Annotated in this window: 50 protein-coding genes (1 of these 50 running past the window's edge); 24 read left to right on the top strand and 26 right to left on the bottom strand. The window is 54.6% G+C overall.

Annotated elements, in window-relative coordinates; translation table 11 throughout:
- Nucleotides 1–392 precede the first annotated feature (392 nt).
- The 3 genes from ACR0EV_RS18330 (at nucleotide 393) to ACR0EV_RS18320 (ending at nucleotide 3,245) form a co-directional block, all read left to right on the top strand.
- On the top strand, nucleotides 393–1,439 hold the full coding sequence (locus tag ACR0EV_RS18330) for a hypothetical protein (protein ID WP_480801429.1): 1,047 nt from the start codon (nucleotides 393–395) through the stop codon (nucleotides 1,437–1,439).
- Between the two features lie 160 nt (nucleotides 1,440–1,599).
- Nucleotides 1,600–1,908, top strand: a complete 309-nt coding sequence (locus ACR0EV_RS18325) for a hypothetical protein (protein ID WP_480801428.1) — start codon at nucleotides 1,600–1,602, stop codon at nucleotides 1,906–1,908.
- Entirely contained in the window at nucleotides 1,905–3,245 is a 1,341-nt protein-coding gene (locus ACR0EV_RS18320; protein ID WP_480801427.1) for a DUF4942 domain-containing protein, read from the top strand. The genes ACR0EV_RS18325 and ACR0EV_RS18320 overlap by 4 nt, the downstream gene beginning before the upstream one ends.
- 376 nt (nucleotides 3,246–3,621) lie before the next feature.
- Here the strand turns inward: ACR0EV_RS18320 and ACR0EV_RS18315 are convergent, their stop codons facing one another.
- On the bottom strand, nucleotides 3,622–4,128 hold the full coding sequence (locus ACR0EV_RS18315) for a GIY-YIG nuclease family protein (RefSeq protein WP_480801426.1): 507 nt from the start codon (nucleotides 4,126–4,128) through the stop codon (nucleotides 3,622–3,624).
- A 112-nt stretch (nucleotides 4,129–4,240) separates the two neighbouring features.
- Here ACR0EV_RS18315 and ACR0EV_RS18310 point away from each other — a divergent pair, with 112 nt between their 5' ends.
- The gene (locus tag ACR0EV_RS18310) at nucleotides 4,241–4,930 is read left to right on the top strand and encodes an SOS response-associated peptidase (RefSeq protein WP_480801425.1); all 690 of its coding nucleotides are present in this window, start codon (nucleotides 4,241–4,243) and stop codon (nucleotides 4,928–4,930) included.
- A gap of 1 nt (nucleotide 4,931) precedes the next feature.
- On the opposite strand, the gene ACR0EV_RS18305 is transcribed toward ACR0EV_RS18310, so the two are convergent.
- Both ACR0EV_RS18305 and ACR0EV_RS18300 read right to left on the bottom strand, forming a co-directional pair.
- Nucleotides 4,932–5,600 (bottom strand): hypothetical protein, encoded by a 669-nt coding sequence (locus ACR0EV_RS18305; RefSeq protein WP_480801424.1) that lies wholly within the window; start codon nucleotides 5,598–5,600, stop codon nucleotides 4,932–4,934.
- A gap of 180 nt (nucleotides 5,601–5,780) precedes the next feature.
- Entirely contained in the window at nucleotides 5,781–6,194 is a 414-nt protein-coding gene (locus ACR0EV_RS18300; protein WP_480801423.1) for a hypothetical protein, read from the bottom strand.
- A gap of 831 nt (nucleotides 6,195–7,025) precedes the next feature.
- On the opposite strand from ACR0EV_RS18300, the gene ACR0EV_RS18295 reads away from it, so the two are divergent.
- The 19 genes from ACR0EV_RS18295 (at nucleotide 7,026) to ACR0EV_RS18205 (ending at nucleotide 17,271) form a co-directional block, all read left to right on the top strand.
- A complete protein-coding gene (locus ACR0EV_RS18295) occupies nucleotides 7,026–7,364 on the top strand; it encodes a hypothetical protein (RefSeq protein WP_480801422.1) in 339 nt (112 codons plus the stop codon).
- 217 nt (nucleotides 7,365–7,581) lie between these two features.
- Entirely contained in the window at nucleotides 7,582–9,456 is a 1,875-nt protein-coding gene (locus ACR0EV_RS18290; protein ID WP_480801421.1) for a ParB/RepB/Spo0J family partition protein, read from the top strand.
- A gap of 60 nt (nucleotides 9,457–9,516) precedes the next feature.
- The gene (locus ACR0EV_RS18285) at nucleotides 9,517–10,170 is read left to right on the top strand and encodes a hypothetical protein (protein ID WP_480801420.1); all 654 of its coding nucleotides are present in this window, start codon (nucleotides 9,517–9,519) and stop codon (nucleotides 10,168–10,170) included.
- Complete coding sequence (locus tag ACR0EV_RS18280) at nucleotides 10,160–10,498, top strand: hypothetical protein (RefSeq protein ID WP_480801419.1); 339 nt, start codon at nucleotides 10,160–10,162, stop codon at nucleotides 10,496–10,498. The genes ACR0EV_RS18285 and ACR0EV_RS18280 overlap by 11 nt, the downstream gene beginning before the upstream one ends.
- Nucleotides 10,495–10,875, top strand: a complete 381-nt coding sequence (locus ACR0EV_RS18275; RefSeq protein ID WP_480801418.1) for a hypothetical protein — start codon at nucleotides 10,495–10,497, stop codon at nucleotides 10,873–10,875. The genes ACR0EV_RS18280 and ACR0EV_RS18275 overlap by 4 nt, the downstream gene beginning before the upstream one ends.
- A gap of 67 nt (nucleotides 10,876–10,942) precedes the next feature.
- Complete coding sequence (locus tag ACR0EV_RS18270; RefSeq protein ID WP_480801417.1) at nucleotides 10,943–11,188, top strand: type II toxin-antitoxin system VapB family antitoxin; 246 nt, start codon at nucleotides 10,943–10,945, stop codon at nucleotides 11,186–11,188.
- Nucleotides 11,188–11,604: a type II toxin-antitoxin system VapC family toxin gene (locus ACR0EV_RS18265; protein WP_480801416.1), complete on the top strand. Its 417-nt coding sequence runs from the start codon at nucleotides 11,188–11,190 to the stop codon at nucleotides 11,602–11,604. The genes ACR0EV_RS18270 and ACR0EV_RS18265 overlap by 1 nt, the downstream gene beginning before the upstream one ends.
- Nucleotides 11,601–12,137, top strand: a complete 537-nt coding sequence (locus ACR0EV_RS18260; protein ID WP_480801415.1) for a hypothetical protein — start codon at nucleotides 11,601–11,603, stop codon at nucleotides 12,135–12,137. The genes ACR0EV_RS18265 and ACR0EV_RS18260 overlap by 4 nt, the downstream gene beginning before the upstream one ends.
- 18 nt (nucleotides 12,138–12,155) lie before the next feature.
- Nucleotides 12,156–12,434: a hypothetical protein gene (locus ACR0EV_RS18255; protein ID WP_480801414.1), complete on the top strand. Its 279-nt coding sequence runs from the start codon at nucleotides 12,156–12,158 to the stop codon at nucleotides 12,432–12,434.
- Nucleotides 12,435–13,154: 720 nt separating this feature from the next.
- Entirely contained in the window at nucleotides 13,155–13,349 is a 195-nt protein-coding gene (locus ACR0EV_RS18250) for a hypothetical protein (protein WP_480801413.1), read from the top strand.
- Nucleotides 13,350–14,120: 771 nt separating this feature from the next.
- On the top strand, nucleotides 14,121–14,243 hold the full coding sequence (locus tag ACR0EV_RS18245) for a hypothetical protein (RefSeq protein WP_480801412.1): 123 nt from the start codon (nucleotides 14,121–14,123) through the stop codon (nucleotides 14,241–14,243).
- Between the two features lie 191 nt (nucleotides 14,244–14,434).
- Nucleotides 14,435–14,641 carry a hypothetical protein gene (locus ACR0EV_RS18240; RefSeq protein WP_480801411.1) on the top strand — a complete coding sequence of 69 codons (207 nt, stop codon included), beginning with the start codon at nucleotides 14,435–14,437 and terminating at the stop codon, nucleotides 14,639–14,641.
- Nucleotides 14,642–14,691: 50 nt separating this feature from the next.
- A complete protein-coding gene (locus ACR0EV_RS18235) occupies nucleotides 14,692–14,976 on the top strand; it encodes a hypothetical protein (protein ID WP_480801410.1) in 285 nt (94 codons plus the stop codon).
- The gene (locus ACR0EV_RS18230) at nucleotides 14,976–15,533 is read left to right on the top strand and encodes a hypothetical protein (protein WP_480801409.1); all 558 of its coding nucleotides are present in this window, start codon (nucleotides 14,976–14,978) and stop codon (nucleotides 15,531–15,533) included. The genes ACR0EV_RS18235 and ACR0EV_RS18230 overlap by 1 nt, the downstream gene beginning before the upstream one ends.
- Nucleotides 15,534–15,575: 42 nt before the next feature.
- Nucleotides 15,576–15,953: a hypothetical protein gene (locus tag ACR0EV_RS18225; protein ID WP_480801408.1), complete on the top strand. Its 378-nt coding sequence runs from the start codon at nucleotides 15,576–15,578 to the stop codon at nucleotides 15,951–15,953.
- Nucleotides 15,950–16,498 (top strand): hypothetical protein, encoded by a 549-nt coding sequence (locus ACR0EV_RS18220; protein ID WP_480801407.1) that lies wholly within the window; start codon nucleotides 15,950–15,952, stop codon nucleotides 16,496–16,498. Before ACR0EV_RS18225 ends, ACR0EV_RS18220 begins: the two co-directional genes overlap by 4 nt.
- On the top strand, nucleotides 16,495–16,755 hold the full coding sequence (locus ACR0EV_RS18215) for a hypothetical protein (RefSeq protein ID WP_480801406.1): 261 nt from the start codon (nucleotides 16,495–16,497) through the stop codon (nucleotides 16,753–16,755). The genes ACR0EV_RS18220 and ACR0EV_RS18215 overlap by 4 nt, the downstream gene beginning before the upstream one ends.
- A 12-nt stretch (nucleotides 16,756–16,767) precedes the next feature.
- Nucleotides 16,768–17,055 (top strand): hypothetical protein, encoded by a 288-nt coding sequence (locus ACR0EV_RS18210; protein ID WP_480801405.1) that lies wholly within the window; start codon nucleotides 16,768–16,770, stop codon nucleotides 17,053–17,055.
- A 27-nt stretch (nucleotides 17,056–17,082) separates the two neighbouring features.
- Nucleotides 17,083–17,271, top strand: coding sequence for a hypothetical protein (locus tag ACR0EV_RS18205; protein ID WP_480801404.1), 189 nt, complete (start codon nucleotides 17,083–17,085; stop codon nucleotides 17,269–17,271).
- Between the two features lie 1,098 nt (nucleotides 17,272–18,369).
- Here ACR0EV_RS18205 and ACR0EV_RS18200 read toward each other — a convergent pair.
- The 7 genes from ACR0EV_RS18200 to ACR0EV_RS18170 all read right to left on the bottom strand — a co-directional run bounded on the left by ACR0EV_RS18200 (nucleotide 18,370) and on the right by ACR0EV_RS18170 (nucleotide 29,158).
- A complete protein-coding gene (locus tag ACR0EV_RS18200; protein WP_480801403.1) occupies nucleotides 18,370–19,158 on the bottom strand; it encodes a lysozyme family protein in 789 nt (262 codons plus the stop codon).
- Between the two features lie 386 nt (nucleotides 19,159–19,544).
- Nucleotides 19,545–20,018: a hypothetical protein gene (locus ACR0EV_RS18195; RefSeq protein WP_480801402.1), complete on the bottom strand. Its 474-nt coding sequence runs from the start codon at nucleotides 20,016–20,018 to the stop codon at nucleotides 19,545–19,547.
- A complete protein-coding gene (mobF, locus tag ACR0EV_RS18190; protein WP_480801431.1) occupies nucleotides 20,015–24,784 on the bottom strand; it encodes a MobF family relaxase in 4,770 nt (1,589 codons plus the stop codon). The genes ACR0EV_RS18195 and mobF overlap by 4 nt, the downstream gene beginning before the upstream one ends.
- Nucleotides 24,784–25,260 (bottom strand): HAD domain-containing protein, encoded by a 477-nt coding sequence (locus ACR0EV_RS18185; protein WP_480801401.1) that lies wholly within the window; start codon nucleotides 25,258–25,260, stop codon nucleotides 24,784–24,786. The genes mobF and ACR0EV_RS18185 overlap by 1 nt, the downstream gene beginning before the upstream one ends.
- Nucleotide 25,261: 1 nt before the next feature.
- Nucleotides 25,262–27,574 (bottom strand): type IV secretion system DNA-binding domain-containing protein, encoded by a 2,313-nt coding sequence (locus ACR0EV_RS18180; RefSeq protein WP_480801400.1) that lies wholly within the window; start codon nucleotides 27,572–27,574, stop codon nucleotides 25,262–25,264.
- A gap of 280 nt (nucleotides 27,575–27,854) precedes the next feature.
- On the bottom strand, nucleotides 27,855–28,349 hold the full coding sequence (locus ACR0EV_RS18175; RefSeq protein WP_480801399.1) for a hypothetical protein: 495 nt from the start codon (nucleotides 28,347–28,349) through the stop codon (nucleotides 27,855–27,857).
- Between the two features lie 44 nt (nucleotides 28,350–28,393).
- Nucleotides 28,394–29,158, bottom strand: a complete 765-nt coding sequence (locus ACR0EV_RS18170) for a DsbA family protein (protein WP_480801398.1) — start codon at nucleotides 29,156–29,158, stop codon at nucleotides 28,394–28,396.
- Nucleotides 29,159–29,211: 53 nt separating this feature from the next.
- Between ACR0EV_RS18170 and ACR0EV_RS18165 the strand changes: the two genes are divergently transcribed.
- Entirely contained in the window at nucleotides 29,212–29,481 is a 270-nt protein-coding gene (locus ACR0EV_RS18165; RefSeq protein WP_480801397.1) for a hypothetical protein, read from the top strand.
- Nucleotides 29,482–29,489: 8 nt separating this feature from the next.
- Here the strand turns inward: ACR0EV_RS18165 and ACR0EV_RS18160 are convergent, their stop codons facing one another.
- The 16 genes in view from ACR0EV_RS18160 to ACR0EV_RS18085 are tightly spaced (at most 29 nt apart) and all read right to left on the bottom strand, a layout consistent with a single transcriptional unit that may run on beyond the window.
- Complete coding sequence (locus ACR0EV_RS18160) at nucleotides 29,490–32,696, bottom strand: conjugal transfer protein TraG N-terminal domain-containing protein (RefSeq protein ID WP_480801396.1); 3,207 nt, start codon at nucleotides 32,694–32,696, stop codon at nucleotides 29,490–29,492.
- A complete protein-coding gene (locus ACR0EV_RS18155) occupies nucleotides 32,696–34,081 on the bottom strand; it encodes a conjugal transfer protein TraH (protein WP_480801395.1) in 1,386 nt (461 codons plus the stop codon). The genes ACR0EV_RS18160 and ACR0EV_RS18155 overlap by 1 nt, the downstream gene beginning before the upstream one ends.
- Nucleotides 34,078–34,383: a hypothetical protein gene (locus tag ACR0EV_RS18150; RefSeq protein WP_480801394.1), complete on the bottom strand. Its 306-nt coding sequence runs from the start codon at nucleotides 34,381–34,383 to the stop codon at nucleotides 34,078–34,080. The genes ACR0EV_RS18155 and ACR0EV_RS18150 overlap by 4 nt, the downstream gene beginning before the upstream one ends.
- Complete coding sequence (locus tag ACR0EV_RS18145) at nucleotides 34,373–34,756, bottom strand: TSCPD domain-containing protein (protein ID WP_480801393.1); 384 nt, start codon at nucleotides 34,754–34,756, stop codon at nucleotides 34,373–34,375. Before ACR0EV_RS18145 ends, ACR0EV_RS18150 begins: the two co-directional genes overlap by 11 nt.
- On the bottom strand, nucleotides 34,753–35,961 hold the full coding sequence (locus tag ACR0EV_RS18140) for a DUF1173 family protein (protein WP_480801392.1): 1,209 nt from the start codon (nucleotides 35,959–35,961) through the stop codon (nucleotides 34,753–34,755). Before ACR0EV_RS18140 ends, ACR0EV_RS18145 begins: the two co-directional genes overlap by 4 nt.
- An 11-nt stretch (nucleotides 35,962–35,972) precedes the next feature.
- The gene (locus tag ACR0EV_RS18135) at nucleotides 35,973–36,800 is read right to left on the bottom strand and encodes a conjugal transfer protein TraF (RefSeq protein WP_480801391.1); all 828 of its coding nucleotides are present in this window, start codon (nucleotides 36,798–36,800) and stop codon (nucleotides 35,973–35,975) included.
- Between the two features lies 1 nt (nucleotide 36,801).
- Entirely contained in the window at nucleotides 36,802–37,191 is a 390-nt protein-coding gene (locus ACR0EV_RS18130; protein WP_480801390.1) for a TlpA family protein disulfide reductase, read from the bottom strand.
- Complete coding sequence (traN, locus tag ACR0EV_RS18125; protein WP_480801389.1) at nucleotides 37,188–38,465, bottom strand: conjugal transfer protein TraN; 1,278 nt, start codon at nucleotides 38,463–38,465, stop codon at nucleotides 37,188–37,190. Before traN ends, ACR0EV_RS18130 begins: the two co-directional genes overlap by 4 nt.
- Nucleotides 38,466–38,494: 29 nt before the next feature.
- Nucleotides 38,495–39,847: a hypothetical protein gene (locus tag ACR0EV_RS18120; protein ID WP_480801388.1), complete on the bottom strand. Its 1,353-nt coding sequence runs from the start codon at nucleotides 39,845–39,847 to the stop codon at nucleotides 38,495–38,497.
- A gap of 2 nt (nucleotides 39,848–39,849) precedes the next feature.
- Nucleotides 39,850–40,596: a type-F conjugative transfer system pilin assembly protein TrbC gene (trbC, locus tag ACR0EV_RS18115; protein WP_480801387.1), complete on the bottom strand. Its 747-nt coding sequence runs from the start codon at nucleotides 40,594–40,596 to the stop codon at nucleotides 39,850–39,852.
- Nucleotides 40,584–41,570 carry a conjugal transfer pilus assembly protein TraU gene (traU, locus tag ACR0EV_RS18110; protein ID WP_480801386.1) on the bottom strand — a complete coding sequence of 329 codons (987 nt, stop codon included), beginning with the start codon at nucleotides 41,568–41,570 and terminating at the stop codon, nucleotides 40,584–40,586. The genes trbC and traU overlap by 13 nt, the downstream gene beginning before the upstream one ends.
- A gap of 1 nt (nucleotide 41,571) precedes the next feature.
- The gene (locus ACR0EV_RS18105; protein ID WP_480801385.1) at nucleotides 41,572–42,006 is read right to left on the bottom strand and encodes a thermonuclease family protein; all 435 of its coding nucleotides are present in this window, start codon (nucleotides 42,004–42,006) and stop codon (nucleotides 41,572–41,574) included.
- On the bottom strand, nucleotides 42,003–42,635 hold the full coding sequence (gene traW / locus ACR0EV_RS18100; RefSeq protein ID WP_480801384.1) for a type-F conjugative transfer system protein TraW: 633 nt from the start codon (nucleotides 42,633–42,635) through the stop codon (nucleotides 42,003–42,005). Before traW ends, ACR0EV_RS18105 begins: the two co-directional genes overlap by 4 nt.
- The gene (locus ACR0EV_RS18095) at nucleotides 42,632–43,144 is read right to left on the bottom strand and encodes a S26 family signal peptidase (protein ID WP_480801383.1); all 513 of its coding nucleotides are present in this window, start codon (nucleotides 43,142–43,144) and stop codon (nucleotides 42,632–42,634) included. The genes traW and ACR0EV_RS18095 overlap by 4 nt, the downstream gene beginning before the upstream one ends.
- On the bottom strand, nucleotides 43,131–43,490 hold the full coding sequence (locus ACR0EV_RS18090; RefSeq protein WP_480801382.1) for a hypothetical protein: 360 nt from the start codon (nucleotides 43,488–43,490) through the stop codon (nucleotides 43,131–43,133). Before ACR0EV_RS18090 ends, ACR0EV_RS18095 begins: the two co-directional genes overlap by 14 nt.
- Nucleotides 43,487–43,567: the end of a TraC family protein gene (locus ACR0EV_RS18085; protein WP_480801381.1), read on the bottom strand. 2,406 nt of this gene lie beyond the right edge of the window; the window shows 81 of its 2,487 coding nt (coding positions 2,407–2,487); its start codon lies off the right edge, out of view; its stop codon occupies nucleotides 43,487–43,489. Before ACR0EV_RS18085 ends, ACR0EV_RS18090 begins: the two co-directional genes overlap by 4 nt.

The raw sequence follows: 43,567 nt of genomic DNA, 5'->3' as shown, positions 1-43,567 counted from the left end.
AGCAGACCGCTGAGGCGGTCTGCTGCGCTTGTTTTCCCCGAGCGTCAGGGGGCCGAAAAGCTCTCGTATCTGATCCCGTCGTGCTGGAAGGCGCAAAAAGAGATCCGCGCCAGGTCGCGGATCACATGATTTTTTTGTGCGCCTCAAGCAGAAAAACGGCTTTCACCCGCTGCGCGGGCAAACCTTCCGTTTTTCAGCCTGACCAGCTCGCCCGGATCACATCCGGATCTTTTCCATCGGCCCCCCTCCTTTCCGGGGAAAAACGCGGATGGGTGCATGTGGCTGATGTTGGTCCAGCAGGGCGTTTCCTTGCCCTGCTGTGATCGTAGCGAAGCAAAAGCGGATAGGTCGGGCGCACATCGGCCACCGCATCACCACAAAGAGGAAGTGAGATGCAAAACCCGACGACAGAAAAGAAATTGTTTGTTGGTCAGGCCGTTGTCTTTGGTGACATGGCGAACCCGAGAAAAACCGGCTGGATTGTTGATGTCCAAGAGCAGGAAAACCAGTGTTTTACCATCGGCGCGGAAGGCATGACGCCCGAACACTACCGCGTGTTTGTCGCTTGGGACAACAAAACGACAAGCGAAGTTTCCGAAGGTGTAGCGCGTCCGTGGATCGACCGGGCAGAGGTCTTGGCAATCGGGGCAAAGACAGCCGATGAAGTTAAAACCCTTTGGACAGAAGCGCAAAACGCTGAACAGGAAGCCCGCGACCAGCGCCAACGGGAAGCAAACGAACAGCAGCGGCAGGTAAGCGAATGGCGGGACAGCATCCGCGCTAAAATCCCGGCCGACGCGAAGGCTGTTTTGATCGCTCAGTTGACCGAAGATCAAAGCGACACAATGACCGACTATTTCGGCAGCAGCACCACTAAAACCGTCATTCTCGGATTTTCACGGCACCAGCGCGACTTGTTCCCCGAAATGCGCAAAGCGGCGGCACGGTTTGAAGGGACCGCGCACCTGACCGACGCACCAGGCGACGCCGAACACCGCGAAAAATACAGCATGGGCGGCGGCTACTACCTGAAAAACGGTTCCCGCCATTGCGATGGCTGGAAGGTCAGCAAGCAAACTTTTTACGGTGAGCGCAACGACCGGGCCGAATACCTGCCCTTTGGTGAATGGGCAGTGCCTGACGCGGAGCCTTTTGTAACTGGCAACGCCACGCCGCGCACCGAAGCAGGAAACGCGGCGACAATCTCGGAAACTTGCGGCGCGTTTTCAATCTCGGAGCACACCCACACGAAACGCGGGTTTCAGATGTGGATTGTAAGCCCTGCCGAGCGCGTAGAGCGCGAGACCTACAACGAATGGCTGGCGAAGGCCAAAGAGCTAAAAGGTTGGTATTCGCGGAAATTTGGTCAAACGCCCGCAGGATTTGCGTTCAAGGACCCGGAGATTGCAAAGCAATTTGCCGAGGACCTGGCCGCGTGATCATCGGTCGCAAATGGTGGTGTCATGGCTGCAAAGCCTGGCACCCAATCAGCCGAGACATAGAAGGCGAAACCACCGCAGGCCATTGGTGCGCAGCATCGATCAGAAAAGCCAAGGCGGAACGCCGTAACGATATCCCATACACAGGCGAGAACGATCAATGACACCACATTGGGAAACCCACCTTTACACTTACGCGGTTTGCCTAACGCAAGGCCCCAAAATCAAACCAGAAAACCTTGCAGGCATCCGAGCGAAAGCAATCCTAAGAGGACACACAGAGGGCGAATGCCAGCTGGTCGAAACCGATCCTATAGAATACATGCGTGACGGTTTCAAAAACCTGTCAGTTCTGGGCAAAGCAGTGACGATGCGCCGGATCATGGAAGCGGGCGAGAATCCGAGCAGCGCGCACCGGATTGTTGCAAACGCCGTTCAGCCGATGGATGCGGAAAGGCTGAAACGATGAACATGCACACTCTACCAGCAGAGCAGCGGCGCATTCGCGAGGTTGTCGAAGAATACGAGAAAAAGTCAGCGGCGATCGATCAAGCCATAGAAGATTTTAAGGGCGCAACACGCGCCCTCGAAATGGCCGCAAATATCGGCGGCAGTTTTGGCGGGTCGGTTTGGTCCGGAGGCCACTACGGAAGCGCGCCCACGATTAACGCGAAAACTGTTGAGCATGTGTTGCGCGTCTCAGCGTGGAAAAACATCTATCAGGGTTTGAACATCAAACAGATTGCCAGCGCCAAGGACCGCAAACAGTTTGAAATGGCGTTGGAAAACCCGCCAGAATTCACGCTGGACAATATCTCTGCCACCTTTGGCGATTACGTCATGAATCAGCGCCACCACATTCTGAAGGGGTTGGCAGAGTGCTTTTGTGACCTCGATCCCGCTTACAAAAGCCATTCCAAGGTGAAAATTGGCGTGGAAGGTCTGCCAAAGCGGATCATTGTGCAAAGTGTCGGTTCCTATGGCTCATGGGGCCATGATCGAGTCAAAGACACGTTGAACGCCCTCAACATCTATCGCGGCAAACCTCACATCGATCACAAAGACTATTCAGAGCTTTTGGACGATGCCGAAGAGCATGGCGCCGGATGGTATGATGGCGTCGAAATCAGACGCTTCATGAATGGCAACGCCCATCTCATTTTTGACCCGGAGACACAACGCGACATCAACCTTGCGCTTGCCGAGTTCTATGGCGACACCCTGCCAGACAGCCCGGAAGAGGCGGCAAGGCAGCGCCCAGGCACGGCGGTTTCGAAAGATCTGGCCTATTACCCAACGCCGGCGGCGGTCGTTGCGCGCGTGTTGGCTCAGCTGGACCTCTCAGGGTCGCCCAAGGTGCTTGAGCCGTCCTGTGGGTGTGGGCGTCTGATGGAAGGCGTCAGAGCCAAAAACCCGAATGCGATCATCACGGGTGTTGAGTATGACGCAGGCCGCACGGAGCTGGCCCGGGCAAAAGGGTTTCGGGTGCATCATGGCAATTTTCTGGATACAGCCGCACAGCCGGTTTTTGATTTTTTGATCATGAACCCCCCCTTTAACGGAACTCACTGGCGAAAACACTTGGACCATGCGCGCAAGTTTCTGAAACCACATCCAAACGGCCAACGGTGGGGCGGTGGGTTGCTGGTCTGTATCTTGCCGGCATCAGCGCTCTATGATGGTCACCTGGCTGACCTTGGCGTGACCAGTTCGCGCGATCGTGGTTGGCATGACCTGCCGGTTGCGAGTTTCGCGGAAAGTGGCACGAACATTCCAACCGGGTTTCTCATTCTCGGGCCCGAATGAGTTCGACGGCTTGCCCTTTTGTGAGGGCAAGCCTTTGTGTTCTATTACGATACGGGCGGGCATTGAGTGCAGCTGAAGGAGAAAGGTCGCGAACCGATGAACAAGATCCACCTGCATTTCTATTTGATGGGCTACAGCAAGCGGGAGCTTCCTCGATTTATGCGCAGGGTTTTTGCGCGATCTACTTTGCACCGCGCCTGGCTGTGCGGTTGGAAAGGCTTCTTTTCCGAAAACGGTCAAGACTATGGGCCCGCAAATCCCTATCTCGGCAATCCCTGATCTGGCGGCTTTGGTGTCCCGGCCGAGCGGGGCAGGGTGCCCCGATCGTCCAGGACTGTGCGCGTCCCGCGCGCGGGCGACCGCATAGCGGCCGCGATCACGGCGTTTCTGATGTGTCAGAATTTTGTGCCGGCCGGTTTGGCTCTGGCTTTTTTGAGAACACCTTCGGATTGGAGTACGTGCGGATCTCGAACCCCTTCTTCCACGATAATTTCAATTTCGCTTCCCATTTGGTCAGCTTGGCAATGACATTCATTCGCCACCGCACTAATTTCATGCTTTCCCAGGGCAACAGTCGAAACCATTCCGTCCCCAACTCGGGAACTGTTCCAAAGGCCCTGCCGCGATAGATCCAGTGTAGACGTTGTTCGGTCGTGAACGCCCAGGGTTGCGACACTGTATGCGCGATCGTCAGGCGTTCGCCGGAACTTTGTTCCAGTTCGCGCCTGCGCGTTCGCGTCGTGCGCTCGGTAAACCCGATCTTGAAAAGTCGCGGATTCCGTTCGCTCACGAGAAGATAGACCGTGCCGATTTTCGACCGCTTCGAGAAAAACCGTATCCTTGGCGACCGGCGACGCGTATTGTTCCGGAACAGAGATTTCATGCAATAACCATAGGTTGATAAGGCCATTCCGAAAACGCCTTTGTTGCAACCTGTGCCAGCTGATCAGCCATTCAGATATTTCGGCCGATCCGCTCTATTGGGAGGATCTTCAATGTGTGGCGCTCAAATCATGCCCTATACGTGGCGAGAAATCTGGGAACGGTACAATTTCTACCTTCACGGCATCAAAGATGCGCGTCCGAATGACATCCAGCCTCACTATGCACTGCGACCCAGCATGTCATCTCCGATCGTCAGAATACACGACGGCGAAACTGAAATCTGCAATGCAAGATGGGGGGTAGTGCCGTCCTGGTGGAAAAAAGATAAGCCGCCTGGGAAGACCTTTAACGCCCGGAGAGAGTCGATCGAGGATCAGCTTTCCGGAAAGCGCGGTATGTGGGCGCCACCGATGAAAACCAACCGGTGCCTGGTCGTGACAGGAGGCTATTTTGAGTGGACCGGGCCGAGGGACGATAAACTGCCCTGGTTCATCCATATGCCAGATCGGGAAATGTTCAGTTTCGCCGGCCTCGCTGGATGGAACCCGGACTACGGTGTCTCATATTCAATCATCACCCAGCCGCCATCAGACAACATCGAGGATCTGCACCATCGAATGCCCGTCGTGATCCGGCCCGAGAATTATTCCACCTGGCTTTCGGCTGATACGTCAGCTGAGGATGCTCTTTCGATGCTCGATGACCATGACGATGGAAAGCTTGTGTTCTATCGAGTCTCAAAGGATCTCGTGAACTATCAGAAAAACGTGCCGGAAGCGATCGAGCCCATTGCGGCGTAGTCTATGGGCGCTGACCAAGCAATTTTGTGACTTTCTCAACATTATCCAACCATTGTGCAGTCCCAGGACGTCGCCATTCAACTATCCGCCGTATGTCTTCACGATCCTTTGCAAGATTACGCGCAAAAATGGGTTCGTGATGTGCAATGCGGTTCCGAAACCGGCGAATGCTGTCGATCGTCGCGTGCACCTGGCCCCGCGCTTGAGGAATCGTCAGGGCTTTATCGTATCCTGGAAAAGCTGAAGCAAAGTGCTTCTTCCAAATCCGATTATCCTGACCTTTGACAAACACGTTCTGCCAAAACACAAACTTCAGATCCGCGACCACTTTTCCCGCTGTGGGGTGTTTGTTCGCACAGTTTTTCAGATCTTCCGCTGGCTGATAGTTCCTTTTGCCTTTGTGCTTGGGTAGCGAGTGCCGAAAACCTATGTTCCAGTGCCAGTTCGGTCCAAACTCCGCCTCTATAGCTTCAACCGCGCCGTTGCGGATCGCTAACTCACAATACTGAAGCATGACGTAAAACGCTGACGACACGTCTGTATTCCAGCAATAGAGTTCCATGGCCCTGTGTCGATCGCCGCCAGTTTCGTGCAGATAGGTGCCAAATCTGGGTGGGGAGAGCACCACTTCAAGATCATTGATTTGGGCGGGCGTGAAGGTGTAGGGCATCGGACGTCTTGTTACCATATATTGACACTTATTGGCCTACACTCTATCTATAGACCAAATGGCTTTGAGGTTCGCGGACGTTACAGCGTCTTCCCTCATCGTCGCGAGAAAATGAACCCGTTACCGTCAGGTAGCGGGTTTCCTCTTTTTTGGACCGGGATTCAAGTGAGTAAGCCCAAGTCACGCACTGTCATCACTGATCATTATCACGAATGCTGATATGAGATAGCTCGCCACCCAAGCGGTCATCACCGCTTGGAAGAAGAGAACATTGTAGATACCTCCCCAATTCAGCGTTGATGGGATCATGTATATCCATGCTCCCGTACATCCAAACACCAAAATAGCGGGCGTCAAATGCCGCAACGCCAACGATCGGGATGCAAACTTGATCCCCAGCACGAAAACCCAAAGGCTCGTGAGAAGCACTGCAACAGCAAATGCCTGACGTAGATCGAACGCCGAATGATCAATACTGGACCCTAAATAGGCCCCCAAAGACGCGCCCAATATCAAGTCTATGGGCGTTTCGGTGCTTAGTTCAGCTCGATAGATTCTGGCACGTTCTTCGGCAGTAATCTTGAATCCTGTCATAATTCCTCTTTCATTCTTTTTAGCGCCCCGAAATTGGTGCGCTTGTTGTTGATATAGCTAGAGAAACTTTCGTCAGCTTTAAATCCTGAAGTGTCCGTAGGTGGGTAAGAAGTTTGCGGGTTGGGCAAACCCCGAGCCTTCAGCTCGGGGCCGGGCTCTAGTCTGACGCCGGCGTTGCCGTCGCCAGACCGGATACAGCCAGGCGCATTCTCCCTGCGGCCCGGGTGCGGTGAAATCTGTCTCATCCGAGCCAGCTTTAACCGCGGCCGCAAGTCGCCTGCACCTGTCCATATCCGCCGTAAACGGTAACGATCCCTTTTGCAGTAAGTCAGTGGAGATCCGCGCCAGGGCCCGGCTCGCATTGATCATTTGACAGTGCAGGGCACACGGGCACGCCCGCTTAGCCCTGCCCAGGCACTATTCATATTGGCGATAGCAGACCGCTGAGGCGGTCTGCTGCGCTTGTTTTCCCCGAGCGTCAGGGGGCCGAAAAGCTCTCGTATCTGATCCCGTCGTGCTGGAAGGCGCAAAAAGAGATCCGCGCCAGGTCGCGGATCACATGATTTTTTTTTGTGCGCCTCAAGCAGAAAAACGGCTTTCACCCGCTGCGCGGGCAAACCTTCCGTTTTTCAGCCTGACCAGCCCGCCCGGATCAGCTCCGGATCTTTTCCATCGGCCCCCCTCCTTTCCGGGGAAAAACGCGGATGGGTGCATGTGGCTGATGTTGGTCCATCAGGCCGTTTCCTTGGCCTGATGTGTTCATAGGAAATCACTGGCGGATAGGTCGGGCGCACATCGGCCACCGCATCACCACAAAGAGGAAGTTGGCACATGATCGGAGCCGTTCAGAACCCGAATAGCCCAACCTACTGGCAAGAAATCAAAGACGCGACTGCATTGCGCAACGCGAATGCCCAGTTTCTAACCGAAAGCGCAAAGGTGCGCGTCGGCATGATCTATGAGGCGTATGTCGCTGAACTGGCGGTGTTGGTCAGCACTGTTGCCCGCAAATTCAACCTTTCACAAACATCGGCTGCATTTCAGGAGTTTCGCAACGAATGCGCGCGACTGATGCACCTTCCCGAACTCGCTGAGAGCAAGCCAGCCCAACTGATAGCGGAAGGCGCAGAAGCCACCCGTGAAGCGGCTGAATCTCTCTACAGCGTGTAGCGCAGCCAGCGCGGGAAAGGAGGTGAAACCATGAGTAAGGAAACCTTGCAACAGCGGCGGCGTGAAGCTGCTGAGTTGATCAAGAAGGGAGGACTGTCCGCCAAGATCGGCCTCGCCTTCCTGAAATCACACGTCGCCACCTAAGCGGCCTCGCTCTACCCCCAAGGGGGTAGGGCACCAATAACAAAATCTTCACCACAAAACAAGGATTTGCCAAATGAGCAAGCACGAAACATTCACCGCATCGGAAACCATCGAAACCGTTGCCCTGTCCGATCTGTACCTTTCGGAAATCAACCCGCGTCAAGAGGTTGCCGAGGAAGGTATCGCACTGCTGGCAGACAGCATCGTTACATGCGGTCTGATCCAGAACCTCAATGGGTTGCGAGACGAAAGCGGCAAGGTCGGAATCGTCGCCGGTGGTCGCCGGTTGCGGGCGCTTCAAATTGCAGTCGAAACACGCGCCGATCTGGCTCATGTTCCTGTCAAAATCACTACCGACCCAATCGTGGCCGAAGAATGGGCAAACGCGGAAAACACTGCCCGCGAAGCGTTGGACCCGGTTGACGAAATTCGTGCTTATCGGGCAATGGCAAAAAAAGGCAGCCCCCTTGCCACCATCAGCCGTGCCTTTGGCGTGACGGAACCGCATGTGCGCCGCCGTATGGCACTGGCAAATCTGCCCGACGCGGTTCTGGACGCTCTCAAAGCCCGCGACATTAGCATGGGCATCGCGCAGGCCATGACCGTCAGCGACAATGAGACGAAAATCCTCGAAACTCTGGACCGTGCAAAGAACAGCCATTGGTTCTCTGAACATGACGTCAAAAAGGCGCTCAATCCCGAAGCTATGAATGGCAACGACCGGAAGGCAAAGTTTGTCGGCATCGAAGCCTATGAGGCAGCAGGCGGCACCATCACCGCTGACCTGTTCCAAGAAGAAACACTCTTGAACGATCCGGAAACCATCGAACGCCTGTTTGAGCAAAAGCTGCAAACTCAGGCGGAAACGATCCGGGCCGAGGAAGGCTGGGCATGGGTCACAGTGTCAATGGACAGCAATGTGTTTTGGTACGACCTGCAACGGACAGTGGGCTTTGCCCGCACCTACAAGATCGAAGGTGTTCTGAGCGAAGAACAATCCGAGCGCTATGACGAACTGGCGGAACTGGCAAACGGCGACGTGATTGACGAAGCCGGAGAGGCTGAACTGGAAGCCTTGGAAGCGATCATCGAAGGTGATTACAGCGCGGAGCAAAAGGCTTTGTCCGGTATCATCGTCAATGTCAGCCATCACGGGAAGATCGAAGTTGAACGTGGTTTGGTGAAAGCCGAGGATCAGGCGGCAGCGATCGAACAAGGCGTGATCGAAGCCAGCAAGCACGGCGCATCGGAGACGAAGAAACCCGAAAAGCCTGCATATTCGCAGAAGTTCATCGACGACATGACCGCGATCCGTCTGGCGGCAGTCCAAACGGCGCTATTGGCAAAGCCCGACTACCTGCAAAGCCTGTTTGCATTCGCAATGTCCCCAGCATCGGGCCATTACAGCGCGATCTTTGGCCTTGGCTACAACGCCACCGAGCGGAACTGCCCTGAATTCGATGACCAGTTTGTGCTTGATCCGCGTCTGGGTGGCGAACACGACGACCAGTCGGAAAAAGACTATGAGGCTGTGTCGAAGCTGGCGAAGAAAGGCAAAGTGAATGCGTTTAAAGCCTATCGGGAGTTGGGCAAAAAGGTGCGCAATGGGCAGGTGACAGCGTTTCTCGCCCGTGCCTTCACGATGCAGGACGACAAGTTCATGGCCGACATCGAAGCGGAAATCGGGGCCGACATTCGGTCTGTCTGGACGCCATCGGCAACGAACTGCTTCAAGCGCCTCAAGGGCGACCAGTTGGATGCGATTTTCAAATTCATGCTGGACCTCGGAGACAGCACTGACGCCTATCGTGCCTTCTGCAAATCGAAGAAAGGCGTCAAAGCCGACGATCTGCACAAGCTGTTCAACGACCCGGAGCATCAGAAAGCGTTGAACGTCACCGCCGAACAGAAAGCACGGATCGACGCATGGGTTCCCGAATGCTTCTGAAACCAACAGGGCAGGGCGCGAAAGCGCCCGCCCACGACTCGGTAGGACGAGGATCGAACGATGCGATTTAAGCACTGGCAGCACGACGAATTCACCGACACGCCCCGCAAACGGTCTGCATTGCGTCGGAAACAGCGGTTGGAGCGCGAAGCGCTTCCACTGTTCGCAGAGCAAATTCGGGAAGAACAGCCGAGCGAAGATGAGGTTATGAAGGCGCGAGGGGAAGATTGGGCGGTGCGAGAGGCCAATATGCGGTCCCGCCGAGCGCAAGACTGGCGGAAGGCCCGAGGCAAGTTGGATGCTATGCCGAAGCGAACGCGATCCATCCTTCGCAAAGCATGGAATTGCGCGCCGTATCCAGCCGATCCCGGTTATCTGCTTGGATTTCTGCACAGCTATGAAATCGGTCGGGTCGATATAGACGCTTTGCCTTTTCCGTTATTTCGGACAACGGCGTCAGGGGAGCGGATTGCGTCAATTTTCGATGAGACGCACCCAGAAATCCTGATCAACATCCTAAAGGCCCGCGACATCGCAGGTTCACCCGAGGGATATCGTCTGGCCGAGCGGAAGGCCGCGTATCACCACCTTCAAGCCGCCGCCAAATGCAACAAGGACAAAACCGAGGCCAAACAGGACCGACTTCGCGCCCTGTCTCTTTGGGACAGCTTTGGCGTGCCCAGCCTCATGGAAGGAGAAATCAATGGCCTTTGACAATGACACCAATCACGGGCGGGTCACGAAGATCGTGTACTTGCTCGATCAGATCGAGAAATCGGCAGCGTCGAATACCGCAAACAAAGAGCAGGTTTCCGCAATGCTGAAACCCGCCAACGAAAAGCTGGCAGAAATGTGCGTCGATACCGTCATGGCGGTTCGCGAGATGAAACAGGAGCGAAAGGGCTCATGGGGGGTGACAGCACCACAATGGGCAAGTGTTCGGGACATGGCAGAGAGCGCCAGTCTGGATGACCTTGGGGTTGCCGTGTTCGTTTACATACAGCGCTGCGAAGACGAACGTGCAGATCGGCGGGGCCAATGACCAGGATCAGCTACAGAACACCTGGAACGCGCGTGTGGTGGAGCAGCGTGGAAGAATGGTGCATCGCAGGGATCAAGCTATCTCAGCGCCGCTTGTCCCATAAGCGGAACCGCGATCTAGCGACCCATAGTGGATGTATGCCCCTGACGATGATCTATGCAGAAACAGACCTAAAGTTGATTGAGCGGGCATTGCATCTGTTGAAGTTCGGACCGCCGCCACTGTGCAGGCCCGAACGAGGCTACCGAGCAGATCACCCATCCACGCCTGTCATCGTTGCGCTTAAAAACAGGATGGCGGTTCTGAAAAAAGAGGAAGATGTGATCCCGACTGGTGGTAACTGGAAGGCTATGAAAAATAGCGAAAATTCGCACTGAATATTCGTTTTGCATTGCTTGAATATCCCGATTGGGATATACATATAGATAGCAGGAGGATATGCAAATGCCGCTCTACATTCGAGACGAAGATGTGAACGAACTGGCCGATCAGGTGAAACAAGTGACCGGAGCCCAGAACAAGACTGAGGCCGTTCGCGCTGCTTTGCAAGCTCAGCTTGAAGCCGTTACGAAGAAAAAACCTCTGATTGAGCGCATTCGCGAGCTTCAGGCTAAAGCTGATGAGATTGGCGAAGTCGATCCCGACTTCGATATGAAGAAATTTACCGATGATATGTGGGGCGAATCCTGATGTTTGTAGACGCCTCAGCAATCGTTGCGATCCTGAATAGAGAGCCGGGACATGAAGAAATCCTGAAGCGGATCGAGGATCAAAAACGCGGATGTTACGTGTCGCCTATGGTGCGGTTTGAGGCTACTGCTGCAATAGCACGATCACGCTCGGGGGCCACACGCCCTGATTTTGATCAACACGAGCTGGCCGAGCAAGTCGTTGAAGCCTTTTGCGATGGCATCGAGGCACGGAACATCGACATTACGCGGGCGATTGGTCAAAGGGCCAATCTTGCGGCCCGAACATACGGTAAATTTGTCGGTCACGAGGCCGATTTGAACTTCGGGGATTGCTTCGCCTACGCATGTGCGAAGGCTTTCAACACCCGTCTCATTTACAAGGGCGATGACTTCGCAAAAACGGATTTGGCATGAGTACCGAAAGCACACCAGCAAAAGTCAGCATCGCGGCCCGCCGTGTTTGGAAATCCGCACAGATGTATATCGGGTTTCACAAAGACCAAAGTGGCAGAGACCGGGCTGAACCCAAGTTCTGGCCGCCGAAGAACGGAAGCGCGTCGATCAATGCCGATCCGTCTGCGCAGGAGGCCATTGTTGTGGTAAAGGCAGCGAATCCGAACGACACAAAAGACGTTCAGGTGAAGCTGCATCCGAACAGGATCGTGGTGCGGCGCGATGCCGATATGTGGTGGCAGGGTGTTGCGGTAGATGACCATTCCGTCACTGTTCGGATGGCTGACGGGACTATGATCGAGGTGCGCCATGACGGTTCAGTCAAACGACGCTCGGCCGAAGATGAAACGCATGTTGAGGCTGACGGGAGCATTTTCAAATGGACCGAACATGCCGAAGCCCATATGACCGGCGACGGAATCGCAATGTCCCGAAAAACGACAGATAGCATTGCCGCGATCAGCGCCAACGGGGTCATGAGCAAGGCGCGATAGGATTTGGAGACAACTGTTATGAAAATGAGGATATCGAGACTCGACGTGCCCTATATAGGAATAATCACAGCCTGCCTGCTGGTCCTTGTTGGGTTGCAGGTGATCGGGAGCAAAGGCCAAGCTTACGTTCTGTCGAAAGGGGAGTTCGATAGCTGTATTGACAGTTTCAAAATGGGCCCGGAGACCGACAGCGACATGATAGACGGTGCAATAAGAAAATGTCGCGCGGCCACAGAATTCTCGGGCGAAACCGTTCTTTGGGTGGATGGAGAACGCCACTTCATTCCAGCTATCTAAATCCGATAACTTAGATTTTCTCTCGTGGTGAGAACAACTGGCCCGCTTCGGCGGGCTTTTTCTTTTGGCGGTTGACCAGGTTGCAACGTCGCGTTGGTGTCGCTTGGCACCTGGGACATTCGCCCCATGTGCCGGCACGACTGATCGCTTCGCTTAGACGGCCACGATCGCGGCCGGGGCATTGATCAACCCGTCCGCCAGGATGCGACGGATTTGATTGAGTCCGGCTGTTAACCTGGTCCGTCAAAATACGGCCCAGGGCCGGACCCTTCGTTTTCAGCCTACGCCGAAAGGAATGGGCGACTTTCACCGCCGAAGATCCTAATCCATCTCTTACGAGTCATTCCGCTTGGGGAAGGCCACCAGCTCGCGGATCTGAACTTTGAGCTTGTGGGGGATCAATCTGATGTTGCCGTTCCCGGTGTTCGTCTGATCGAGCGTGGCGCGCGCAATTCCCCAATAATTCTTGCCTTTCGCCGGATGTGACAGCCTCAAACACGTTGCCAAAGAAGATCCTCGCTGACGTGTTTCTTAAAGATGAACATAATCGGGCAGTCGGGAAAGCCGCTGCTGATCTGCGTAAAGATCAGCAGCTTCAACGACTATTTTCCGCTGGCGGGTAAACCCGCCATTGCATCGCGAAACAAAATAGTCGCTGACATCCCCTTAGTGCCCGCTTTTGGCATGTTCATCGAAACACTCAAAAGCGAGGATCTAACAATGGCAACTCAAACTCTGAAACTGAACGTCAAAACCGGCGAAAAAGATGGCAAGAATTACTGGGACAAATGCGGTGTCGCCTTCGTAAACACCGACGACGCAGGCAACATCACATCGATCCAGGTCAAGCACAATATGTTCCCCGGTGTCGAAATGGTGGCCTTCCCCAAGCGGAACGACGACGATCAGAACTGAGGAAAGGAAGGGCGGCGAAAGTCGCCCATTCCTTTGCTCCGGCATAAACTCCCAGCATCGCAGATCGGCGCTTGTTTCGACCATCGGTATGGCGGCGGAAGAAAAATCATCACAATTATCATCAGTCCTGATTTTCCGCTTGAGAATGCAAATCAGGTGCTCTACCCAAAGGTGAGTCACGTAACACGTTACGCGTAGAACGTGCCACTCACGGAAAGCCGCTACAGCATTTGAGTGCCTAAAACCCCCTTATGGCACCCCCGAAACTTCCCCCTAGTTATACCGGGACAATGCTGTAGCGGCCTCCCGACCAGCTCTTCCTCTTTCTTGGCGATGGTCAAATTGAAGTGTCCGTAAGTGGCTAAGAAGTTTGCGGGTTGGGCAAACCCCGAGCCTTCAGCTCGGGGCCGGGCTCTAGTCTGACGCCGGCGTTGCCGTCGCCAGACCGGATACAGCCAGACACAATCTCCCTGCGGCCCAGGTGCGGTGAAATCTGTCTCATCCGAGCCAGCTTGTCACCGCGGCCGCAAGTCGTTGTGACCGGCCGTATCCGCCGTAAACGGTAACGATCCCTTTTGCAGTATGTCAGTGGAGATCCGCGCCAGGTCGCGGCTCGCATTGATCATTTGACAGGGCAGGGGACACGGGCACGCCCGCTTACCCCTGCCCAGGCACTATTCATATTGGCGATAGCAGACCGCTGAGGCGGTCTGCTGCGCTTGTTTTCCCCGAGCGTCAGGGGGCCGAAAAGCTCTCGTATCTGATCCCGTCGTGCTGGAAGGCGCAAAAAGAGATCCGCGCCAGGTCGCGGATCACATGATTTTTTTTGTGCGCCTCAAGCAGAAAAACGGCTTTCACCCGCTGCGCGGGCAAACCTTCCGTTTTTCAGCCTGACCAGCTCGCCCGGATCACATCCGGATCTTTTCCATCGGCCCCCCTCCTTTCCGGGGAAAAACGCGGATGGGTGCATGTGGCTGATGTTCAGGCCAATGGGTCGTTTCCTTGACCCATTGGATCAAACCAAACCGAGAGCGGATAGGTCGAGAGACATCGGCCACCGCATCACCACAAAAAGGACTGTCTATATGACACTGAAACTTGTGAAAAAGATCGCCAACGCAGCCGATAACGTAATTGTCGCTGGCGGTGTTATCGCAACGGCTGGAATGGGTGCCGCGCAAGCGAACCCCGGAACAGCGCACATCGGTGAAGGTATCGCGATGTTCGGACTGATGGTGGCAGCAACTGCCCTGATCGTCGGAATGGCAATCAGCCTGAAAAACGCAGACTGAAACCAACGTGCGGTCCTTCGGGGCCGCACACCTGTTGCGAAGGACACATTATGGCGACACGCGACCAAATCGAGAAGCTGAAACAGGTATGGGCGTCTGATCCGTGCTGGGACATCGAGACGACAGAAGGTTTCGAAGATCACCAAGAAGAACTGAGCGCCTTCAGGGCAGAGAAAGAAGCCGAATGGTCTGAGCAACGACAAAAGCGCTTGGCGGAATTGGCTGAAGACTTGGGCTGTCCCGGCAACCTGAAACTCGCGGAGCAGTTCGAAGCTATGAAATACCGCATGGAAATACTGGAAGGCAATGTTCACGGAAGTCAGGAGCCATACTGATGAAGGACGTCATCATCAACACCCCCGCACATGAGCGTTTCAACAACCTCAGCATCGATGAAAATCTCGACAAGTTTGACTGGTTCGAAATCATGCCATGTCGAACTGACGAAAGCGAAGGCTGCGTTGTGCAATGCGAGGCCGGTTGGGCAGAGTTCTGGTCCATCTATGGACGCCAGAATGTTGGCGCAGGCGATGCACCTGAATATCTGGCCTTTGCTGTCCATGACGCATTCCAGCCGAAAGAGATTGTCCAAATCGCGCGCCAGATCGCCGAAGAAACCGGAAAGGGGTTTGTCGCTGGCTGTGCGGACTTGGGCCAATATCCGCGACGGAATGGGCGGGTCGTTCCTCTCAATGACTTCTGCGAAATCGCCGAAGACCTGACATTCGCCATTCACGAGAACATCGAAAACGAGACACCAGAGGAAGATCGCCGGGTCGATGACTTTGACAATCACCCTCTGGCCGAACTGCGCGAAGCATTCGTGGACTTCTCGTCTTACTCGGGAAGTGACGAACAGGACCCCTATCAACCATTGGACATTTCCGACTGAACGCCAATCGGCAGAGAACTTGAGAAACCGAGGACCAGAGCAATGAAACGGAAGATCGAATATCGGTGCAAGACATGCGGAAGCACAGACCTCAACTATGACGCCTGTGGCGAGTGGGATGTGGAACAGCAAGCCTTCGTTCTGATCAGCACATATGATGAGGTCCGATGCCAAAGCGACACATGCGACGGTGAAGAAACCAGCACGTCAGTGTTTGACGCCCAGACTGGCGAAGAACTTGGGCAGGCCCCCGAAACCTACGAATACATCCCAAAGGCAGAAGCGGATCGCCTTTGGAAGATCGAGAATGACCGACGCAAGGCCGATATGGCTGAGCGGGACAAGCAAAGACAACAAGAGAAAACCATCGCGGATACGACTGTCGCGCTGGAAGCAGCCTATCAGGAGATCGCGGCATGAAGATCAAGGTTTACACACTGGCAACCGATGACGACAACGGGACAACGCCACAGGCATTTGGCTCTGAGATTGAACGCGACGATGCGCTGTTGTCTTGGGTCGGTAGCAATCGAGAGACTTGGCTGGCGAGTAATCTGGCCGACGATCTGCATGAATACGTCCTGTCTCGGACAGAACATCTGGATACGTTCTCAACCGACGAGCAGGAGATCGAGGTCGAACTTAATGCCGTGCTGACAGTCAACGAGGCGTGGGCATTCTGCAAAAAGCCGGTTGGCGCATTTGGGAACCTGTATGATCCAGATGAAGCCATGACGATCATGGATGGATGGGCCGAAGAAGGGGACACATCTGACGGGTCTCATTGGTTTGATCCTAAAAACCCGAACGACACCGCTGCCGTGACCGCATGGTGTGAGAAAGAGGGACCAGACTTTGAGCAACAGATTTCCAATCTGGTCTGCGAAAACCTGCCCACGAGAAAAGCCGCCTATGAAGCCCTTACCGCGAAGAGGTCAGCGCCACGAGTGCCGATTTTCACATGACCTACGACATGGACGCTATTGCATTTGAGAATGACAACGTGCGTGCCCCCGCAGATGGGGGCATGGCGCACCGACAAGGGTTCACGCTCGATGACAACCCGTATCTGGGCGGATTGTCAGATGACCGGTTTGCGTCCGATTGGGCATCAGAATGGGAACTGCGCCACCGGTTCGCGATGGATAATGGGCTGCACGCCGAAGTGGGTCGTGTCGCTTGCCTTCAGTACATGCGGGACAGCCGCGTTTCTTGGCAATGATGGAGAATGGAGATGCAGCAACTTGAGCTGATACCGATCACTGAAACCGAAAAGGGCAAACACGGCGCAAGCTGGTGGCAGGGGTCATGGGAATGCAGGAACTTCCACGGGTTCTTTCAAAGCCGTGAACAGGGCCGGGGCCCTTGGGAATTTCACATCCACGGTTTTGGGGATGACGAAGCGAGTATCTACCGGATTACAGAAACCGGGGAACTGGTACAGCATGACGTTCCTATTGACGACGAAAACAGGATCAGCGTGCTTGGAAGAAAGTACGGGCGAGAAAACTGGAACCACTAATACGGTGAGCGGGAAAGGGCAGGGAAAATGACATACCCGAAGCTGATCGACGTGAACGACAATAGCTATACGGACGACCCATGCGAACCTTGCGATGGATACGGGCTTGGGTTCGACGGAATGTCTAACTGTCGGCATTGCAATGGGACAGGATACAAACGGCGCAGCACTTATCGACCGGGTGAATCTGACGAGACCAATGAGGTTGACCAGTAAACTGGTCAAGCTGCGTGAGGCGCAGCGTCAGCCAACAAGTTGTCTGATCCCCACTTGAGTGGGGCCCCTATTGGGTTGTGCACCAAACAGCCGCTGGCAGGCCCTGCCTGCCCGCAAATGGAGACGGGGCAGCTCACGCGAATTTCCGTTTCGCCTGTGAATTGCTGAGAAGAGCTAAAGCTCTTGGGGTGGCTGATAGGGCAGGGCGTACAGGTAAAGACCGCGCGTGAGACTAGGTTCTATCATCCGCCTTTGTTTCCGTTCCTGAAACAACTCGTAAGGCGAGCAACAAGGTTTGAGAACCCGATAGAGCACTCTGAGGGGAAGTATCTGGTGCAGTCGATATGTGTCCAGAAAGGCAGATTCCGAGAAAGCCAACCAAGGGACTGACGAAGGGAAAGATCATGCCGATATCAAAAGAGCGCATGAAGCTGTATCCCGGTGGATCGACAAGATCACCAGAGTGGCTGTCATTCAGAGCATTCATCCTGTTCAGGGCGGGCAACCGATGTGAAGGTACACCACACCACCCCAACTGTAGGGCGGCCAACGGTGAGAAACATCCTGACACCGGCGGTAAAGTGATCCTGACAATCGCCCACATGGATCATGATGAAAGTCACGCTGACCCGGATCGATGCCGAGCCCTTTGCCAGCGTTGTCACAACAAATGGGATGCACCCCACCGGCGGATAAATGCGGCTAAGACACGGCGTCGGAAATCCCAACAATTGGACATGGCCGACCTTTTCAGCTGGGACTAGAATGGCGCGGGGTTCAAGCCTTCTTGTCAGAATGCAATCTGGCTAAATCCGGATACCCAACCTCACATCTGTTGTGCAGCGCCAGTCCGGATTTTTCGCGGGTGCAGTCCTTGGCAATCATGTACCTGGCTGCCGTCAGATCAGTGTTTCCGCCAACCAGTTCTATGAACCTGCGCTTCGAGTATTCTTCGCGTCGGTTGCATCGCCTGCACTCAACAACGACCCGATCAAAAGGATAATCCCAAGCGCGCATGTTTTCGCCTCTGGGTTGTTAGCGTCTTTGCCGCTCAGAGCTGTTGTGTGGACCGCTGAGCGACGGTTAGGAGCCGAGAACCTATCTGGCCTCGCCACCTGAAACAAGCGTCTGTGTGGCGGCTTTGGCTACACGCTGAGGCTTCTGATCCGTCCACTCATCCGGCATGGATTTGCCGGAGAAAATAGCGGTCATCTGCTGTTGGAAAAAAGCGCGCGTGACAGTGGCGCGGTTGCCGGCATATCCGTGGTAATGAGACTTGCCGTCTGCCTTCGGGAAGCCAGCCCAGATCAACGCGAGATTATCCATGAAGCGTTCCTGCGTAATCTCTTTCGCGACGAACTTTTGATATCCGGCATCTGTCAAAAGCACCGCGGCCATCTTGTCTTGAACAGCCCTGCTGAAGGTGGTCGTGTCAGGCAATCCAAGCCGTGTCTGTAGTTTCACAAAAGTCGAAGGTATCACCTGATATCGACCGATGGCGTGATGCTGGCCGGGCGTCGCTCTGACCCAAGACTTGATCTCGCCAAAGCTCATCTGCGTTGGTCTCTTCGAAGTGAGACGGGTCGCACTATGGTGGATGGCGTCATACCCAGCCTTTGGAGATTCCGCGAACTCGATCAGGGCATAGAGCTGATCAACTTTCGAACCGTTTGGAAGGCGGAAGGTGGCGAGGTTAGGCGGGTTCTTACCGGGAGCACCACGCTCGAATTTGTCGAGGATTTCCCAATCATCCGACGTGCCGAATGCAGTCCAGTCGCCGGGCTTTGGGGTGGACGCCTTGGTGAGTTGTTCCCGCATCTGAGTGGCCTCATCCTGATCGAAACCACCAAGGTTTGTCCAACCATCTGCGAGGACTGGCGTGGACATCAGGAGAGCCGCTGAGAGAGGCAGGGAGAGGCGAAGTGAATAGGTCATTGAAAGGCATACTGAGGGGCTTTGCCCCACTTCGCAAGCGGGCTTTTGACGACTGTTCCCCCGGTGGTGGAGGGTCGCAACGCCCAATTCGGCGCTGCGCCCCTCATATTCTTTCCACACCCCACGCAGCAAGCTGCAAACAAGGGCAAAGCCCTTGTTTTTATGGCTCAAACGGGCTTGCGCCCGCTTTTCGCTGTCGGCGACCTTAACACCCTGTTTTTTATGGTTTTTCGTGTCGCCGACATGGCCTTGGCTCACCCTTGGCCCAGCTTGGGCCAGCCTGGCCCGGCCGTTGGGCCACTTCTGGCCCACGTCAAAACGCGATTTTTGGCGAGAATTCATCGTTCCAGCTCCGGTTCTTTCTTGGGTTCGACCTCTTCCGTGCCGCGATCCAGTTCACGTCGAATTGCGGTTTGAGCTGCCTCTTCCTTGCTCAGCATTTCGGCTCGTTCTGTCTCATTGAAAAGGCCGCTTCTGGCGATCACTTCTTCGACCGTTTCTTCGGCCATCGCCAGAAGTTCGTGCTGTTCTTCGTCACTGTCCGAGAGGATCGAAGACAGGTACACGCGGGTCATTCTCTGCTCAAATATCACAACGTCACGAAGCGCCTTCAGAGACGCCGCCTGGGCGGCCAAGACATCGCTGATAGTTGCGAGCTGGGCTTCTAACCCTGTGCCTTCTGAGGGCCGGTTCAGCAGCGCTTGAATCGCGTCGTCCAGATCCTGTCGAGGGTTCTCGCTCTGGCCGTCTATCAGCGACGATGCGACGGGCCCGAGCCTTATGCGAAGGTTGCTTTGTGTTGTCTCGCTCATCGTGTGATCTCCTTCTGTCTGTCTCTGACAAGCTCAGCCTGTTTTTCGATTTCCTGAAGTCTGGCCTCTGCCTTCTCATCGAAGAGGCCGGGCAGGTATCCGATAGCGCGGTCATCTTTATCCTGTTCCCTGCGCTTGTCGGGATCTGCTTTGGAGGCGTCCTGGTCTCGGTCAGGCCCTCGGTCTTTGTGGTCTTCACGGTCATCGGCACGCTGGCTTTCCAGCCATGCCGTAAGCGCGTCGGTACGAATGCCGGTCTCTTTCTCAACCGACTTCATGAGCTTGTCTGTGTCGTCAGTGATCAGCGTGGCAGTGTCGCGTGCACGGCTGATTTCAACATAGAATGATTTCTGGCTGACCAGCTTTTCAGAGGCGTCCATAGCCACGATAACGCGGTCCACAGTCTCACCCTGGACGGCATGTGCAGTGGCCGCATAATCCAGCTCGATACCACGAGCGGCGAGGGCTCCTGCCGGTATGCTCACGGTCTTACCATCTCGTGTTTCGGCCTCAATAACTCTACCAGAGGTTGAAACAATATGGCCCCGCATACCGTTTGTCACGCCTGCTTTTTGGTCGGTTATGCGGAACCTAACCTGGTCGCCGACAGCCAGTTCCCGTTGCTCCTTGTCATAGACGACGAGCGACTTTCCAAGCTCCCGTTTATTGTGGACGGCTCCCAACGGGAGGATCTGACGCTCGCCTGTTTCTTCATGCTCAACCGTGATGCGGTTGCGTGGACCATCGAAGTTCCGGACCAGGTAAGTGGCGTCTTTTTGAAGGCCGTGTTCACGGCTGTTCACCATCGAAAGTACGATGTCACCTGGCGCATAATTTCGGGCATCAACCCGTTCGGCGTCGGTCAGTTTTCGATTTGTGAGACCGGAGTATTTCAGGTCCTCACCCTCGATCTTTCCTTCCTCGCGAAGGCCCTCTCGGATGGCTCCGTTGATCTCGGCGCGGGCTCTGTTGGTGAGTGTCAGCACGCGGGTTTCGGACCGCTCATCAGAAGACAGAGACAGGAAGGTTTCGGCAGCCTTCGCGCGCGGGCTTTCATCCTGCTGGACGTTTTCCCCGAGCTTCTGGAACGCGGATTTTATGTCCCCACGGATGGAGTCATAGACTGTGCTTCTGAGAGTGTCGTCACGCTGGCGGCGGATCTCATCCATTACGGCCGTCCGCATCCCAGCCTCCTGAAGGCGGTCAAACGGTTGGCCGGCCGCTACCGCGTCAAGCTGCTGTGTGTCGCCCACAAAGACAACGCGAGCGGCATTGGTGCGCTCCGCATAGTTCATGAAGGTCCGCATGTCCTTGGAGCCGATCATTGACGATTCATCAACAATCAGGATCGCCTTGCTGTTGTCCACATCCTTCGGATCGTGGCGTTCCTGGGTGATCACTTTGGCAAGAGTCTCGGCCGATCCTAGGACACTTCCAAGCTCGTGAACGGCTTGGTGGCTGGGTGCAAAACCTTTCACTTCGTAGCCGCTTTGTTCGGCATAGTGGGCAACCCGATCGACCATAAAAGTCTTCCCGGTACCGGCAAAGCCCTGCACGCCAACATAACGTCCTTCGCCCGTGAGTGAGGTCATCACGGCGTCCTTTTGACCGTCCGAAAGCGTCTTGCTGTCGCTGAGTTTCTTCGCCAGAGCGGCTGATCCGTCACGTCCGCCATGCGCTTCCAACTCGACGCCGGCCGTCGTCTTTGAGACGTGGTACGTCATCAGAATGGAGCTTTCCAAAGCGACAGATGCCTTGTCCGTCAGAGTGGTCTTATTGTCACCAGAGGCGAACAAACTGCCCTCATCAATGCGTCGATTGATCTCCTCATCTACAGCATCGATATCAGCACCAGGTACGCGACGAAGCGCCTCTACAAGGACCTCCGATCGGTCATAGGTTGTGTTGCGCTCTGAGAGGTGTTCCACGGCCCAACTGACCGCCTTCACTGTGGGGTCTGGTAGGGTCTGGTTCTGGCCCTCATCACGGGCTTGGATAGCCGTCATCTGGACGCCTGTTCGCTCAGCGATATTCTTCGCCAGTGCATCGGGATTGTCAGTGATCAAAGTTGCTTCATCACGGGCCCGGCTGATCTCAACATAGAACGATTTCTGTGTTGCCAGCTGATCACGCGCGTTCATCGCCACAATGACACGATCGACAGTCTCACCCTGAACGGCGTGGGCCGTTGCAGCGTAGTCATGCTCAAGGCCACGAGCGCCCAGGCTGCGCGTATTGATCTCAACCTCGCGGCCGTCCTTGGTGGTTAGCCCAAGCTTGCCATCATCGGTATTGGTGACAACAGCGCGTTCACCGTTCACAAGCTCATTCTGACTATCGGTAATCCGAACACGAACCGCATCACCAACAGCCAGTTCCCGCGTTTCCGGTTGATAAGCGACAAGAGACGCGCCCAGGTCCCGACCGGCAACCGTCTTGGACAGGGGCACATAATGGCGGGAGCCATCAGCTTCGTTTTGAACAGTCAAAGTGTTGGACTTGGAATCCACCGACTGGATCACGTACAGGGTGTCTTTTTTCAAACCCTCGCTTGAGCTGTTGACCAGTGACTGAACAACATCACCTACCGCATAACTGCCGGCGTCGGAGCGCTCTACACTCGTCATCGGCCTTGACGACAGGCCGTTGATCGAGGTGCCTTCAGCTGCAAGTGTCCCTTCGGCTTTGAGACCGTCGCGAACGGCTTCGTTTATCTCTGCCCGGGCGGCGTTCGTCAGGGTCAGGACTCGGGTATTTCCGCGTTCTTCAGAGGAAAGCGCCAAGTATTGTTCAGCAACGGCGGAGCGCGGATCTTCGGCCGTCTGGATGTGGTTTTCCAGTTTCTTGAACGCACTGGCAGCATCACCACGGACAGCATCATATACCGCATCGCGCAGATTATCGTCACGCTGACGTTGAATGTCATTCATCACCGCCGTGCGCATTCCTGCTTCCTGAAGCTGGGCGAAGGGCTGGCCGGCACTCACGGCGTCAAGCTGTTTGGTATCCCCGACGAACACAACACGAGCCGCGTTGGTGCGTTCGGCATAATCCATGAAGCTACGCATATCGCGCGCCGAAACCATCGAGCTTTCATCGACAAGTAGGATGGATTTGCTGTTATCGATCTGTTGTGGGTGATTGCGTTCGCTCATTACAACGCGCGCAAGGGTGGAAGCTTCGCCAGTCACCGCGGCTAGTTCTTGCACGGCCTGGTGGCTGGGCGCGAACCCTTTGACTTCATAACCGCCTTGTTCCGCCAGATCGGTGAGTTTCTGGACCATGTACGTTTTACCCGTACCGGCGTAGCCCTGAACGCCGACATAGCGGCCGTCACCGGTCAGAGCGGTTTCAATGCCGGCACGCTGGCCCTCTGTCAGCGTCTTTTCCTGAGCAAGCGCCGATTGAACATCGAGAGGGATCGAGCGCCGGCCCCCGGAGGAAAGATCCGGAGCGGCGGTTTTCTCGGTATTGCGCCAGGTCTCAAGAACTGAGCTTTCCAGTGCAACGGACTTTTGATCTGTGAGCGTTTCGCCATACTCACCTTTTGCATGGAGAGCGCCAGCATCGATGCGCCGATCGATCTCCTTATCTACCTGTTCCAAGGATGCGCCACCGGAGAATCGCAACGCTGCTGCTGTCAGCGCCGAGCGCTCATAGACCGACTGTCGTTCGCTGACATGCTCAATCGCCTTTGTGACGGCCTGTCCTTCGAGTGTTTCGGGCGTTTTAATCTCTTTAGTTTCAGGCGCAGCAACGAGGCTCTTTACCCAGGCCACAATGCCGGCGACACGACCAGCCTCTACAGGGTCTTGTTGAGGTTGTTGAGAAGGGTCGCGGATGGCTCGTAATACCGGGGCAGGGGCCTCCGGGCCGATCTTGCCGCGATCAAGTTGCTTTTCATCCAACCCAAATTCAACCGCCTCTTTGCGCCATTCGGCGCGGAGTTCGGCGCGATCGACGTCCTTATGCTTGGCATCACGTGTCGCCAATGTCGCGTTCTCGGCGTTCTTCGGGTTGTTCTCAAGACCCTTGCCTTCCAAGGACTGAACGATTTCCTGCCGGCGTTTGGAAAACCCATCGACCACCTCTTGCGAAATACCAGCGACATTGACCTCACCGTATCGCCCGCGCTGGGTCTCGATGCCCATTTCGTTGAGTCTGGATTCGAAGTCTGACCGATAGACCTCAGTAATCACCTTCTGGTTTCTGTAGATCTCTTCGTTGCGAAGCGCCGTGTACTCGCCCTTCTCGTTTTGCACCATGTTGGCAATGACGGCGTGGCTATGAAGATTGGGATCAAGCGCGCGGGATGTGTCGTGTCGATAGATCCCGGCAATGATACCTTCTGCATTCGCAGTCTTCATCTCACCATCGATCTGATACCGGGTCTTTATGTAACGCTCCTCAACTACGGCCATAGCGGTGCGGACAGCAGCATCATGGGCTTGTGTAATCCGCTCATCACCAATGACCAAAGCAGCGATGGAGGCAGTTTTGGAGGCAGAAAAGGTCAGATCGAGGCCAGGTCGATGTTGACGTTCGCCATCGACGTACCGGCCCATTTCTTTGCCATCTGGCGTTTGACCATCGAGCAGCTGCGCAAACTGCTTGTCATCAACATTCCCGGTCAAACCAGCTTCTTCAGCTCCCTTGCCAAACCACTGCGCGGCATTCTCCGCTTCTGGTGAGCCCGCTTTGTAGTAGCCTTCTTCTTTGTAATAGCCGCTTGCAGCTGCACCGGCCGACACGTTCGATATTGACATCATGCCGAAAATTCTCCGAATTGAGTGGTTTGCTCTGCCCACTGCTGAAGACGCCGGATATCGAACAGGCTCAGACCTTCAGGTGAGTTTGTGATGAGTTGATGATCCCAATCGCGGCGAAACCGGCGAGGATCTGAATCGAGCGCAACAAAGTCGGACACTCGGTTTCTGTGGGCCCAAAGCTGGACCTCTGTGCTTCTAAGAGAAAACAGCCCTTCAGTTGCGGTGCGGCCGGACAACCGGTGGCGTATGTCTTCAGAGAAAATGTTCTCTAGGTGCTGGCGGTCCGCACGCCTCCAATTCGATGAAATCACGAGGGAAATTTGGGGATGAAGGCGAAGAAAGCCCTCCAAAAGCGGGAGTCGATCAAAGTCGTTCAGCCCGGCCCTGTGAAACACCCCGTCAAAGCCGAGAAACAAAACTTTCTCACGCGGGCAGCGCCAAAGCTGCCCGGCTTCGTTCCTAACTGTATTCATTTCAGTGTCCTTCCGAGACCGAGGCGTTCAAGGCGCGAAGGGCTTGAACCTTGGAAGGCGGGCGAGGGGGCTGATCCGTTTCTTCTTGAACCGGAACAGGTTTTTTTCGCCTGGGCGCGCGTCGGTTGGCTGGATGCTCGCGCTGCGACAAAGGCAGTTTTTCATCCTGAGTCACGGGCGCGGTTTTTCCCCCTGTTTCAGAGGTTTCAGCGGTTGTATCGGCTTGTTCCAACGCCTGAGCTGACTCCCCCTTTTCACTCGGGCGGGGGGCGGTGTTGGACAGCGCCGCCTCCACCTTTTCGCCCGGATAGGGCAGGAGGATAGTTTCTCGATCGTTGCCTTTTCCGTTTCGGGCAAATCCTGCGAACGGATCTGGTGGAGCAATTTCTTTGACGGTCAGACCACGAATGCGACCTGTGGCGAAATGCTGCCAGTACCAGTCCCGCTCGGAACGGTTTTCATCGGCGTCGATACCTTTTGAGCCGGAGGGGCGAACCTTGTCCAGCCAACGACAGAATTCCGCCTTTTGATCTTCTGGCTTAGACGCCGCAAAGCCTGTCTCAGGTGCAGACCCCTCGGTCAGATCCGCGTTAATGGCGGATACTTCCATCCCGCCCTGATCGAAGCCTGTACCGCGATAGGGAATGAACTTCGGAGCGGTCGATTCCGTTGGAACCGGCTCAAAGCGAACCCGGGCCGTTGGCGCGTCATAGGCGGGGCGGAAGTAGGCTACAAACTGAGGTAGAGACTGGATTTCAGTCGGGGTGACAATCGCGCGTTGTGTGCGCCGGCCGACGATGCCAACGCCGTCGCGCGTGTCATGCGCGCCAAGCGTCAGGTTTTCGTTCATTTCGATCACGTCTTCTTCGCCCAAAGAACGCGAGGATCGCTGTGCGGTATTATAGTCCGGAGTGTTGAAGACCACGCGGTTGTTCAGAACACCGGAAATGGTTTCCGCTGCTTTGTCGCCGTAGATATCTTCAAGCTGGGAAAAGACCTGGTAGCCGACAACAAACGCGCCGCCGAACTGCCGGATCTCGGCCAGCGACTTTGGAAGGAACGGCATTTTGTTGAGAGTCGGAACCTCATCGAGGAAGAACCAAACTTTCGGATCGCGGCTTTCCTCAGTCGTCATGAGAGCGTTTGCCGCAATCTCCATAACCGTTGAAATGATGTTGCGCGTGGCTGCCTGTTTTTCGGCATCGCCGGTCAGAAAGACAAAGCCCGGGCGGTCATTGACGATCCATTCCCGAATAGAAAACGGCTCGGCGTCATCCCGCAGATATTCAAGAAACCGCAATTCAGTGATCATGTTGGCGCGGATCGAGGCGGATGTACGCGCCACATGCTCACCAAAGAAATGAGCGCCGGGCGTTGGTTCAACGATCTTTGCCAGCTCCTCGGCCGGGATGTTCATGATAGCGCGGCGCAGATCTGTGTTCGTCGTCTTGCCAGCCTTAGCCAATTCACGGGCGGCATATTGGAACACCAGCCGGGCCGATTGGGTCCAGAACGTATCCGATGCGCCCGGATGATCTGGAATCATGACCTCGGCAATCTGAGCAAAACCTTCTGGGGTGGTCACTTCGTTGAACGGCGACCAGCCCACTGACCGATCATCAAAGGGGTTCAGGATGATGTCTTTCTCGGGATCATAGTGATCGCGGAGCAGACCGCCCATCCGGTCATAGATAACTGCACGTCCGCCAGCTTCTCGGATTGTGTTCAGCAGCTCGTGCATCGCGTTGGTCTTACCGACACCGACGGTCCCGGTAATGCCGATCTGGGCTTCAACTGCGTTTGGTGGAAACTCGATACCAGCGAGCGAGTAGCGCGGGCCCTTTTTCGAGCCTTTGCCAAACATTTTCTCGTATTCTTTCCACTTTTGCTTGGACCAGGCTTTCAGATCCTTCGGACTGACAAGCCGCGCGCCCCTGATATGTTCCTCTTCCTTGAGAGAGCGGCCGACCAGAACGAAGATCGCAAACACGATAACAAACGCGATTGCGGCCGGGATGAACGAGATCCACATGAAGCGGTGTGCGTTGGCCGAATACAACTCGTGGATATAGCGGAGATCTTCATCAGCGTAGATTTGTCCGGCTGTCCTGGTCACGCGCTGCCCATCGAGGTCAACAAACTGAAGCTCGCGTTCTTCGGTGCCTTTTTGCTCTACGTTGAACTCTGCCAACCAGTAGATTCCGGTCAAGCGGACCTTATCCATCTCGTAATTGTGAGCCACGAGCCAGATGTAGGTGATTGCAAAGGCCGCTGCCGCTACCGATATGGAATACTTGACAACCTGAGTTGCCATGCGGGTCCAGTGTTGAGTTGTCTGGCCGCCTCTGACAAGTTGAGTGTGTCCTTTGTTGCGCATCGATAGAATTCCCTCTTTCCTTTCGCGACACGCACGAGCGGCTAACTCGTGCACGGACCGGTCGCGATGCTTTGACTACGGCTAATAGTCAGGGTGTCGCGGCCTACTGCATCCAGCAGCCCGCGTCTTTTTCGTCTCAAACGGTGGCTAAACCCGTTCGTGCGATAATCCGCGTTATGTTAATTAAGTCAGTATTGCTGACTTTTTCAGGCTTTATTCAGCAGCCCTTTGCAACCTTCGTGCGTTCCAGAACTGAGCTGCGTTCCGCCATAGCAAGCACTTGGTTATACGCTTGCTGATCAGGACCACTTGAGCCGATAGCTGTTGCGCCGGCTGACCCAGCAAGAGCGGTCGCTGTGCCAACATTTGAGATTGCCTGGGCCGAACCAGCGTTTGCAATCGCACCAGCGCCGACAACCGACAAACCGGCATCGAGCAAACCTTGCGTCAGGCCAGCTTTACGCTCGCGGGCGCGTTCCGCTTTGTTGATCTCTTCCGATTTTGCGTAAAGCGAATTGAGTTCGGAATTGATTTGGGCACAGCTCAAAGCCATGTCCTGTGCGGTTGGCTGTGTCTGCGCTGCGCGCTGGACGCTGGCAATGGAATTAAGACCGACCACATTAGCGGAGGTTTGACTAATCTGGTCGGTGCAGGCCGACACAAAAAGAGTGCCGGCCAAAATGCTGAGAGTGATGAAGTGTTTGGTATTCATTGTAGTGTCCCTCTTTCCAGATGTTGCGCCCTTTTTGAGCGCAGTTAAGTGTTTTCGTCTGAAGTGATCGCCTTCAACTCGTCAGCTGAACCAGCACCACGAACAATGCCGCCTGGGCCCACGAAGAATGGCGTTCCTCTCGCTCCAACAGCACGTGCCAGACGAGCCGCGCGATCGAGGTCTTCGCCACCAGTGCCTTCGTCGGCCGCCGCGATCACAGCATCCGCATCAAACCCTAGAGAGGTTAAGGTTCTCCGGACACTCGCTGGATTTGCGGTGTCGTTTTGCACCATCATGGCGTTGGCAAAAACTTCGTAGGCGTCTTCGCCTTCGAGCGCTTTCAAAGCCAACGCCGCCTTTGCGGTAAACACAGAGGCTTCTCCTAGAACCGGGAGTTCGAGTATAACCATCTGAAGGTCCGGCACATCTCGCTTGATTTGAGCCACTGTCGGATGTACGCGACGACAATACCCACAGTTGTAATCCTGAAACTCAACGAGGATCGGTTTGTCCAGGTCAAGGCCGGAGAAGAGGTCTTTTGACAGATGAGCAACGAGATCCTTGTCAGCATATGCCGCTTGTTCAGCCTGTTGCTGTTCCAGCAATTCAAAGACTTTCAGGATGATTTCAGGTTTTTCCAATAGAACCTGTTCAACCTTCTTAGCAAAATCAGGATCATAGGTCATTTTCTCCTGAGCCTGCCCCGCCTTCGGGAATACGAAGTCCGCAGCAATCAAGCCTGCAAACAGTGCGGTGGTGATTTTTCGCCTCATAGATTTTCCTTTCATTGGGCTAATTCGGATGTTCATTGTTCGTTTCCTTATGGGGTGGTATAATGCGTACCCCAATAAGGAGACTCACAATGAACCGCCTGAAACAGTATTGGAAAGTTGTCGCCTACCTGGTCGGGCTTGTTCTGCTTGCCGGTTTGGCGAGCGAATTCGTCACTGGTCTCTACATGCTCGCGGGTATTGCCTATGGCGTTCTGCAACTGGCGAAGCGTGGTGGTAACGCCAAAGGCTTCGATCAAACTCTCGATGATTTTGACGAGATCCAGAACGATCCTGTTTGCAACCCGTACTACGGGCATCTGAACTACAACCGCTACTTCAGCGAAACTTCTACCGGTTAGAGCGGGGATCATTGATCGTTCCTCGCTCTTCCAGTGAAGATGTGCCCACCGATACGGACATTATCACCGCCACGCGCGTTCGATTCCTGCGTTAGCCAGGTCGGAACGGAATTGGATTGCTCACCTGCCTGAACGTGCGCCGCCATGCCAGCCGGAGAGTAATAGTGTGTCGCGCCGGCTGTTGGATCTTCAACACGTCCAGCGGCAACGGCATCAACAACTCGTCCGATGCGCTCATATTCAGGGCTGCCTTCCACGAGTTTTTCAGGAAGATCGTTCCCACCCGTACCTGAATTCCAGGCAGAGAACTGCTTGAGCTGCAAACTGACCTCGGCCGGATTGTCGCCCCACCGGCCATCATCCACGCGGTTGAAGATCACGTGCGCAACGGCAGCCTGACCTAGTTCACCCTCTCTGCCAGCTTCACCAGCAATGGTGCGGATCATAACGTCCCGGTCATAGTGCGAAAGATTGCGGTCGCCTGTGAATACCGAACCGACGCTTTTCCCAAGATCTACAGCGCTATCGAGCACTTCCTTTCCGGTCGAGCCAACTTTGCTGACCATGCCAGGAACAACACCAAAGTTCTGACCCTCAACGACAGTCGTTGTGTTGGCCGCCGCTTGTCCGGAGATCTGTTCAGTCTGCGTCGCCAGATCCTCGCGCTTTGCGGAACTTTGTTTGTCATAGGTGTTTTCAAAGACCTCGTGCCGTCTCTGATGATCGGTCCCGGCCGCAGGCAACTGTTGCGTTGTAATTTTGTCTTCGGGACGAGTGAGTGTATGAGCACTCGCAAGCGACGGGTTGGGCTTGTCGAGACCAAGTTCCTGAAGAAGACCAGGAAGGACACTTTCGACGGCCTGTTCCTGCCGCTTGACGCCTGCGGTGCTTTTTGGATTGAGAAACCCTGAAATCTGACTTTCAGAATAGCCAGCCTGACGCCACTCTTCGATTACAGCGTCAGTCAATTGACCATCAAAGCTGACCCCTTGCGAATACAGGTTCGATTCAGCCGAGGATAGTGTCTGTGCCTCTTCGCGGGCCTCTGAGTACGTTTCTCCCCTTCTGCGCACATCCTCAAGACTCCAACGGTTGCCGCCGCTTTCCGTGTCGGTTTGAGAAGTCTGTGTGGAGGCTCTGATGCTTTGCACATTGTCGCCATACGTGGACACTGACTCGCTCAGTCCGGCGTTTTTGGCAGCGGAAACAAGCTGACTGAACCTGTCACCATCGACACCTTGAATGTTCGCGGCGATAGAAGCGTTCGCTTCAGCTCTGATTGGACTGTTCTTGCCGCCCGGATTGCCTGCCCCTGCGCTACCAGCGATCGCGGCCTTATAGGCGGTATCAACGCTGATATTATGCTCTTTGGCAAAGTTCTCGATAGCTTGGTGCGTTTTTCGCGCCTCACGCGCCTCCCTTGATCCCGCAGTGACAGACTTGTCGTTAAGCGCACTCGTGCCGGAGGAAAGCTGACGACCAAAATCAGCATAGTTTGCTGCGACCTCATTGAAGGAGGTTGCCCACTCTTCGCGGGTAGAATTTGCAGTCCTTACAGCGGCCTCTCTGCGATCTTGAACCTCTTCGCGGACAGTCTGACCGACGCGGGCTGACAAACCACCAGACGACTGCGCACTACCCGTAGCAAAGGTCGCTGATCCATCCGCATTGACGTTCCGGAATGAGCCGTTTGCAAGGCGTGTTGTGGAGACACCGGTATCCCTGAGAGACGAGGTGTTCCATTTGTTTGCTGCAAAGTTGTTCATCGAGGCATTAGATAGCTGGATGTTGCCCGTCGCGGCTTCGCGGCCTGCTTCTATGGATGCGCCCTGGCTGACGTTGAGCATCGAGGTAGCCATGCCGGCCATACGGCCAGCCCCGAACATGATAACGGTCGCGAGAAAAGGAACCGACATCATCAGATATCCGGCGATCGAGCCTACATCCTGTTCGACAGCCCGAACCCCGAATTGATTGGCGTAGCTAAGGACGTAATCAATAGATCCACTTGAATATGAACCCATAGCTTCCCGGTAGTAGCCGGAACTGGCTTTCATCAGGATCGAATGCAGGATTGCTGAAAGTGGGTCCCAAGCGGCCAGCCATATGAAACCGCCAAAATACCCCTTCATCACGGTCCAGACCAAAGGCGTCATCATCATGACCATCGCGATTGGGAAAGCAGCGTAATAGATGCACTCGAAGACGATCTTGAGCAGTGGAACCCATTTCAAAGCAGAGATACCCACGGAATTGTAGCTGGCTGTGGTCTGAGCTTCTGTGCGAGCAGCTTGATAAGCTGTCATAGCCGCGTCGTTTCCAGAGGCCGCAATGAGGCGCTGAATCGACTCGTCCATAGAAATGATCAGCATGGATTGACGAATGGCAGTCGTTGCGGTGCCTGACGTCATTCCGATGAAGTTCTGAAAATCGCTGATCGTATTGCTCATCTTATTGACCGCAGCAGGAAGGTTTGCCCCAGGCGCTCGGGCAAATTGAGCAGCTGCCTTCTGATTGAGGATGTTCTGAACCTCTGCGGTCATACGGTTCTGAAGCGCAGGCCAGCCGGTCGCACACGTAGTAGTGGCCTCCAAAACCGGATCATAGAAAGCCAACGATTGAGGAACATTGCTGGATATGTAGGATTCCAGATTGCCCGTGTACGACATCTCACCCTTGTCAACGATGCCGATCATAGAACCATCGACCATGCAATTTTGCACAAAATTGACCAAGGATTCCTGAACCACGGGCGTAACAGCACGCCAACGCGTTGCTTGGCTCATAATTGTTGCGCCAAACATCATGCCGGAGCTTTGGTATGTGAGATCGTCAGGAGCAGCGAGAAGCGTTTCCATCTGTTCTGTCAGCGCGTCGCCGGCACGGGACGACAGAGACCCGACAAACGCCACTGACCAAGGCACGTTGTCTACAATTCCGTAGATGCCAAGTGGTTCGGTCGAATCCATGATGATCACACGCGCTTTCGGACCAATGCCGATCGTCACGACGATCATAGTGCCGATGAAATATGTCAGGACGTTGCGAACCTGGCCGAAAACAGCCATCTGAAACCCAGCCACCAGAACACCAGCAACAATCGCGCCATACAGCAACGCATTGAAGTTGGCTGAGTCTGTAAACGCAGCCAGATAGTTGAAGATATCGTAAAGGTAATAGCCGCCACCAACGGTATAGATCTCAAGCTCTGGCATCAGTTCTGACCACCTGTGTTTGTGATGATATTGGCGAAGATGGAATTGGTACTTGCCGCCAACTCACCCTTTGCGAGGGTCAGTCGCTCAAGGTTTTTGAGCGCTTCGGCATATTTGCGCTGAGCGCCCGCCCGAAGTGATTGAAGGGTTTGGCGGGTTTGTCTGACGGTCTGTTGGAATTCGCGGTTAATATCACCGGAAATGTCCACGTTTGCGGCGGAGTTCAGAAGTTCACCAACCGCTTCGTCGACATAGGCCATAGCAAGATCGACGGCGACCAACTCTGCCATCGAATTGATATCATCCTGGACAAAACGATACTTGTAGGATTTAGCAGTCACCAGATGCTCATAGATCGGGATCGATGTCAGGTTGATGAGTGCGATCGAAGCGGCGGGCGGCGCGGTGTCATCGCTTATTGCGTCCGACAGATCCTCAATAGCCTGCGCGGTAATAGCAAAAAGCGCATCATCTGCTGTAATCGTGCGATCTGTAAGTGTGGGGTTCAAACACTCGTTGCGCTCATCGCATGTTAGCGTCTGATAAGTGCCACCTTCGACCAAAGCTTTGGCTGCTTCAGGTGAAAGGGCCAGAGGCGGGATTGTGCGGTGAGACATCGAGTCGTCATCGTCCTCTGGGCCAATTGTGATGATGGTGCCGGTCAAAGTCATGAAAAACTCTGCAATGACCGGGTTGGAAGAAAGGAAGTTGTTTTTCCTGATTGCGCGCCAAGCGTAGTTCACATCTGTGGGAACCTGGTCCGCCAGTTCACCACTCGCACGATCCATTGTGGAGCTATGTTGTCCACCGGTACCGCAGCCGTGACGTGAGGCAACGCGGTCTGCAAAACGACCAGTATAGCCACCGATTGTTTGACAGACATGCTGAGAAGCACCATCCATTTTCGGCCAGAGTGACGCGGTAAGCAGCTGACCGGCTTCACAGGAGTTGATGTTCCCTGCATTGACCTGCTGGATGAGGTCACGAAGTTTTGCGACAATCTCTTGAACAGCCGGAGAGAGGCTTTCAAGAGCGAGTTCGAAAGCGAAGCCGGCCGCGTTCTGCATGATGGCTTCCATCAGTGCAATAAGCTCTTCTTCCGAGATAAAGGAGAATGCGCCGCCGAAAATGTCGATACCACCGCAACCGGCCCGGACAGAAGGCAACTGAATTGCTGCAAGCTGGCTATTGCGAGGTCGCGTGCGCAGATAGAGCGAACCCATTGTTGCATAACCGGCCTGTTGTCCCTGATACGCTGTCGGCTTTGTGACGTTTACGCCCCCGCCCGAGCGTTCCCAAAAGTCTCGCAGATCGGAGCCCACATCGGCCGAAACCATACCTGCAAGGCAAATCGTGGCGGCAGTAGTAGCAAGGAACCGTTTCATTGGGCGGCCTCCATTTTTCTTAACGTGACGGGTTGGGCAAGATCGTAGGGGCGGTCCATCAGCCCGTGACGAAGAAGGAGTTCTTCGATGCCCCGAACGACACGGAGCTGATGGAACCGCTGCTCGATGGCTCTTGTCGGGCGTTGAAGTTCCTTTGCGACAATCGCAAAGCTCTCCCCTCGCCCCCTGGCCTGCAACAGTTTGTGATCCGCAAGGGAACACCATTTAGGGTGAAGAATGTCACTGAAACGCTCTTCATCTGAACGAATGTTCAAGTGTTTAGAGCCAACTTTAACCAGCATGGTTTTCCGCCCCCTTAGTAGATTGGTCCACCCAAGACGGAGGCTTGCGGATCTCTTCAACGACCCAGCCGACCAGGCTTGTATATTCCATGCCGCCAACGGCGCGTTCCCGACGCGAAAGCGACTTCGCAATCTCAAGCGGTGGCATCTGATGCTGCAAAAGCAGGGAAATCAGAACGCACATATCCTGCATCTGAAATTCAAGATCACTGCCCTCTTTCAGACCACCGCTATAAAAAACTTCGGCAGGGATCTCAGGGTTGCGCGGGTGATACCCAACGGACAAATGGACCGTGTGACCAGTTGGTGTGACCAGCTTTCTGGATTCCTGTATGCGACGATTGGGCAGCCGTTCACGCTTTGAAGTTGTCATTGCGCGGCCTCCATCGATGCACGGGTTGGAAAAGCGGTCATGGCCGAGTCATCAACCCAAAGCCAGGATCGGTAAGAACCTTCATCGGCAGTGGCGTGGAGATCAGCGATTTCATCAGGGCCGTCATTGAAATCTGACACGAACAGAGAAACCGGCTCTGGCAGATCAGTCAGTACGGCCGTGGCGATCGGTGTCTCGACATCGAGGTTGAAACGAAGGGATTTGAGAAATGCCCGCTTCTGATCGGTGAGCGCAGTTACTACCTCAAATTCCCGCTCATGCTCGAAGGGTATCCAATTTTTTGTGGTCAGCATCAGCCCGATTTCTTCAAGAACCGGATATCCCTTCCTTGCCATGCTGAAGATGGCGATCGTCATAACGTGGCTACCCTCGGACATATCAGCGAGGATCAACATTTCGCCGAAAACCTTCTCAAACCGCTTGACCAGATCCTCATCAGCAAAAAAGGCGCAGTCCGGGATATGTTTGAACAAGAACCGTGCTCCCATCCGAGTGGGTTCATGGCTTTTGTATTCAGCAACCAGCAGCCCAAAAGGCGAGCGACCGCTTTGAACTGTCAGCGAACGGAACAAGCGCTGGCGGCGAGCAGCCAAATCATCCTTGAGATCCGGTTTCCAAGGCTCAGGAACATAGAGTATGTCGGCGAGATTCTTGGATTTCGCAGTTTTCCCAGACGCCGCATCCTGGACAGAACGCTGAACGATCCCCCACCAGCGTTTGCCGTCCATTGCGGGAAACCATTTCACAAGCTCAGCCTCGTGCCAAAGATAGTGTAGCAACGCAGTGAGCCGCAGTTTCTTTGGAGCCGCCTTAGCTTCTGTCGGTTTTTTGCCGGATGGCTCCGGGGGTGCAGCTCGGGTGCCACTTGCGGCCAGAGGGAAATCGATTTTAAGGGTCGTGGTACCCGTATCAGGTTCTTCTTTGATTGCAGTGCCCTGAACTTGCGCGAGACCACTCAATTCTTCAGGCGGTAGAAACGAAGAACAGCCAGGCGCGTGCTGATCGCCGGTTCCAGGCATCCGTTTGACGATGAATCTGCCGTTGACGGCCGCAACATACATCTTCGGACGCGGCGTTTTACATCCGCAAGTCACCCGTTCTTTGTTGCGGTGCGCCCTGGCAAGCTTGCTCTGTCCGTCCGGATCAGCCGGATCGAGATGATTGTCACCAATGAAATACGTCATTTGCCACTACCTCACTGAAATCGTTCGCCAACAGGGACTTCGCGAACCACGTAGACGCGATCGAGGATCTGATCTTCGGTCAGCAGACCGCCACCGATCAGGGACACTTCGCCCGTTTCGGTTTCAACAATCGCGATGAATGGACGGGGCAGATCCTGAATACCAAGTGCTTCGAGCTGGCCTTCGTCGGCTACAGCTTCCGGAAAGCCTTGCATGGAGCTTCCATCGGTTGAGACCGCCAAAATTTCGATGCTGTAGGCTTCCCGCATGGCAACGAGAATTTCCGCTTGAGCAAGGCAAATACGGCATTGAACAGGATCGTCGTAAACAAACAGGAATCCGGCTTCACTCGCCGCGCTGCGCAATGCAGCCTGCTCAGCCGCGTTCTTCTGGTCCTGATAGATATTGGTGCCCATTTGCGTCAGCGGGCGCCGGGTGTTTGCATCGAGATCAGGGCTTTGGAACAAAACGCGCTGCCAAACAGCCGCAAACCGGCTCGCCATCTGAGCCATTTCCATGTTGACCTTCATATAGGCTTCGAGATTTTCAGGCGTTGGATCAAGAATGGCGCGGTGCTTCAGCTCGTCGGCGTACTTGCGATACGCCTCGATCTCCTCAGTAGCCGTCATCGGCTCCGGTTCTTCCTGTGGTTCTTCAGGCGTTTCCTCTGCCTGTTGTTCGGGTTGAGGCTCGGGCTTCTTAAGCGGATCGGGCGCGGGCTCCGGGTCGCAATAGAAATGCCAGCCATCGACCTCTTCACCGTTGCAGAGCAATTTTGCGCCTGCCGAGGTAGAGGCCAGTAAAGCAACCAAAACGCACGTTGAAAAGCGGAGCACCATCTTAGACCCCCCGCGCCGCCAAGACGGCCGCTTGAACGCGCTGAGCGTAGTACCGGGCGTTCCTATACCCAACGATTTCGGCGGTGATCTCACCCTTCGCCTGTGAGTAAACAAGCGTTGTCGGCAAGGTCCTTATCTTTGATGCAATAGGGTGCTTACTGGCATCGGTGACGGTTGGGAACGGTGGGATCGGCCGGGCATCCTGAGAAGCAACAAGAACGGGAATCCCAACCGGTTCTACCATGGCAGCGAGCACAGGAGCGGCTGATTTACAGAAAGCGCACCAAGACGCACCTACGAGGATAATGCCAACCCCCTGCCCTTCTTGTGCTGCTGCGGGGAGCGCGAAGCCCGATAACGCTAAGCCAGTGAGAAAATGACGCCGTTTCATGGGTTTCCTCCATTGTAAACGCCTTGGGCTTGAGTGCCCGCAGATGGGAAACGATCAAGATAGAAGTCGCGAAGCTCACCAATGACCGGAACGTCAGTTTGGTTCACCATGTCCCCAAAGACCTCGGACAGGTCCATTTCGTCGATATCGACGTTGGCGAGATCTTCGATAGTCACCCAGCCACAATCAGCATTGCGGGGATCATCTTCGTTCCAGTTTTCGCCTTTAAGACGCTTGAGCTGTTCAACGAAAACGCGGCCCAATTTGCTGTTGAAGGTGCAGTAGTAGTAACGCCGCTTGATGCAGGCCCCGAAAATCTCTTCTGAACAGGTTGAACCGACGTAATGCGTCAGACCTGCATCACGCATGTCCCAAAGGATCTCGTTGTCCTGCGAGCAATTGGCAAAGATTCCTGATCCATCGCAGCAGTCGCGACCAGGTGCCTTACTGCAATCCTTCGGAGAACCAGTGAAGAAACGGAAATCGTTTGGATCATCAGTTCCGGATGCTCGGAATTCTTCTTGCATCTGAGCCAGCATGTTCAGCCAAGCCGCAGCCTCGCCAAAAGAATTGGAGTTTTCTTGTTCGACGCCGATACAATTGTCACCCACGCAGACATTGATCGGCTGACAGCTTGTGTCCAATGAACCGGATTCAATACCGCACTGATAATGAAACTCCCTGTTCGAGCAGACACCATTCGCGTCTGAAACAAGGCACGTATCGGAGACCAGACGGCAGGTTGGATCGCTTTCAAGCGGACCGCAGTTGTTGTCACCCTCACCAGGAACGATACAGGCGTATTCCCGTTCCCTGCGCCACCAGCTGCGAGAGAACAAATGCCGGTTAATATCGCGAGTTTCAGCACCCTCTACATCAGTCGTCTGACGCAACTCACATTCAGGATTGCTTTCATAAGCATCACACTGTGATTCAATGTGCTCTTGAATGGGCCCGAATTCGGTCCGTTCCAAAATGGCCGGCGACATATCGGCATCTTCATTGAGGCACGAATACCGGTAACGTGTCTGGCGACATTCACCATTTTGATAGTCAACGCATTCTTGCTCAATTTCAGTGCAATTCAGGCTTACCTCTGTGTGGACGCACTCATTCAGAGGATCATCATCGACACATTGCTGTGTTCCTGCGGCTTGAACGCAATGGCTCGACAAGGTGAAGCCATCCACGCTTGCTGTGCCTTGCTGTATGCACTGATAAGTAGCGGGCTGACAGATCTCAGCAGCATTCGTAACTGAGGCATAAAAACCCACCGCAACCGCTGCAAAAACACAGATTCTCGTCAAAGGCATGTTTCGTCCTCCACCGCTGGGAATGAGTCACAACACGATCCGGAAAACTCGAATTCCAAAGACGCCCAGCCAGCGTGGCGGCGGTCGCTCTCGTAAACGACGCGGACCTGAAACGTATTGTTTTGGTATTGCTTTCCGACCTCTGGATTGACGGAACCTCGCTGGCGAAGGCTCATAAACCGGAGAACATTAAGGCTTGTGTTCCTGTTCTGGTTCACATTCGAGAAAACAGGACAATGGTTTCGGTTGATCGGATCACAATACCTTCTGATAGCCGCATCACTGTTGCCATGATCGACTATGCGAAGACGGTATTGCTGAAGGTGTCGAGTATCAGGAGGAGAGCTGGATTTATCCAAATACGCATAGACATTTGGATTTCCATAACGGTACTCACAGTATCCCGTCTGATAGTGGGTCATACCCGTGAGCAGACCGTCTCTATCATTGCGGGCGCAATTGCTGCCGCCGCCTCCAAACCCGCTTACCGCACGACCACCCCACGTCCCAACAACAACATTATTGAGAACAACCTGAACAGCGCCATTTCCTCGAACCCGCCTAAGCGTCGCCTCGGTAAGCATCGTATGGTCCGCAATGCGCATCGTGAAACTGCGCTTGTTCAAACGAGCCCGCTTACTGCCGCCGCCAGCATTGCCCGCGTGGGGAATGTCAACAATGAGCCTATTGCCGGACCATCTGCTGCTTGCGCCAGAAATGCTGATGTTTCCGCGAATGCAATTTTGGTTGTTGCTGTTGACCTGGCAGGAATAAGCAATGTCCTTGTTGCAGACCTTAACGTATTGAGCCGCACGCTTGTCGCATCGGTAATAGTCGGTACGGTCCACCCAAATCCTACGGATTAGCTCACAGGTCCGGGTCTCACGAGCTGGCAGACTTTCACAAAACCTGTCCATGACCTGACTAACCGGCACGCTGGGTTGAGTGCATTGTCCGTTTTCACTTGTGAAGTAGTGCCCTGCGATATCGTCAGCATTCTCGTGGGCCCAATTCGCATCATCGAACAATTGCCCCTGCGCATCGATATCGACATCAGGGCGGATGGCGGCGCTATCTTCAGTAGCACGAAGCACCCTGCCCTGATCATTATCTTCCTGGCGCATGTCATAGATACGGTCTTCAAAAGTGGTGTGATCGTATCCGGACTCAGGGGGACTGTTGGTTTCATAGGGCGTCACAACATCGTTGACTGTCCCTTGGTTTATTCGTGTATCAGCACCCGGTACGTTGTTAAGGGCGCGATCCGCACGTCCCTGTTGTGCGTCAGCAGCGCTGCCCAGCAGGAAAATTGCCGACGAAAGGATGAACGCAGAGTGTTTCATGATCATTCTCCCAACAACCGACGGGCTTCATCAGACGCGACGTCGCCATTGTCGGCGATGAGCTTCAGAGCAAAATCCAAAGGAACATTGCCTTTAACCCGATCATGAGGAGGCATCGGATCATCCTCACAGCCTTGGGTTTCGCAAACGTCGAGATCTGATTGAACGGCTATGACCTGGGGAACGGCCGTAACGTCAAAGCGAGTGAAAACAGTCGGATCAATCGAGAAACCTACGGCGTCGTCAACGGAGCCGAAGGCTTCTTCCAATGCCGCCTGGGTGTCGTAGACAGAGTTATTGACGAAACCCCGAAAAATGATGGGCAGGCCGAAAGTGTTTGCCTCACTCATCATCTGTCGAAGTGACTCTTTCGGCATAGAAAAGGATGCCAACAAGAATATCCGCGACCCCTCGTAGCGCTGACGCTCATCCCCAGCACCAAAACCACTTTCGTCACCCACACCCATCAGCGACCGAACACGAGGGTTGTTGAGGGCTTTTTCGCGGAGATTGTCGAAATCGACATCCTCGAAAGCGTTTTCTGCCGGTGCCAAAGGTTTCAGTTCTTCACGCAATGCTTCGCCGCGCCGCTTGGCATCATCAACGATCGTTGCGAGTGGCGCAGTGATGCGACCCGTAGAGCCGGGTGCGTAGTCTACAACGCCGTTATCTTCTTCCTGTTCCTGAGCGTGCCCAGGCATGGCCACAAGGGATGATCCCAAGGCGATTGCGGAAATCAAAGTGCGCAACAATTTCTCTTCCTCCAAAGCAGCCAGCCGAAGGACTCGCCCTTGTAAGGGAACTCACGAAGTCGATCGACGTATTGAGGGGAAAATCCGACGGGGCCGCAGCCGTACCGTCCGGATGTTTTGGGCACCGGTCGCGTGATCTGCATCCGGTATTGGCTTTTGTTGATGATCGGTTGGGATCTCGTATTGCAGAGCGCATTGTCGTCAGCAGTGCGACGAGCAATGAAGAGACGATGCATCCGGGCCACCATCTTTGTTGTGACAACCTGGCTTGCCATCACACCGCCTACATCAGCGGCAACATCACCTTGAATCGGATAGATCGATCCACCGCAACCAGCGCACCAGAAAAGGCCATCCATAGGGAGGTTGCCCGACGAGGCGCGAACGCAATCTGCGGCACATGCAGCTTGAGCCACAGGATTGGCGAACAGAATAGCTTCAGGGTTGATGAGGTTGTTAAGCTCGGCATCCTGCCAAAGCGGGTCAATCTCTGAAATATAGGCGACATCGAACTGAGCGTTCTGAAGGCAAAGCCCGTCAACAATCACACCAAGCCACGAAATCAGCGGATAGAAGTAATAGTGCGCCTGCCAACGTGAGCCGGTGCTACCGCCGTTTTGTTGAGTGACAGACGACTTACCTAGCGAGAGTAGACCGAAATCGAGATCAAAACCCATGTTGACGAAGCAACCCGGCTCATTCGCCACATCGACCAATCGCGCAGGTTCCCAAAGGCCGATAGCCAGCCCTAGGCGCAGCGGTATGCCTGGACAAACACAGAGCGGAAACGACTGATTGTCAGTGTCCGGCCGGCCACCACCACCCAGACTGATCGCACCGATTGAGATTGGAAAAATGCAGTCCCAACAGATCTCGGTGATAGGGTTCAAAAACCGCTTGTTGCAGATCGCACCTGCCTGCGTCGCACACAACGCAAGCAAAGAGGCAAAAAGGATTGTACGCAGTCTCATATCAACCTCCGACCATTTCTATGAGTGAGCACCAGGGCTGGCGTTTGCCGCCCGCGTAAGGACGGGCCAGACCTTCGGAAATCAGAACCGATCCTATTTCCTGACCCTCGACCGTCGCACGGGCGAGGAAGCGCCCGTAGTCATCGACGCGAGGATCTATGCGAAGGTTTACGCCGCCATTTTCATGAAGGAGATCAGCAAGCCGCAGTTTGGCTTTTAAGCCCAGCTCGTATTCTGCTGAGCATTTGGCAAAATAGGTTTCCGGCGTGTCGAAACCTTTGAGACGGTATCGATCGTTCCCATGATCAAAGGTGTCTCCATCGACAACCTCGATCTCTGAAACAGGAATAAATGCTTCACGAGAGCCAACGCCTGCACAATCCAGAAGGACGAAAGGTGAGACCAGAAGGAAGGACAGGGCCAACAGGTTGCTCATTTCGACCCCACCACGATCTCTTCGACCTGCATGACGGGATCTGCGCGTTGGACAACGGCAGGCACGTTGCGAATGCCAAACCGATCCACCATCACACTATCCTGATCGAAGTAAAAACGCCGACCATGCTCGCGCATAAGTCCAAGCGGATCGCCGTTCACCAGAACAAGCAGCGTGTTCAACTCATCACCTTCAGAAAGAGCAAACTCGACCTGCGCTGCGTCATCACCGTCAAAAATGACGATCCGCTTGTTGAACCGCGAATAGGCCAGCGGATTGACCACTGTTCCTGCCCGCGCGAACACCTTCCCATTATGGTCAGCCAAGTCCTCTGTCAGAGTGATGGACATATCGACTTCCCATCGGGCGTATATTTCGGCTTTCCCCAAGCCAGTGACAGGACGAGGACGGTTCACATACGCCTTTGTTCGGTCCTGCATTTCCTTCTTCATCACATCGAGTTCGCCTTCGGCTTCCATTTCCGAAAGGCGTTGCTTGATGGTTTCGAGCAACGAGGGCTCAACCACCTCGAACAGGGGGCCGTGGGTCCCGAGATCCTTAGCCGCTGTCTGACTGGTCGCGAGAATGATTGACAACGCGACCGTTCGAGAGATTGCAATCAGCTTCATTCCAGCCACTCCGCTAGTTTTTTCCAGTGTGGGAAAGGGATTGCGAACCCAACTGCTTCGATTGTCTCAATCGGGATCGCGCCAATGATGTCGTAGCGGCTGTCCAAGCTGTCTTTGCTCTCGCCGAAAATAGCGATCGTACCTTCGGGTACGACAGATGCAGTCCAAAGCGGGGAGACGAGCTGACCATCCTTCAGATTGCCTTGAACACACGTCTGCGACACGCAAATCTGATTGCCTTCAACCGTGATGGGATCACCGGCAAGACCGACAATCCGTTTGGTCAGAAAAACATCCTGTCCAGCAAAGTGCTGCCCAATGGCCTCTGGTACTTCGACGGCAACAATTGCGCCCCGTTTAAGGACTTTGGGCCAAGTCACCATCGCAAAAGCATTATCCGGAAGACTGTCGGTCGCATTCATGGCGAGCCGGCCAAACGCAAGAACGTAGTAACCGAAAATCACGACTATGAGCGCAGGTATGATCCAGACCAGCTTAGAACGCTTCATCATCAAGCACCCATGTCATGATCTGATCTGTTACGTCTGCGGTCGCATATTCCGTTCCCATAAGAATGCCGTTAGAGCGCACAACAACGACGCCATTCTCTTCGGCATACGTGCGAAGGCCGAATTCTACGCGTTCCTGAAACTTCGGAAGAATCGTCGTGAAATCATCGTCATCAATCCTGTTGCTCGACCAAATGACGAAGGTTGTCAGACTTTTCTCCGGATCGAACACAACGACGCCGTTTGCAGCACCCTGCCCGCGACCAAGCCAAAACCCCACACCAAGCGCGACCTGAAGACCCAATATCACCGACAACGCGGTAAGTGCTGTACCGCGCCAGGTCATGATACTTCTCCACGTTCAATGAGAGTTTTAATCGCTTCAACGGTGGTCATTCCGGCGTCGCGGTACTGCTGCATCCG

It is taken from the genome of Ruegeria sp. CF8 (genome assembly GCF_056537285.1).
This window is presented reverse-complemented; position numbering and strand designations above follow the sequence as displayed.

What these genes read in the sequence shown, in the direction of transcription:
- ACR0EV_RS18330 (WP_480801429.1), top strand. Translation starts at nt 393, where the DNA reads ATGCAAAACCCGACGACAGAAAAGAAATTGTTTGTTGGTCAGGCCGTT.
- ACR0EV_RS18325 (WP_480801428.1), top strand. Translation starts at nt 1,600, where the DNA reads ATGACACCACATTGGGAAACCCACCTTTACACTTACGCGGTTTGCCTA.
- ACR0EV_RS18320 (WP_480801427.1), top strand. Translation starts at nt 1,905, where the DNA reads ATGAACATGCACACTCTACCAGCAGAGCAGCGGCGCATTCGCGAGGTT.
- ACR0EV_RS18315 (WP_480801426.1), bottom strand. Translation starts at nt 4,128, where the DNA reads ATGAAATCTCTGTTCCGGAACAATACGCGTCGCCGGTCGCCAAGGATA.
- ACR0EV_RS18310 (WP_480801425.1), top strand. Translation starts at nt 4,241, where the DNA reads ATGTGTGGCGCTCAAATCATGCCCTATACGTGGCGAGAAATCTGGGAA.
- ACR0EV_RS18305 (WP_480801424.1), bottom strand. Translation starts at nt 5,600, where the DNA reads ATGCCCTACACCTTCACGCCCGCCCAAATCAATGATCTTGAAGTGGTG.
- ACR0EV_RS18300 (WP_480801423.1), bottom strand. Translation starts at nt 6,194, where the DNA reads ATGACAGGATTCAAGATTACTGCCGAAGAACGTGCCAGAATCTATCGA.
- ACR0EV_RS18295 (WP_480801422.1), top strand. Translation starts at nt 7,026, where the DNA reads ATGATCGGAGCCGTTCAGAACCCGAATAGCCCAACCTACTGGCAAGAA.
- ACR0EV_RS18290 (WP_480801421.1), top strand. Translation starts at nt 7,582, where the DNA reads ATGAGCAAGCACGAAACATTCACCGCATCGGAAACCATCGAAACCGTT.
- ACR0EV_RS18285 (WP_480801420.1), top strand. Translation starts at nt 9,517, where the DNA reads ATGCGATTTAAGCACTGGCAGCACGACGAATTCACCGACACGCCCCGC.
- ACR0EV_RS18280 (WP_480801419.1), top strand. Translation starts at nt 10,160, where the DNA reads ATGGCCTTTGACAATGACACCAATCACGGGCGGGTCACGAAGATCGTG.
- ACR0EV_RS18275 (WP_480801418.1), top strand. Translation starts at nt 10,495, where the DNA reads ATGACCAGGATCAGCTACAGAACACCTGGAACGCGCGTGTGGTGGAGC.
- ACR0EV_RS18270 (WP_480801417.1), top strand. Translation starts at nt 10,943, where the DNA reads ATGCCGCTCTACATTCGAGACGAAGATGTGAACGAACTGGCCGATCAG.
- ACR0EV_RS18265 (WP_480801416.1), top strand. Translation starts at nt 11,188, where the DNA reads ATGTTTGTAGACGCCTCAGCAATCGTTGCGATCCTGAATAGAGAGCCG.
- ACR0EV_RS18260 (WP_480801415.1), top strand. Translation starts at nt 11,601, where the DNA reads ATGAGTACCGAAAGCACACCAGCAAAAGTCAGCATCGCGGCCCGCCGT.
- ACR0EV_RS18255 (WP_480801414.1), top strand. Translation starts at nt 12,156, where the DNA reads ATGAAAATGAGGATATCGAGACTCGACGTGCCCTATATAGGAATAATC.
- ACR0EV_RS18250 (WP_480801413.1), top strand. Translation starts at nt 13,155, where the DNA reads ATGGCAACTCAAACTCTGAAACTGAACGTCAAAACCGGCGAAAAAGAT.
- ACR0EV_RS18240 (WP_480801411.1), top strand. Translation starts at nt 14,435, where the DNA reads ATGACACTGAAACTTGTGAAAAAGATCGCCAACGCAGCCGATAACGTA.
- ACR0EV_RS18235 (WP_480801410.1), top strand. Translation starts at nt 14,692, where the DNA reads ATGGCGACACGCGACCAAATCGAGAAGCTGAAACAGGTATGGGCGTCT.
- ACR0EV_RS18230 (WP_480801409.1), top strand. Translation starts at nt 14,976, where the DNA reads ATGAAGGACGTCATCATCAACACCCCCGCACATGAGCGTTTCAACAAC.
- ACR0EV_RS18225 (WP_480801408.1), top strand. Translation starts at nt 15,576, where the DNA reads ATGAAACGGAAGATCGAATATCGGTGCAAGACATGCGGAAGCACAGAC.
- ACR0EV_RS18220 (WP_480801407.1), top strand. Translation starts at nt 15,950, where the DNA reads ATGAAGATCAAGGTTTACACACTGGCAACCGATGACGACAACGGGACA.
- ACR0EV_RS18215 (WP_480801406.1), top strand. Translation starts at nt 16,495, where the DNA reads ATGACCTACGACATGGACGCTATTGCATTTGAGAATGACAACGTGCGT.
- ACR0EV_RS18210 (WP_480801405.1), top strand. Translation starts at nt 16,768, where the DNA reads ATGCAGCAACTTGAGCTGATACCGATCACTGAAACCGAAAAGGGCAAA.
- ACR0EV_RS18205 (WP_480801404.1), top strand. Translation starts at nt 17,083, where the DNA reads ATGACATACCCGAAGCTGATCGACGTGAACGACAATAGCTATACGGAC.
- ACR0EV_RS18200 (WP_480801403.1), bottom strand. Translation starts at nt 19,158, where the DNA reads ATGTCCACGCCAGTCCTCGCAGATGGTTGGACAAACCTTGGTGGTTTC.
- ACR0EV_RS18195 (WP_480801402.1), bottom strand. Translation starts at nt 20,018, where the DNA reads ATGAGCGAGACAACACAAAGCAACCTTCGCATAAGGCTCGGGCCCGTC.
- mobF (WP_480801431.1), bottom strand. Translation starts at nt 24,784, where the DNA reads ATGTCAATATCGAACGTGTCGGCCGGTGCAGCTGCAAGCGGCTATTAC.
- ACR0EV_RS18185 (WP_480801401.1), bottom strand. Translation starts at nt 25,260, where the DNA reads ATGAATACAGTTAGGAACGAAGCCGGGCAGCTTTGGCGCTGCCCGCGT.
- ACR0EV_RS18180 (WP_480801400.1), bottom strand. Translation starts at nt 27,574, where the DNA reads ATGGCAACTCAGGTTGTCAAGTATTCCATATCGGTAGCGGCAGCGGCC.
- ACR0EV_RS18175 (WP_480801399.1), bottom strand. Translation starts at nt 28,349, where the DNA reads ATGAATACCAAACACTTCATCACTCTCAGCATTTTGGCCGGCACTCTT.
- ACR0EV_RS18170 (WP_480801398.1), bottom strand. Translation starts at nt 29,158, where the DNA reads ATGAACATCCGAATTAGCCCAATGAAAGGAAAATCTATGAGGCGAAAA.
- ACR0EV_RS18165 (WP_480801397.1), top strand. Translation starts at nt 29,212, where the DNA reads ATGAACCGCCTGAAACAGTATTGGAAAGTTGTCGCCTACCTGGTCGGG.
- ACR0EV_RS18160 (WP_480801396.1), bottom strand. Translation starts at nt 32,696, where the DNA reads ATGCCAGAGCTTGAGATCTATACCGTTGGTGGCGGCTATTACCTTTAC.
- ACR0EV_RS18155 (WP_480801395.1), bottom strand. Translation starts at nt 34,081, where the DNA reads ATGAAACGGTTCCTTGCTACTACTGCCGCCACGATTTGCCTTGCAGGT.
- ACR0EV_RS18150 (WP_480801394.1), bottom strand. Translation starts at nt 34,383, where the DNA reads ATGCTGGTTAAAGTTGGCTCTAAACACTTGAACATTCGTTCAGATGAA.
- ACR0EV_RS18145 (WP_480801393.1), bottom strand. Translation starts at nt 34,756, where the DNA reads ATGACAACTTCAAAGCGTGAACGGCTGCCCAATCGTCGCATACAGGAA.
- ACR0EV_RS18140 (WP_480801392.1), bottom strand. Translation starts at nt 35,961, where the DNA reads ATGACGTATTTCATTGGTGACAATCATCTCGATCCGGCTGATCCGGAC.
- ACR0EV_RS18135 (WP_480801391.1), bottom strand. Translation starts at nt 36,800, where the DNA reads ATGGTGCTCCGCTTTTCAACGTGCGTTTTGGTTGCTTTACTGGCCTCT.
- ACR0EV_RS18130 (WP_480801390.1), bottom strand. Translation starts at nt 37,191, where the DNA reads ATGAAACGGCGTCATTTTCTCACTGGCTTAGCGTTATCGGGCTTCGCG.
- ACR0EV_RS18120 (WP_480801388.1), bottom strand. Translation starts at nt 39,847, where the DNA reads ATGAAACACTCTGCGTTCATCCTTTCGTCGGCAATTTTCCTGCTGGGC.
- traU (WP_480801386.1), bottom strand. Translation starts at nt 41,570, where the DNA reads ATGAGACTGCGTACAATCCTTTTTGCCTCTTTGCTTGCGTTGTGTGCG.
- ACR0EV_RS18105 (WP_480801385.1), bottom strand. Translation starts at nt 42,006, where the DNA reads ATGAGCAACCTGTTGGCCCTGTCCTTCCTTCTGGTCTCACCTTTCGTC.
- traW (WP_480801384.1), bottom strand. Translation starts at nt 42,635, where the DNA reads ATGAAGCTGATTGCAATCTCTCGAACGGTCGCGTTGTCAATCATTCTC.
- ACR0EV_RS18095 (WP_480801383.1), bottom strand. Translation starts at nt 43,144, where the DNA reads ATGAAGCGTTCTAAGCTGGTCTGGATCATACCTGCGCTCATAGTCGTG.
- ACR0EV_RS18090 (WP_480801382.1), bottom strand. Translation starts at nt 43,490, where the DNA reads ATGACCTGGCGCGGTACAGCACTTACCGCGTTGTCGGTGATATTGGGT.